General features: G+C 43.7%; 43 protein-coding genes and 1 tRNA gene (2 of these 44 cut by a window edge). 25 read left to right on the top strand and 19 right to left on the bottom strand.

Translation table 11 applies throughout. The features are described from left to right. The 5 genes from L4C35_RS19035 to L4C35_RS19015 form a co-directional block, all read left to right on the top strand. A protein-coding gene (locus L4C35_RS19035) for a prolyl oligopeptidase family serine peptidase (RefSeq protein WP_428464380.1) crosses the window boundary here: on the top strand, positions 1-845 show its 3' end. The gene continues 1,345 nt to the left of window position 1, outside the view; only the last 845 of its 2,190 coding nucleotides appear in the window; its start codon lies off the left edge, out of view; the stop codon is at positions 843-845. 95 nt (positions 846-940) lie between these two features. Further along, complete coding sequence (locus L4C35_RS19030; RefSeq protein ID WP_428464379.1) at positions 941-3,145, top strand: TonB-dependent hemoglobin/transferrin/lactoferrin family receptor; 2,205 nt, start codon at positions 941-943, stop codon at positions 3,143-3,145. Between the two features lie 13 nt (positions 3,146-3,158). After that, positions 3,159-5,561 carry a proprotein convertase P-domain-containing protein gene (locus L4C35_RS19025; RefSeq protein WP_428464378.1) on the top strand — a complete coding sequence of 801 codons (2,403 nt, stop codon included), beginning with the start codon at positions 3,159-3,161 and terminating at the stop codon, positions 5,559-5,561. A gap of 27 nt (positions 5,562-5,588) precedes the next feature. Next, positions 5,589-7,046, top strand: a complete 1,458-nt coding sequence (locus tag L4C35_RS19020; protein ID WP_428464377.1) for an Lcl C-terminal domain-containing protein — start codon at positions 5,589-5,591, stop codon at positions 7,044-7,046. A gap of 2 nt (positions 7,047-7,048) precedes the next feature. Then, positions 7,049-7,651 (top strand): Lcl C-terminal domain-containing protein, encoded by a 603-nt coding sequence (locus tag L4C35_RS19015; protein WP_428464376.1) that lies wholly within the window; start codon positions 7,049-7,051, stop codon positions 7,649-7,651. Between the two features lie 174 nt (positions 7,652-7,825). Here the strand turns inward: L4C35_RS19015 and L4C35_RS19010 are convergent, their stop codons facing one another. Both L4C35_RS19010 and L4C35_RS19005 read right to left on the bottom strand, forming a co-directional pair. Next, positions 7,826-8,692: a helix-turn-helix domain-containing protein gene (locus tag L4C35_RS19010; RefSeq protein ID WP_428464375.1), complete on the bottom strand. Its 867-nt coding sequence runs from the start codon at positions 8,690-8,692 to the stop codon at positions 7,826-7,828. Beyond that, positions 8,685-10,721 (bottom strand): alkaline phosphatase D family protein, encoded by a 2,037-nt coding sequence (locus L4C35_RS19005; RefSeq protein ID WP_428464374.1) that lies wholly within the window; start codon positions 10,719-10,721, stop codon positions 8,685-8,687. The genes L4C35_RS19010 and L4C35_RS19005 overlap by 8 nt, the downstream gene beginning before the upstream one ends. A 602-nt stretch (positions 10,722-11,323) precedes the next feature. On the opposite strand from L4C35_RS19005, the gene L4C35_RS19000 reads away from it, so the two are divergent. The 3 genes from L4C35_RS19000 to aroQ all read left to right on the top strand — a co-directional run bounded on the left by L4C35_RS19000 (position 11,324) and on the right by aroQ (position 13,268). Next, a complete protein-coding gene (locus L4C35_RS19000) occupies positions 11,324-11,920 on the top strand; it encodes a porin family protein (RefSeq protein WP_428464373.1) in 597 nt (198 codons plus the stop codon). Positions 11,921-12,125: 205 nt separating this feature from the next. After that, complete coding sequence (locus tag L4C35_RS18995; RefSeq protein WP_428464372.1) at positions 12,126-12,575, top strand: TetR/AcrR family transcriptional regulator; 450 nt, start codon at positions 12,126-12,128, stop codon at positions 12,573-12,575. Between the two features lie 165 nt (positions 12,576-12,740). Continuing rightward, complete coding sequence (gene aroQ, locus L4C35_RS18990; RefSeq protein WP_428464371.1) at positions 12,741-13,268, top strand: gamma subclass chorismate mutase AroQ; 528 nt, start codon at positions 12,741-12,743, stop codon at positions 13,266-13,268. Positions 13,269-13,355: 87 nt separating this feature from the next. Here the strand turns inward: aroQ and L4C35_RS18985 are convergent, their stop codons facing one another. Continuing rightward, positions 13,356-14,420, bottom strand: a complete 1,065-nt coding sequence (locus L4C35_RS18985; protein WP_428464370.1) for a porin — start codon at positions 14,418-14,420, stop codon at positions 13,356-13,358. Between the two features lie 648 nt (positions 14,421-15,068). Between L4C35_RS18985 and L4C35_RS18980 the strand changes: the two genes are divergently transcribed. Further along, complete coding sequence (locus L4C35_RS18980) at positions 15,069-15,428, top strand: RidA family protein (RefSeq protein ID WP_428464369.1); 360 nt, start codon at positions 15,069-15,071, stop codon at positions 15,426-15,428. A gap of 67 nt (positions 15,429-15,495) precedes the next feature. Here L4C35_RS18980 and L4C35_RS18975 read toward each other — a convergent pair whose 3' ends face one another. The 4 genes from L4C35_RS18975 to L4C35_RS18960 all read right to left on the bottom strand — a co-directional run bounded on the left by L4C35_RS18975 (position 15,496) and on the right by L4C35_RS18960 (position 21,518). After that, positions 15,496-16,050 (bottom strand): 3'-5' exonuclease, encoded by a 555-nt coding sequence (locus L4C35_RS18975; protein WP_428464368.1) that lies wholly within the window; start codon positions 16,048-16,050, stop codon positions 15,496-15,498. A 200-nt stretch (positions 16,051-16,250) separates the two neighbouring features. Continuing rightward, positions 16,251-16,802 (bottom strand): sugar O-acetyltransferase, encoded by a 552-nt coding sequence (locus tag L4C35_RS18970; protein ID WP_428464367.1) that lies wholly within the window; start codon positions 16,800-16,802, stop codon positions 16,251-16,253. A gap of 422 nt (positions 16,803-17,224) precedes the next feature. Continuing rightward, positions 17,225-19,498 carry a patatin-like phospholipase family protein gene (locus L4C35_RS18965; protein ID WP_428464366.1) on the bottom strand — a complete coding sequence of 758 codons (2,274 nt, stop codon included), beginning with the start codon at positions 19,496-19,498 and terminating at the stop codon, positions 17,225-17,227. Positions 19,499-19,517: 19 nt separating this feature from the next. After that, positions 19,518-21,518, bottom strand: a complete 2,001-nt coding sequence (locus L4C35_RS18960; RefSeq protein WP_428464365.1) for a replication initiator protein RctB domain-containing protein — start codon at positions 21,516-21,518, stop codon at positions 19,518-19,520. 1,334 nt (positions 21,519-22,852) lie between these two features. Here L4C35_RS18960 and L4C35_RS18955 point away from each other — a divergent pair. From L4C35_RS18955 to L4C35_RS18930, 6 genes are all read left to right on the top strand, one after another. Further along, a complete protein-coding gene (locus L4C35_RS18955) occupies positions 22,853-24,070 on the top strand; it encodes an AAA family ATPase (protein WP_428464364.1) in 1,218 nt (405 codons plus the stop codon). Between the two features lie 4 nt (positions 24,071-24,074). Continuing rightward, complete coding sequence (locus L4C35_RS18950) at positions 24,075-25,049, top strand: ParB/RepB/Spo0J family partition protein (RefSeq protein WP_428464363.1); 975 nt, start codon at positions 24,075-24,077, stop codon at positions 25,047-25,049. A 98-nt stretch (positions 25,050-25,147) separates the two neighbouring features. Beyond that, positions 25,148-27,427, top strand: coding sequence for a tRNA(Met) cytidine acetyltransferase TmcA (locus tag L4C35_RS18945; RefSeq protein ID WP_428464362.1), 2,280 nt, complete (start codon positions 25,148-25,150; stop codon positions 27,425-27,427). Between the two features lie 11 nt (positions 27,428-27,438). Continuing rightward, positions 27,439-28,182: a phosphatase gene (locus tag L4C35_RS18940; protein WP_428464361.1), complete on the top strand. Its 744-nt coding sequence runs from the start codon at positions 27,439-27,441 to the stop codon at positions 28,180-28,182. 271 nt (positions 28,183-28,453) lie between these two features. Then, complete coding sequence (locus L4C35_RS18935; protein ID WP_428464360.1) at positions 28,454-28,825, top strand: hypothetical protein; 372 nt, start codon at positions 28,454-28,456, stop codon at positions 28,823-28,825. Positions 28,826-29,334: 509 nt separating this feature from the next. Next, a complete protein-coding gene (locus L4C35_RS18930; RefSeq protein ID WP_428464359.1) occupies positions 29,335-30,981 on the top strand; it encodes a flagellar assembly protein A in 1,647 nt (548 codons plus the stop codon). Positions 30,982-31,116: 135 nt separating this feature from the next. Here the strand turns inward: L4C35_RS18930 and L4C35_RS18925 are convergent, their stop codons facing one another. The 3 genes from L4C35_RS18925 to L4C35_RS18915 form a co-directional block, all read right to left on the bottom strand. Continuing rightward, on the bottom strand, positions 31,117-33,057 hold the full coding sequence (locus tag L4C35_RS18925) for an EAL domain-containing protein (protein WP_428464358.1): 1,941 nt from the start codon (positions 33,055-33,057) through the stop codon (positions 31,117-31,119). 217 nt (positions 33,058-33,274) lie between these two features. After that, positions 33,275-34,627, bottom strand: coding sequence for a sigma-54-dependent transcriptional regulator (locus tag L4C35_RS18920; RefSeq protein ID WP_428464357.1), 1,353 nt, complete (start codon positions 34,625-34,627; stop codon positions 33,275-33,277). Then, positions 34,624-36,441: a sensor histidine kinase gene (locus L4C35_RS18915; RefSeq protein WP_428464356.1), complete on the bottom strand. Its 1,818-nt coding sequence runs from the start codon at positions 36,439-36,441 to the stop codon at positions 34,624-34,626. Before L4C35_RS18915 ends, L4C35_RS18920 begins: the two co-directional genes overlap by 4 nt. A gap of 241 nt (positions 36,442-36,682) precedes the next feature. On the opposite strand from L4C35_RS18915, the gene pdxH reads away from it, so the two are divergent. After that, a complete protein-coding gene (gene pdxH, locus L4C35_RS18910; protein WP_428464355.1) occupies positions 36,683-37,327 on the top strand; it encodes a pyridoxamine 5'-phosphate oxidase in 645 nt (214 codons plus the stop codon). Between the two features lie 162 nt (positions 37,328-37,489). Here the strand turns inward: pdxH and L4C35_RS18905 are convergent, their stop codons facing one another. From L4C35_RS18905 to L4C35_RS18895, 3 genes are all read right to left on the bottom strand, one after another. Then, entirely contained in the window at positions 37,490-38,167 is a 678-nt protein-coding gene (locus tag L4C35_RS18905; RefSeq protein WP_428464387.1) for a helix-turn-helix transcriptional regulator, read from the bottom strand. A 566-nt stretch (positions 38,168-38,733) separates the two neighbouring features. Continuing rightward, positions 38,734-39,924, bottom strand: coding sequence for a putative manganese transporter (locus tag L4C35_RS18900; RefSeq protein WP_428464354.1), 1,191 nt, complete (start codon positions 39,922-39,924; stop codon positions 38,734-38,736). An 89-nt stretch (positions 39,925-40,013) separates the two neighbouring features. Beyond that, complete coding sequence (locus L4C35_RS18895) at positions 40,014-40,967, bottom strand: AEC family transporter (protein WP_428464353.1); 954 nt, start codon at positions 40,965-40,967, stop codon at positions 40,014-40,016. A gap of 669 nt (positions 40,968-41,636) precedes the next feature. Between L4C35_RS18895 and L4C35_RS18890 the strand changes: the two genes are divergently transcribed. From L4C35_RS18890 to putP, 4 genes are all read left to right on the top strand, one after another. Then, complete coding sequence (locus L4C35_RS18890) at positions 41,637-42,404, top strand: helix-turn-helix domain-containing protein (RefSeq protein WP_428464386.1); 768 nt, start codon at positions 41,637-41,639, stop codon at positions 42,402-42,404. Between the two features lie 355 nt (positions 42,405-42,759). After that, the gene (gene putA / locus L4C35_RS18885; protein WP_428464352.1) at positions 42,760-45,885 is read left to right on the top strand and encodes a bifunctional proline dehydrogenase/L-glutamate gamma-semialdehyde dehydrogenase PutA; all 3,126 of its coding nucleotides are present in this window, start codon (positions 42,760-42,762) and stop codon (positions 45,883-45,885) included. A gap of 36 nt (positions 45,886-45,921) precedes the next feature. Continuing rightward, entirely contained in the window at positions 45,922-46,620 is a 699-nt protein-coding gene (locus L4C35_RS18880) for an aldehyde dehydrogenase family protein (protein ID WP_428464351.1), read from the top strand. A gap of 169 nt (positions 46,621-46,789) precedes the next feature. Continuing rightward, positions 46,790-48,286: a sodium/proline symporter PutP gene (gene putP, locus L4C35_RS18875; protein ID WP_428464350.1), complete on the top strand. Its 1,497-nt coding sequence runs from the start codon at positions 46,790-46,792 to the stop codon at positions 48,284-48,286. 169 nt (positions 48,287-48,455) lie between these two features. Here the strand turns inward: putP and L4C35_RS18870 are convergent, their stop codons facing one another. Together L4C35_RS18870 and L4C35_RS18865 are read right to left on the bottom strand one after the other, a co-directional pair. After that, positions 48,456-49,754, bottom strand: a complete 1,299-nt coding sequence (locus tag L4C35_RS18870; RefSeq protein WP_428464349.1) for a serine hydrolase domain-containing protein — start codon at positions 49,752-49,754, stop codon at positions 48,456-48,458. Positions 49,755-49,836: 82 nt separating this feature from the next. Beyond that, positions 49,837-50,556, bottom strand: coding sequence for a hypothetical protein (locus L4C35_RS18865; protein ID WP_428464348.1), 720 nt, complete (start codon positions 50,554-50,556; stop codon positions 49,837-49,839). 461 nt (positions 50,557-51,017) lie between these two features. Here L4C35_RS18865 and L4C35_RS18860 point away from each other — a divergent pair, with 461 nt between their 5' ends. After that, positions 51,018-51,242 (top strand): helix-turn-helix domain-containing protein, encoded by a 225-nt coding sequence (locus tag L4C35_RS18860; RefSeq protein ID WP_428464347.1) that lies wholly within the window; start codon positions 51,018-51,020, stop codon positions 51,240-51,242. 134 nt (positions 51,243-51,376) lie between these two features. Then, positions 51,377-52,699, top strand: a complete 1,323-nt coding sequence (locus L4C35_RS18855; protein ID WP_428464346.1) for a tetratricopeptide repeat protein — start codon at positions 51,377-51,379, stop codon at positions 52,697-52,699. A 79-nt stretch (positions 52,700-52,778) separates the two neighbouring features. Here L4C35_RS18855 and L4C35_RS18850 read toward each other — a convergent pair whose 3' ends face one another. Next, positions 52,779-53,477 (bottom strand): HAD-IA family hydrolase, encoded by a 699-nt coding sequence (locus tag L4C35_RS18850; protein WP_428464345.1) that lies wholly within the window; start codon positions 53,475-53,477, stop codon positions 52,779-52,781. Positions 53,478-53,887: 410 nt separating this feature from the next. On the opposite strand from L4C35_RS18850, the gene L4C35_RS18845 reads away from it, so the two are divergent. Continuing rightward, positions 53,888-54,556: a CatB-related O-acetyltransferase gene (locus L4C35_RS18845; RefSeq protein WP_428464344.1), complete on the top strand. Its 669-nt coding sequence runs from the start codon at positions 53,888-53,890 to the stop codon at positions 54,554-54,556. Between the two features lie 97 nt (positions 54,557-54,653). Here L4C35_RS18845 and L4C35_RS18840 read toward each other — a convergent pair whose 3' ends face one another. Beyond that, complete coding sequence (locus L4C35_RS18840; RefSeq protein WP_062692198.1) at positions 54,654-54,851, bottom strand: hypothetical protein; 198 nt, start codon at positions 54,849-54,851, stop codon at positions 54,654-54,656. Between the two features lie 556 nt (positions 54,852-55,407). On the opposite strand from L4C35_RS18840, the gene L4C35_RS18835 reads away from it, so the two are divergent. Beyond that, positions 55,408-55,498: transfer RNA gene (locus L4C35_RS18835), tRNA-Ser, on the top strand. A gap of 756 nt (positions 55,499-56,254) precedes the next feature. Here L4C35_RS18835 and L4C35_RS18830 read toward each other — a convergent pair. Further along, entirely contained in the window at positions 56,255-56,806 is a 552-nt protein-coding gene (locus L4C35_RS18830) for a hypothetical protein (RefSeq protein WP_428464343.1), read from the bottom strand. A gap of 284 nt (positions 56,807-57,090) precedes the next feature. Between L4C35_RS18830 and L4C35_RS18825 the strand changes: the two genes are divergently transcribed. Further along, positions 57,091-57,573 carry a glutathione peroxidase gene (locus tag L4C35_RS18825; protein ID WP_428464342.1) on the top strand — a complete coding sequence of 161 codons (483 nt, stop codon included), beginning with the start codon at positions 57,091-57,093 and terminating at the stop codon, positions 57,571-57,573. On the opposite strand, the gene L4C35_RS18820 is transcribed toward L4C35_RS18825, so the two are convergent. Further along, positions 57,562-57,671: the final stretch of a CHAD domain-containing protein gene (locus L4C35_RS18820; protein WP_428464341.1), read on the bottom strand. The gene runs 901 nt beyond the window's last position; the window shows 110 of its 1,011 coding nt (coding positions 902-1,011); its start codon lies beyond the right edge, outside the window; the stop codon is at positions 57,562-57,564. The genes L4C35_RS18825 and L4C35_RS18820 overlap by 12 nt on opposite strands.

Genomic DNA, 57,671 nt, shown 5'->3' with positions numbered 1-57,671 from the left:
GTGTTAATGTGCCAGTCTCACTGGCGTATCGAAACGATAAAGTGAGCCCAGATAGCCCAGTGTTTCTTTATGGTTATGGCGCATACGGCACGCCAATGAAACCTTACTTTATGCCGCAGGTAATTAGCCTACTGGATCAAGGGGCGATTTATGCCATTGCCCACGTTCGCGGTGGTGGGTACTTGGGTGATGCGTGGTATCAAGCAGGCAAGGGGATAAATAAACCCAATAGTATTAAAGACTTCCTTGCTACCGCTGAAGTGATGCAGCGCTATGTGCCAAGCCGTGATTCTTTGTCTTCTTCATCTCACGATGCTTCGTCAGCAAAATCGCATACGCGAGTTAAGCGTGACATTTTGGCTATCGGGGGCAGTGCTGGTGGCACACTGGTCGCAGCCGCGATCAATGCTCAGCCCACGTTGTTCCGTGGCGCGGTTTTACAAGCCCCGTTTGTTGATGTGATCAATACCATGGCAGATCCTTCGCTTCCCCTTACTCAGCAAGAGTATCAAGAATGGGGTAACCCCGCCAAAGCCAGTGATCGCAAAGTCATGGAAACCTACAGCCCGTACGACAATATTAGTGCGCAAGCTTACCCACCAATGTTAGTGCGAGTCGGCTTGCATGACAGCCAAGTCCCCTATTGGGAAGGGGCTAAGTTTGTAGCCAAATTACAGCAGCAAAGCACGGCAAATAATCCCTATTTGCTCACCACAGACTTTAAGGCTGGCCATCAAAAAAATCGGCGCACCGCGCAAGCAGCTCAAGCGATGGAGTACGCATTCTTGCTTAATCTTAGTCAGCAACACCCATCATCACCTACGGTGACAACAACAAATAAGTAATACCGCATGGATAGTCGAGACTACCAATGACTATCCAAGCGATATCACCCGATCATTACATTAATAGCATCGACGCCTAGTTAGAGAATAACAACATGAAACTACACCCTATCGCCTTCGCTGTTCTCAGCGGATTGGCTTCGCACGCCTACGCTTCAGAGTTAACGACACATTCAGTGGAAAATACGCCAGTTAACGTAGCTGAAAATAACATTTCAGCAAATACCACTCAGATGGAAACCGTCATAGTAACGGCGACAAAAATCGAACAACCGCTATCGAAAACCAGTGGGTCGGTGTCTGTTATTTCCAGCGAACAAATCAAACGAGAAGGCGCAACTGAGCTGTATGATGCGCTGAATCATGAGCCAGGTGTTAGCGTAACAGGCGGTGCAGGACGACCACAAAATATTACGATTCGAGGTATGACTGGTAACCGTATCGCGATCATCAAAAATGGTGTCAAAGTCGGTGATGGCTATGGGGCGGCAGACTTAAATGACATCGCAGGCCGTAACAGTTTTGACCTCTCTAACGTCAAGCAAATCGAAGTGATTAAAGGTGCGGGATCATCACTTTATGGATCTGGCGCTATTGGTGGCGTGGTGGTGGTAACGACCAAACAACCGGGTGATTATTTAGGTACCAAAGACAGCCATTATGAAGCCAGCGCAAGCTATGCCGGGATCAGTGACAAACAAAAACTCAGCACCACGATAGCGCAACGTTTTGGCGATCATGAAAGTTTGCTGCTGCTATCAGGCTGGAAAGGCGGTGAAACACGTAACTATAATCGCGACCTCTACGATCGTGAACTTGAAGGCTACAGCACTGACTTTACCCACAACTACTTTTTAAACGATCTCGTGATGCTTAAAGGTACCGTGTCTTACTACAAAGAGACCATGGAACGTAACGATGGCATGGCGCCTGTGCAAGAAGATGGCCGCTGGGAAGCGAAACAATATTTCGAAGACGGTAAAAGTACCAGCTTTGATGCGCAAGTGGGGGCTGAAATCGAGAGTCTGGATAACCTGTTTCTTGATAGCGCAGACATCAAAGTCTACTACCGAGAAACAACCAGTGACACCTACAAAGACATCTTCATGCAGCGTGCGCATCAAGGCATTACCGAGAAGCGCCGTCAAGTTGAGCAACGTCTCTACAAAGACAACTTATTAGGCTTCTCGGCAGATCAAAGCAAAGATTTTCAACTGTCTGATAATACCGAACACCAGCTCACGTGGGGTATACAGTTTGAGCAAAATAAATATAAACGTCCGATCAACAAAAACATCTATGACTGGCGAGGTACAACTGGACTAAGCAAAGATTCCTTTGCCGATGCCACTATGCTTACCGCAGCCGTATTCATTCGCGATCAAATTAAATGGCAAGAGTGGACGATCACACCAGGGGTGCGCTTCGATCGCCAACAACTGAGCCCAACAGGTAACGCCAATATTGGCGGTATACAGATCAACGAAAACAACAGTAGCGAAGTCTCTCCGAGCCTCTCAGTGGCTTATCAATTTACGCCAGCGCTAAACAGCTACCTAAGTTACTCACACGGTTTTAGAGCGCCAGCGTACGACAAAACATACGGTTATGTGCCACACCTGTTTAACCCATTGAAACCTTTCATCATCATCCCAAACTCGGAGCTTAAACAAGAAACAAGCGATAACTTCGAACTAGGCAGTAAATATGATGACGGTCGATTCTCGCTGTATGCCGCTGTTTTTTACACAAAATTCAAAGACTTCATCGAACAAAAGATGATAGGCCAAGCGGCGGATAAAACCCACTGGCTATTCCAATACCAAAACTTAGAAGGGGTAAAAACCTACGGTTTTGAGCTCTCGTCTGCTTACCAGCTAACAGAAGCTTTCAAGCTGTCTGGCAAGCTAGGTCTGGTCGATGGTAAAGACGGCAATGGCGAGCCAATTCGTACCCTGACCCCATTAGAAGGCAACATCCAGCTTGATTATAGCGTAAAAAATATTACCGCCTTCTCACGCTTGAATTTCGCCGCAGCAATGCCAATGGATCGTACCCCTAAATGTTACAACAACGTCGAGATGCAAATCCCATGTGCGACGACCGGTAACTGGGCTTCGCTGGATCTCGGCGCGAGCTACCAAGTCAGCGACAACTTCACCCTATATGCCACTTTGATCAATGCATTCAACAAAGAATACATCCGCTACCAAGATGTGGCAGGCATTGGCGAAGATTCTAAGTCTTATTCAACCGAGCCAGGCCGTTATTTCAACATCAATGCTACTTATCAATTCTAAGGATGGATGCCAGATGAAAGCGCCTCGATTCAACAAAACCACATTATGCTTATTCACCTTGTTGGCCGCGAGCCAGCAAGGGGTTGCCGCTGAACTGATCTACCCCGCAAATAGCGTGACGATTAATGACAGTGCGCAAGCGAAACAATTTTTGCTGGAGTATTTTCAAGATAAGTCTGAAACCGTCATCAGCGATATTTCGGTACGCTATCAACGCACCAGCTTGATGGCAACGCACTACAATTTTGATGTTATCGATAGCCAAGGTAAAAATTGCCACAAGACCTTGGTACTGACCGTAGATAAAGATCAAAAAGTGCAACGCGTTTATGCCCAGCTCGATGCACTAACGGGCCAATGTGATGGTACGATCGAGCAACCTCGTACCAATTTTGATACCACTAAACCCGTTATTCCGGCACACGCGAAAACGGTGCCAGTGACAACTCAAGTCTACAATCCCGATCCGCGTACGATGAACCAAGCACCGATCCCAACAGACGGTGATTTTGCGCATTACACCTTACCTGCGACCTATCAGACAGTGACTATGCCTGTACTGTGTAGTACTGCGGCTAACCCACAGTGTCTATTAGCCAACGACAAGGTTGTTGCTATCGACATCGTGAATTTACCCGAAGGGATAACAGATAAGGCAGAGCAACAGCCGCAGCAAGGCCATCTGAGTTTTGCGCCAGACGCGCTCACCAATATTGATGTAACACAAGCATCCACTAGCGATAAATCAGCGGTTAATAACTACTTCTACGATGTGATGGCGTTTTACCATATTGATCATTCATTACACTACGTGGAAGGGCTTGGCTTCAACCACTTATTCAATCAACCGGTTCAATTTGACGCGCAAGGTTCAACCGAGAATAACTCTAAGTATTTGAATGATATTAACTTGCTCTCATTTGGCATGGGAGGCTCACCCGATAGCCTTGATGCGGATGTGATCTTGCATGAATTCGGCCACACCATAAATTACTTTATCGTGCCTGACTGGGCGTACGGCGATACCAGTGGGATCGGTGAAGGTTTTGGCGATTACTGGGCAGGCATGTCGACTTACCGTACCCAATATCAGCAAGGTACAAGCTTTGAACTAGATACCGTATTCAACTTTGACGGTCATTTTGGCGGAAAAAGTGGCGGTACCCGTTCTCTCAATGACAAAGCGGCTCGCTACTACCCATCAGCTGAATACCAAGCACATATTTCCGTTAATGGCACCTTGTCTGATCAACTCTGGTCAACGCCACTATTCCAATCACTGAAAGAAGCTGTCGCGACCTACAATGCCGATGCGTTCGAGGCAATGAACAGGATTATTCTTGAAGGCCTCTATGGTTTAGGCCGTGGCGCTAAAATGCACCATGCCGCACAGAGTATTTTAGATGCGGCGCAAAGCCTCTACCCAAACCATGAATATGGCGCGATTTTGCGTCGTCATTTCAATCACCACAACTTGCTTCCAACCGAACTGATCCTAGCGCCAAGCCCGCTATTCATTGATACAGGATTAGCAACAACCAATAATGCCACCAGCAAGAGGCAAGTAAACGCTGTCATCTATAACCCAACCACACGGGATATGGCATTGAGCGGACGTGTCTCGGTATCGGGGCAATCAGGGTCACAAACTTTGGCTATAGCCGATCAACCATTAAACCTAAAAGCAGGAAAAAGCCAAACCGTTAACTTCCCTCTTAACGCTCAACCACAGTGCGGTCAGCGTATTAACTTAACACTTGATGCATCCTTCAGCTTCGACAAAAAACAACGGATGCAACACGTTAGTTTTGACCAAGGTTTCGTATTTGGTTTACCTGAATTTTCCGAACCCCCTAAAACACTGAATCAAGAAGTTCTTGACGCTAAAAAAGGCACAAGCCCGCTGCAACCTATGCGCAAAGGGCTTACCTATGCCACTTACTTTAATACGGGCGATCAAGAGTCTGTCGGCAATGATTTCGCCGTCATCACGCATATTTCACACCCTGATCACCGCGAATTGAAAGTCACGCTGATCGCACCAGATGGCCAGCAAGTGATTTTGCACGATCACCAAGCTTATTACCAAAACAACAAACAAACCGTGTATCGCTTAGCCGATCACCCGCAACTTAAACCACTACTGGGCAGTCGGATGACAGGCGCTTGGCGACTAGAAATTAGTGATATCGCTGTCGGTAATAGCGGCCAATTGATCGATTTTGGCGTCACGCCCATCCAGAACTATCAGTGTAAAGCTTCACCCAATAAACCCGATCCAAAGCCACAACCACAACCACAACCTAATAACAATAGTGGCGGAGGAGGCAGTGCCCTTTGGTTAACCCTACTTGCAATGCTGCAATTGGGATACACCAAAGCAAGATCAGCGAAACGTCGTTCATTTAAGCGTTAATTCAATTTTTATAGAGAAACTATTACCATGAAAAAAACCTTACTCACCCTCACCATAGCGACGTTACTTGCTGGTTGTAATGGTGGCTCAGACAATAAAGTCAGCAACACGACGGGGCCCGATTCAAAGCTGAATTACACACTGAGTGGCGAGGTACAATCCAACTATCTCGCGCAAGATATCACGGTATGTGTCGACTTAACGGAAGACTGGATCTGTAACCCCAGTGAACCAACCACAACAGCCAAAAGTGGTCTATTTAACATCGTCAGCATGAACAAAGATATTTTGCATGCGCGTATTCTTGCTGTCTCAACCCTCAATGCGGTAGATAACCAAAGTAAAGCCTATACCAACGACACCGTGGTATTAGCAGCGCCACCACAGCAAAAAGAAAGTGGCCACATTATTAACGGTATCAGCACCTTGATCAGCGCAAATATGGGCCATGGTTTAAACCCTCATGAAGCAGCACGTGATGTGAAAGCCAAGTTAGAAAAAATCGGTGTTACCACCAGCAATAATTTGTTGGCCAACCTTGGTGATCCTCGCTTGGCGACGATTGATAAAAACATCCAGTTACTCTCGGCCAGTGCCAACGCCGATCAACGTAGCCGTGTGATCGCCACGCTCGCCAAAGATCTGCCACAGCAAAAAGCGTTTATTCAGGCAGAAAATCTCACCGAGCAAACACTCGCAGACACAGTGAATCAGCTGGAACAACAAAGCATGCCGCGCTTAGTGGGCAATGATACCGGTGTCACGCAATTTTTTAATGGTGCGATACTTACCGATACCCCAGCTGCTGGCTTCCCATTACAAGATGCCAATATTGGCTTTGATGCCACAGACAAAAAGGCTCACTCTGGCGCAGGTTTTATCTTCACTAAATTAGATGCGAAAGGCCAGAAACTACCACAGGATGCCACTGAATGGAGCTGTGTGCGCGATGAGCGAACCCAGTTAACGTGGGAAGTGAAATCCAACGATCCTAAGTCACCACGCTGGAAGAAAAACGAATTCGCCTTACAGATCAAAGGTGGCGCTCAACCTCACAGTGAAGACATAAAATACGCCCAGCAAACCAACAAGTCAGGTATCAATACCACAGAGCAATACCAAGATATGGTCAATAAAGATCAACTTTGTGGCATCAATACTTGGCGTTTACCGACACTGAATGAACAATTTGATTTACTTGATTTTGGCTCAACCGCAAAAGATACCGATGGCAATCTTATTGGGTTGAATACCCATTACTTCCCTCATGTGGAAGCTGGCGATTACGGCTTAGGTTGGTACTGGTCTTCTAGCTTTATGTACGCCCCTTACCAACCTAAACACTTGAATTTGTATAATTACTTGGATCAACTGGGTGATTCTATAGGTGACACAGGTGTTCAACCTCTGTGCCAACAAGCAAATATAGAAGAATGTCTTTCCCCAACAATAATGAACGTACGTATGGTTAGCCAAGGAAAATAACAATGAAAAAGACAATGACCAAAAAAACAGTTATTAGAAAAACAATTAGCCATACCCTAATCACTGCGCTTTTTGCGTTAACGGCATCAAGTGCAATCGCTGCAACGCAAGAGTGTGATATCAACTTAACCAAATCTGCGCCCGATGTTCGCTTTAAAGACAACCAAGATGGAACAGTTACCGATTTACGTACCGATTTAGTATGGAATCGCTGTACCCTAGGCCAAACATGGAACAAAACCAATAATATTTGCGATGGCAAACCCACAGGGATGTACTGGCAAGCTGCACTACAGCGAACGGAGATCATTAATAATGATAAATCCGATCCTCTGCACCAGTTCGGTGGCCGTCAAGAATGGCGCCTACCGAATATTAAAGAGCTGCAGTCACTGCGAGAATCTAGCTGTATATCTCCGGCATTAAATAAGCGCTTTTTCCCGCTTAATTTTGATTTCTTGTCAGCCGAAAGTACCGCGTGGAGTTCAACGCCAGCACGAGCATCAATAGGACATGTATTTGCTTTGGGACTCGCCGATGGCCTAACCTCAAACTTCGGTTCAACCGATTATAAGCTTGGCGTGATCTTAGTGAGCGATAAATAATAGGGTAGGTATAGTCTTTGCGCTATTGTCGGTTCAAATCATCAGCTTGATTTGAACCGACCTTATCATCTTTAGGTAAGTCGTAGTTAGGTAAGTCGTAGTTAGATAAGTCACATAGGCGAAAGTGCATTGAAAAATCGCAACAAATAAAAGCCGATACTCACACTAAAGAGCTTAGGAATATTCTACCCCACCATAAATATCTATGGTCAAATCTCGCACCTTCGCATACTCCCCAGGCGTCTTCCCTATCGTGCTTTTTAAGTAACGGATCAAATGTGGTTGATCACTAAAGCCAAATTCTTGCGCGACCTCAGCCCAATCAATATCAGTTTCACCACGCAGGTATAAAGACTCAAGTAGCAAATCAAGCCGATTCATCGACTGGCACTGTTTTAATGCCAGGCCCGTTACTCGGGTAAAACTGCGCTCTAGCGTACGTTGAGAACAATGCAATAACGCCCCTAATTGCGAAATGGGCGTATTAGACAATAACGGTAACGCTTTCCGCGTTAGTAGGCTGTGCTTGTCTGAACGCGCTTGGTTTAGCCAAGGGAGTAGCAAACTTTCTAGCTCATCGCAGCACATTTCAGGTGCGTCTTTCGCAAGCTGCAACAATGAATGTGAGATACCTTGTATCTTCACGCCAGAATCTTGCTCATCACTTTTCATCGTGAAAAATGCGCTGATATCCGTTTCCACAATATGCTCTAGTTTTTCTATATGCGGCGTCATATCCAACGCATACAAAGCCCCTGTATGAAACTTAACCCCCAGCAAAATAAATGCATCCGTGTGATCAACTTGGAACGTCTTGCAATGAGGAAACAACCAGTGGCTCCCCAGCCCCTCAAAAGACACCGATTCACTTGCATACTGATACCCCTGCAACGCAGGCGCTATGATCAAGTGTGCCGTTGGATCAGGCGTCAGTTTAGGAAAAGGATGGCCGTCGTCAGCCAGCTTTTTTTCAATACACCAATAACACTCAACATACTGAGCGGCTAATGAACGCTTTGGTGGATATTTCCAATTAATCATATTGCTGATGACTCGATAGGCTTGATGGCGCTAATTTCTCTATAGGTGGAAAAGCAATCACCTCACCTTTCGCGGTAAGGATCGAAATATGACTTGGACTACCGTCTTCAGCTAACCGCAACTCACCAATCGCGCTACGATTAATCAAACGATCATGGCCATGGGTATCGGGATCACGTTTGAAGATCTTAAGACGCTTTCGCTTTGTTAACCAGTTTAGCGGCGATCTTGGACTATAAAGTAGGCGATCCATGGTATCGCAGACCCGCAATAACCGATTAGGAAACTCATTTTTGATCCCGCTAGAAGTGATCTGAAAAATATTCGGACTCGAACGACGAAAACGGAGCTTGATATCGTAAGCAAACGAGTAATGAACATCCCCCGACAAGATCACAAAGTTGGTAGGGGTTTTGGTATGGGTGAAAATACTCAGTAAAGTATTTGCCGCACCAGGATGTGCCATCCAGTTTTCAGCATCAATTAGCAAAGGTTGGCCAAGCCAGGTCATACCGCGTTGCAGGGTCTCAATAAACTTCACCCCAAACATAGGCGCAGCAGAGACAATGATCACCGCAGGTTCATTCAGCATTGCTTGTTGCATCTCAATCAAGGCTTCCCAATCCATTAAGCCTGACGGTTTATTCATTCGAGATTCTGAGCGCCAACGCCGTGTACGAGTGTCTAACACCAACATTTTTGGCTGTGTTTCTATGGTGTAATGCCATTGTTCAAAGCGCGATAGATGAGTAATAAATTCATCGTGATGCTCTGCTGTTGGCTGTGAAAAATAACGCTGAGCGAACGCCATGAAGCTCTCATCAAAATGCTCTGGCGCATTCCCCCACCCTTGGCATAACCAATAGCTCATCAGCCCATTACCAATCACGCGTCGTGCCAGCAAGCTATCAAAAGCCGCTTTTTCCCACCCGACCGTTAAGTTCCAGTCATCAGTGACATCATGATCATCAAAAATCATATAAGTAGGAATATGGGCCATTAAGCGTTGAACTTGCGGTAAACCCGCGACAAACGCATCAACATGTTTTTTCTCTGCATGCCAGACTTGCTGCCATTTCGCACTGAGCGTTTGGCCATTAACTTTAAAATTTTGTTCTGCTAGTCGGTTAGTATTCACCAAGCGCCAGAGCTGTGGCGACCATACTAATAAATACATCGAAAAATATTCAGCAAAAGTGATCAAGTGGTTCTCACTCTCACGGGAGCTAAATACGGGTAGTTTTCGCTTAGGCAGATAATCTTTCAGTCGGGCGAAGCGTGAATCTAGATGATCATGAGCGTGCTGGGTATTGGTATTGGTATTGGTATTGGTATTGGTATAGTGGGGTAACAGTTTATCGCGGCCATAAAAATGATGAGGGCTGCTAAAAATATCTTCCGCCGTCACTAGTTCGCTTTCACAGCCATCAGGAAAACGCTCATTGGATAGGCCCAACAACTTTATTGTTTGCGCTATCGCATCAAGCGTTGGTCCTGCAACATGATCCGCGTAAATCTGATCACCACTCATCATTAACAGCGCGGGACGCTCGCTGACAGCTTGTGCAGCCACTTTGTTATCGGCAGCCACTAAACTGTCTTGGCTTGGGTGATGAGGATTACGACAAGAGCCATGTAAGACATAGTCTGCACGCGTCTTAATGCTAAAAGTCAGCGCGGATTCATCGCCATACAGCAGGTCAGGCATTAGGCTTGTAATATCACCTTGCTGAGTATCTAACCTATATTGGAGCGCGGTATCGGTTGGAAAACACCCTGAAAACTGTGCATGTACCACCCAAGCATTTCTGCCAATTTGAATTTGATGCTCTGCAAGTACATCAGCTTGAAAAAGTGGTTCAGAAGAGCCACTTGCATAGAGTGAAAACGTCGCCTCAAGCGATTGAGAGCAAACCAACCAAATCGAAATATGCGAGGCCGTCACCTTGCGTAAGATTGGCCCAGCGACGACTAATGGTAATGTTATTTCTTGTTCATTTGAAAAAAAACCATCAAAAACCTGAACCATTTTTTCCTCTTTCTTTACACTTTTCATTGTATTTTTTCGCCGATGACCACTGCCATTATATTGATCATCATAACTTTTCTTATTGCTAAGATCAGTGCCGTCGTCCGTTAGAACCCACTCACCTCTTCTTTTATTTCTCTTCAACACCACAAATAAAAGATAGCGTCTTTTATTTGTGGTGTAAGATTGATAGAATCCATTCATCAGCTGAATGCTATTTCGTTTCTAACTCTGCCACTAAAGTAAACAAGCCATCAGATTAGATTAGATAATCTCAGTTTAACGCTGCTGACTCGAATAAGAATCTGAATAATAGCATCAGAGTAGTGCGGAAAGTACCGCCATATAGGATGTGCAAAAGCAAGTTCAGCTTTAAAAACAAAGACAATAAAATCATATCGATAGCCTCACTATCAGTATGGTTTAAGTGCTACATAGCAAAAAAGCGCGCATCTATGTGACAACATTCACTTATTTAAATATGCGTGTTTTTTCATTTGTTCTTATTAATGCTACAACTTACATATTGAAAAATAATAATTATCCGAAAACAACGGTGTGCATCGTTAGCTCACTGTGTTTTTAAGGAATAAGGTGCACTCATGAAAAAGCAATTTTTTGCGGCAATTTTACCGTTATTCGTATCCTTCTCCGCAGCAGCAGAAAGCACGCCAACCGACAGCAGTACTGCAAACGCACTGGCTAACGCTGATGTATCAGGCTTTCGAATGGGCGCGGGGGTCATCAATCACGACTCTGATGACCTGATTGATGACGCGACAGGCTATGTTATTGAAGTAGGCTACGACATTAACAAGATATTTGGTGTATCAGGCCGTTATTCCAATGCCACTTTCGATAACGATAATACCCAGAACCCATCGAAACTTCCGGGAGAGGTCGACGTTTCAACATGGGGACTGTATGCCGATATTGGCTATACCCTTATAGGTAAGAACAACTTTGCGATAAAACCCTACGCTCTACTAGGTGCGGAACGCATTAATGTGGTGACCGACTTAGGAAACGAGAATTTTGACGACAGTGAATATGCCTTTGCGATTGGTACAGGTATCAGAGCGACATTTAAAGAACACTTCGTACTCGCAGCTGAATATAAGTTCTCGTCGGTAGATATCCCTGAATATAACGATCTCGATCTGGATACCTTCTCGCTAACCGTTAACTATAAATTCTAATAATACCAATCTGGATAATATCCTGACCACTGACTTCATTAGGTTGCTATAAATGCCTCGCTCAGCCATCGCTGCAGAGCGAGACATCCTCTCGCTGACGGTAACAATAAAGTATTGAAGTCGTTATATAACGTAATCTTCATTTAGCACCTACGCTATGCTTTCGTGTAGAATTGCGCCCTTAGCTTGTTAGAGGATGAAAATAATGCCACGCGTTAGCCAAGAAGTTGCAGCACAAACCCGCCAAAAAATTATCGATGCTTCTTTTTCGCTATTAGTTGAACAGGGAAATGATGCGTTAACCTTCACCAAAATAGCTCAAACAGCCAAAGTAAGCCGCTCTGGTATCAATGCGCATTTTAAAAAGAAATCTGAACTACTCGATGCACTCAAGCCGATGCTGAAAAAAGTAATCACCGATAAGCTCGATTTCACTAATGGCAAAAAATTCTTCGAAAGCTGGAAAGATGCCATTGATAACGACAGTTACTTTCGTAACGTTATCGCACATGCAAATGCCTTGTGTAATGAAAAAGAAGGCGTCGCAGGCCTCATCGAACTGATTGGAGGGGATGAAGAGAACCCAGAAGATCATATATTAATGGCGATAGGTTATGCTGTGGTACATTGCGCAAAGTCGGGATGTTGTAAATAACATCCATACCTATTGAAAGAAGATACCGAAACCAAATGACGACTAAGCAATTAAAGGCATAACTTTCAGACGAGTCACGCTAACTGAGATCTGTTATTTACCACAATTTCACACTAATAATGCATAGTAAATAATATTCCTGTAAACCTCGACAGGGATCATGCCATGCGTAAGTTCATCACTCTACTTTGTTTTATATTTATATCCATGACAGCACATGCAAGCCCACAAGACCTATTTAATACCATCAACCAACGCTTAAGTTACATGGAGGACGTGGCATTATTTAAAGCCATGAACCAACAAGCCATTGAAGATCCTTCTCGTGAAGGCATGGTGGTAGATAAAGCCAAAGCCGCTGCCGCAAAAAAAGGACTTAAACCCGATCAAATTGAACACTTCTTTAAAGCTCAGGTTTCTGTAGCTAAAGCAATTCAATACCGACATCGAGCAGACTGGTTATCACAGCCAGCGGCACACCTTCCACGCGATCTTCAGACTATTATTCGCCCAGCATTAATCACGCTAGGGGCTTCGATTACCCAACAGATTGCTGACTATGTGAACCAAAACGGCGCATTTACACCCGATGATTTCAACAGTTTTAATAAAGCAATTACGACTAAGTATGTGAGTGCTGGCGATAAACAGTTACTGTTCAGTGCACTAATGGAAATTAGAGGCAACAGCTAACGCCTACTTTTAACCAGTGACAACATAAAAAACCCAGCCTAAATAACTAGGCTGGGTAAAAAGAAAAGACTCAGTGGTTGTTACGAATTACCAGTAAACACGAGCACCGATAGCAAAGTTGCTTTCACCATCTTTAACTGATGTCGGACCAACAAAGCTGTCAGAGCCCTTGTTAGTAAAACCAGTAGTTGTACCTTTCGCGTAACCATACTCACCGTAAATGCGTGCCCAACTGTTAAACTTGTAAACCGCACCTAGGTAGAAATTTTTACCATCGCCTTTTTCTTCATTAACACCACCGCTTGGCTTTTGTTCTACATACTCGAAACCAGTATAAGCCGTTGCTTTGTCCGTAAATGCATAAGTACCAGCCAAACTGTATGCATTTTCTTTAATCTGTTTTGATGAATTCAAGTCTTCAAGTTTTGCGTTGTAATATGTAAAACCAACAAGCGCAGCGCCAAAACTGTATTCAGCTGTACCTTCAATGTATGTATTACGCAGATCCGCAGTAATATCCTTCGGCTTATTCGGATCAGTTACATCGTCTGTTCCTACTTTGAATTTTTTAGCCGTATTCTGACCACCACCTAGGTGTAGGTTAAAACCAGCAACGCTTGTACCTGCATACAGTTCAGCCAGCTCTTGGTTAGAATCATCTTGATCGAGACCATAGTTAGCGGCTACCCAGAAGTTTTCGCCATCGTAGTTATATTTGATTAATGAGTCGTGACGTGCGCCAGATAAAGTGGCATGGCGAAGACCGGTACCACCGAAGAAGTAAGAGTAATCAGCACCCCATACTTCATCCGATACGACCCACTGGCGACCAAAAGAGAACTTACCAAAATCTGTTGCGACACCCGCAATGTGCAAGCGGTTTTTCATTACGTAGTCGCCTTTGCCTTGTAGGCCAAATTCAACTTTACCAAACACATCAACACCTTCAGCCAATGTATATTGTGCTGAAACACCAGCACGAGAAGAGCCAGCATTTAGTGTTACTTCTTTGTCTTCACTTTTTTTCAGTTCGGTACGTAATTGACCATAAAAGTCGACGGATCCTTCGTCTGACTTATAAATTTCTGCCGCTGACGCCATGTTAGCCACAAGAAGAGAAGGGATTGCTACTGCTAATAGTGTTTTTTTCATCATACTATCCTGTATTATTATTGTCCTTAATTGCACATTCTTTCCTGAATCTGCTGACAAAAAACTAACAGGAAAAAAATCCTGAGACAACAGTAAAAAGCACAACAAAATCACAAACAATTAACAAAGCAAAATATAAACTGAATGACCCCCAGCTTTAAAACCAAACTTAACAACCCGTTTTTATTCAAATACTCATAGTGAACCGACAACCTCAAACACACACCAATCAGCACTAAGGCCTGATACATCGGGGTTTCAACCGATCACATAATAACTCCCCAAACAGAATAAAGCACCAATAAACCACACATAATGATTCAATTGATTTGAATAACTTTTTATGTAAAAAACTAAGCATCTTATGCTTTTTTGTTCTAGATAATTAACAAAGTTTTTGAACTTTTTGTTTTAGCTAGACTACGAGCTCTGACATAGCTATTCAAAAATTATTCCTAAAAAGCTTATTCTTGCGCATTTACCTCCATTGAAGCACGTAAAACATGACGCAGTCATGATCGCGACTTTCGTCACATTAGCATTGCAACAAGCCGAACAACTGGTATAACATCAAACAAATTTAATAATGGCGATACGAATTTATATCGTTATTACGACAGCAATATACGAAATAATAAAGGCAAAATAATGACAACGATTCAACGTGAACAAACTAACCAACGTATGAGCAAAATTGTAAAACATGGCGAGACTGTTTATTTATGTGGTCAAGTCGGTATTGCGGGTGAGAGCGTAGCGGATCAAACTAAAGAAGCACTACGCCGTGTCGAGACCTTATTGAACGAAGCTGGTAGTGACAAACACCACATGCTACAGGTTATTGTTTGGCTTGCTGATATGGCTGACTTCCAGGAAATGAATGAAGTATGGGATAACTGGATGCCTGAAGGCGATGCTCCAGCTCGAGCTTGCGGTGAAGCAAAACTGGCGCGCCCAGAACTGAAAGTTGAATTGATTGTCACTGCTGCGCTTAAAAACGCAGAGTAATCTTCATTCCGCGATATAAAAAGAGAGCGCTGACAAATCATCAGCGCCCTCTTTTTTAATCTAAATTTTACTCTGTATCATCTTGATTCGGTATGAATAACGTTTTGGTTAAGCGTGCTAAATTGAATGCATCAACATAACCAGAATGCTGACGCCCTTCCCATTCAATACCAGCCATTTCCATCGCGGTACGTTGTCCGCAACGTTTTTTCTTCACGTGTGGCTGCATACGAAATAACGTCGCAATATTAAGATATTCTTCAAAAGGCACTTTCAATCCTTTCGCTTCACACTCAGCACGCAAGATTTGATCATCGTGGCCCCAAGCAGCATAAATTTTATGGCGACCACCAAATTTCTGCTCAATGGACTTTAATATTGTTGCCAAAGGTTTACCATTTTTGGCAATAACATCAGGCTTAATACCCGTCAATTCGGTACAGAAATAAGACACTTCATCATGCTCTGGCAAGACATAATGTTGAGCACGGCGCACAATATCACCACTCTGGAGATCTAATTCAGCGACACCGATCTCTATGATTTCACCTGTGCGAGCTTTACGCTCGTCATTCCAGCAACACATTTCGAGGTCAAAACAAACGATTCGGTTATAATTCATTATCTTTCCAGCATGGAGCACCTAACAGCCCGCTAGCATACCATTTTATCCATTTAACATCAGCCTACAGACAGTGAATCATGGCTGGGACGGAAAGATGATCAAGGAAAGAACTCAGCGTTAACATTTTGAAAATCAGAGCCTCAATACAGGGGAAATGCCAAGTAGGCTTTCCCCTTACCCGTTCATTAATCAGTGCGTTAATCTATATAGCGTACAGGCTTGGCGGGGGAGCCGACACAGACACTCTTCGCTGGAAGATCTTTAGTCACGACACTGCCAGCACCAATCACTACACTATCACCAATTGTGACGCCAGGACACACAGTCACATTCGCGCCAAACCAGACATCATTGCCCACTGTAATGGCCTTCGCGAACTCATCACCACTTGCGCGCTCTACAGGGTCGAGAGGGTGCCCCGCTGTTGCTATCACCACGCCAGGGGCCAATAGACAATTGTCACCAAACACCACAGGTGCACCATCTAGAATCGTGCAACCATGATTAACATAAAAACCTTTGCCAACCTTAATGTTATAACCGTAATCACAATTAAACGGGGATTCAATCCATGCGTCACTGGCCCTATCAAGTAAGGTATTGATCAGCAACTGTCGACGCTCACGCTCAGTCGGGCACGTTTGATTTAATTGAAAGCATATCGCTTTAGCGCGATCGCGTTCCACCACCAACTGCTCATCGAATGCTTGATAAATTTCACCAGCCAGCATCTTCTCTTTTTCTGTCATTTGCTTGCAAACCTTTTCTTACTCATCATCCTTAAAGCCCTGGGCGATAATCCACTGCTATTATCAATAATCACAAGCAAAACGGTAGCAAGGCTTGATGGTAAAAGAAAAAAAGCAGGTAAAAATCACATTCGGTAAGCAAGCTATCTATACCGTAATACCAATCTGGGTAAGTAAATGTTCAGGTGATTGCGCAGGAAAAAACACTGAAAACAAGGCGTAGATTGCAGATAGCTAGTTGTTCTATCTACAAAATCTATAACGCAGTTATCATTGATTTTAACCAGCAAGAATGATCAGTTACTTAGTTAGATAGGTATAAGCAACTTTTCACTCCGCCACTGGCTAGGCTTTAATCTTAAAATTGGCAAATAAAAAGGCAATACCTAGGTATTGCCTTAATGAAACGAACGCTATAACGGTTAATTTTTTAGGGTATTTCCTAACGTCAGGTAAAAAGAACGCTCTCCTCCCTCTGCCATTCCATAGGCAAAGTAGACCGGCCCTAATACCGAATCAACCCCGACAAAGACACTGCCTGCAGTGATCAAGCTACTGGCATTGATCTGGCTATATTCGTTCCACACCCCACCTTGTTCAAATGAGCCCCCAACAAAAACAGGCGTGGAAAACGCACCAAAGTCATTATCGGCTAACTGATAACGGTAAATCAGCGCACCTAAGCCACTATAGCGTCCATTGAGCTCATATTTATGATAACCAGAAAGATTAAACAAACCTCCTAAATCTTGAGCAAAAATAGGCAGCAATTCTTTAGAATCAGAACCTGCAAGATCTAGCAATGCCACAATATTATGACGGTCATAATCCAAAGGTTTAAGTAAATGTAAACGATATACTAAAGCGTCATCATCGGTGCGACGCTGGTCAATTTCACTTTGGGTGCGCAACAACCCTAAATCAATCGAGCCTTGCCAGCCCGTTTTAGGAAAGAACTGATTATCTAAATTATCGTATTCAAAACGGGTATACCCACCAAAAGCTGTAAAGCTTTCAGTTAAATCTACCGACGATAACGAAACACTGCCATCAAGCCCAATAAAACCTGCTCTAAATGCACTCCAGCGTGCTAAATTTACGCCAAGATCTGCGGTATAAGTGGTCCGTTCGTACAGCCCATCTATAGTGTTGAGCCCTGTAACTTGCCCAAACTCAGGATCTAATTGAGCACTCTTAAAGCCTCGTAACTGGCTATTGTACTCAACTGAAAATGATGAAAAAAATCGCTGTGAGTAATCAAGCGGCAAGTAAATTTCTGTTTTGAAGGCCTTCCAACTGCCGAGCTCAGCTTCAAACAACCATTCACCACCTTTATCTGTGAGATTGGTATAGAGATACTGGGCCCCAAAAGTAAAATCGGAACGCTGTGAAAAGTCATCTTCAAAAGCAAACTTAAAATTCAGATAACCAGGCCCCCAGGTTTTTTCGGTAATATCCAAGAGCAAAACAGTTTCTTGATCTTGTTGTTCGATCTGGTAACCAACCCGTGAGAAAAGATCCTCTGAATTCAGCCGTGTAACAGCATCTTCAAGCTCATTACTGGTAAGCACTCGGCCCGTTGGCAGATCAAGTAACGCCAGTAACGTTTCATCACTGCGCAAGGTTTGGTTTTTGATGGCAATACGGTCGATATAATATGCCGAGCTCGCGACCAATTGACTGCGGCGATCTTGCTTATAACGTACATATTGACGGTAATCCGCCTCAGATAGCTGATGCGCCAACAGCTGGGGGAGCGCTTGAGTAGCAACGTTTCGTCCCGCTTGATAGGCCCGTTCCATTTGATCAAAATCGGGCGCTGTCATGAAGGTCAATGTGGGTTTGAGGTAGATATCGTGTTCAGACATCAGCGCTTTTTGTTGATCAGCACTGCTGTTGGTCATGAAGGTTGTTAACTGCGAAATAATCGTCAACGCACTGCCTAACTCTTCATCTTCCAGCAATGGGTCACGTAAATCGACCGCTATAATGACATCAGCCCCCATCTGCTGCGCAACATCCACGGGCATATTATTCACTACCCCGCCATCCACTAAGCGATGGCCTTGCCACTCTATTGGGGTTAATGCCCCCGGCACTGTCATGGATGCCTGCATTGCCGTCGCAAGGTGGCCCGAATCAATTACCACCGCTTGAACCTTGGCAATATCTGTAGCAACGCTACGGTAGGGGATCACCAAATCATCAAACGAATTTAAGACTGGCAAATTATCCGTAAGATCGCGCAAAAGGATCGCCATCCCCTGCCCTTGAAAAGCGCCAGGCTTGGCCCGAAACTCACCTTGAGGCGTGACACCTAAGTCGGTGTGTAATTGAAAATTATCATTTTGTTGCTTACGGCGTAGCACCATATCATTACGACTAACGCGATCGAGGTAACCACTTTGCCAATTTGCAGATAAGGTTTTTTGCTTGAGCTCTTGCGCTGTCAATCCCATCGCATACATGCCCGCAACATACGCGCCTATGCTTGTACCCGTAACGAGATCAACAGGAATACGGTTTTCTTCGAGTACCTCAAGTACCCCAATATGCGCAGCACCTTTTGCACCGCCACCACTGAGCACGACACCGACTTGCTCGCGCTCTGCAGCCCAGCCAGATTGACTAGTCAACGTCAGTAATACAGCGTAAGTCGCAGCACGTACACCTTGTCGTAATATTTTATCCGTCACAATATCCCTTTAAGTACGACTAGACACCTCGAGCTACATCATCAAGAGCCGTCAGAACTTGTTCATTTATATGCCCTTCATGGACTAATTTACAGACTTTTCGACGTACCGCTAGCCCAGAGATCAAACGTTCAATCGATAAATGACGATCTTCTTGCTGGCTATTGTAAAGCTCAACGGTTTTACTCAGGGTTTCGTAACTCACGACCTGATCCGATACCCGCAACCAATCTAGCTTCTCAAGCAGCTCATGGCATTCATCAGATACGCTAGATACAGAGTGTCCAGTCATTGCCGATAACGCCGTGATACTGCGTTGTAGCGCTTCTGGTGAGGTATATCTAGATAAGATGATCGTCAATTCGTCTGCATTGATCTCAACCAAGTGCTTGCGTAACTTCACACGACGACCTAAGCGCCCTTTGGTCCGCCCTTCTTTACGTTGGATCGGCTCAAACTCACCATCAATGATCTGAGATAGCTGTTCAAGCTCACGTTTTGGCAGAATCTCGTTGCGAAGCGGGTTAGGCATAGTCGGCGCCATATTTCGCTTACCTTCATTGGTGGTTTTAGCCCGCGAATAACGGATCACTTCATCAGCATCACAGCGAATATCGATCTGGTAATCGGTATAACGTTGTTCAGCATCTTCAGGAATGATCGTTAAGTGATAACCCCATAAATTCACCGCGAACACATTATCCGTCACTTTACCATCTGCTAATTTACGCAGTTCACGGATCAAATCCGATGAAAAACGGCGCCACTCTATATTTCTTGCAAGCTTCTGATTTAACTCACTAAGCAACATAGAATCGTTAACACGACGCGACATTCGACTACGGAAAAAAGTGTACAACTGAAACACTAACGTGTGTTGACGCAAGATCTCAGGTGGAAACAAGAAGAAATAATCGCGAGTGAGCAGTTCATCAAAGAATGACGGCTCCCATACCAAAATATACAAATTCGGCTTGATCTTAATCTCGCCATTTTCACCTTCTTGTGGTGCTTCTTCTGACGCGGTGATCGTGCGAGCAATAAAACGAAAGCGATCACTCTTAAAACCTTCAGGCATATTTTCACTAAGCCAACGGCCTGTCAGTTCATGCAGTTGAAAGTCAGTAAATTCAATACGATCAATACTTTCTCGAATCGAATCACGCGCAGGTCCACTGTCTTTTTTACCACGCAATGCCAAAATATCTGTGATGTAAACTGGCGTTTTATTACCCAAAGTACGCGATTGGATCTCATAATCGTCGATATGGTGATCGTGGTATTGCACCGTTAACGTAAACAACGCAAATAGCGTCATCAGATCATCCACTGTCATGATCGACTTTGATGATCGGGTTTCAATGATCGCTTTAGTGCCACTGATCGCTACCATGGCTTTTTGATAACTTTTCTTGGTCCGTGGCGGAGCAAGTGCCTGATCAATGATCCCAGCCCAGCTGGTGGGTGAAACAACAATTTGATCGGCTTCATCGGGCATGCTTGGTGGCGTACCTAAGCCATGCTCTGTGAGTAAACGGCGGTTAACATGATTTTGAGCGAGTGCTTTCGAACGTTTTTGCTTTTCTTGCTCTTTGCTTTGTTGAGAATGCAGGCTACCTGTCCCAAGTTGCGAGATCAGCAAGGCTGGATTAACAAAATGATGCAGCATAGTTTTGCCGGCAAGACCTTCCTCAAAACGGACAGGTTGTTGTTTAAACAGGCCTATTGTAACTGCAGCTCGTAGACGTTGCTGAATGGCAGCACGGGTTAACTGGCCCTCTGTTGCCTCAACAAGCTCGGTGGTTGATACCATCCCGTCTTGACAAGACAAGCCGCGTAGTGAAATGAGATTGAGCAGTTCAACAATACTTTTTGTTACCCCTTTGAAATGTTGATATTGAGGTAACCAATCAACTAAACCCGAAGGGATCGCGAAAAGATGACCATCTTTGTGCGATCGAGGCAAAGAGATCAATATTTTTTCAACGGGATCGTTATTGCTGCCTGTTACGATTTTCATTTATCACTAGCCGTACATTCATCATTTTTCCGAAAGATTAATAGAAAAAGATTAAGAAAGAAAGTTCTTTTTATTGAAGCTCTTAAAATATGATCTTTATGATTAAAAGTGATCTTTATGATTAAATGATTATATGATCAGGGCGTAAAAATATCTCTAACTTACTGAATTATTAGGATAATAAATTCAGCTCACATGGAACAATGATCAACGTCTGCTAGGAAGTATGATCAAAGCATCGCTAGAACGATGATCATTAATCGTTTGGAGCGATGATCATCATTAGCCTGAAACCATGATCATTGTTAAATTGAAACGATGATCATGGCTGTTTAACAGCTTATCCACAGCTTATTCTGTTTTGAGTGTTGTAAAAGTAATCAGTCATCACATTTTCTCAATTTGTCGAACGCTATTTAGTTAGGAACGATGATCACCATAATGCTTTTGGACCTAATTTTTAGCTTTAAGGCGCAACGACACGCTTTTCCGTGGCCGTTTTTAAGTCAAAATGCAAAAATTGAAATGACAAAGACCGTAATTTTCCTCTCTTGTTACATGTGTCCGTCTGCGGAGGCATGATCAAGCCATGATATTTGTATTTCAATTTACGATTTTGGCCATCAATCGTATTTTTTGACCTATTTGAAGTGGCTATTGTTGCTAACAAACCCTTATAGAAACTGCATCGGCCGTAGTTTTGCCACTATTTCTCATGCTTCCGTAGTCAAAATCAAAGGCAATGCTAATTCTTGATCATTGATCCGATCTTCTTTGCTCTTTATTGACTCGTCAGGCTCTTCACCGTTCGAATTTACAGCCTTGATCATCGTTGCGGCTATTTTTTATTATCGCTGGAACAATGATCAAGCTGAGCCTCTATCCATGGCGGATTATATCCGCATTATCCCCTCTTATTGGGGATCTGGGATCTCTTTTTCGATGATCAGTCTGAAATGGGTCTGTTATCGGAACAATGATCATTGCTGGCTTGCTATTTCATGCTGATCTTCAAGCTGTTGCAAATTGATCTGACACTGCCCGTAATTTCAACGTGTTTTATCACGCTTCCGATGAAATTGGTTTGATATTTGGCCTGTTAGCTAGATTTACATTGTAAAAGAGTGACGCTGTAACATTTTCATTTGGTTCAGTCAGGTGGGTAATTGGGCTGTAGATTAAAATTTATGATGGTGGTGATTGACGGGTTTTTCTGATGATGACCGCTTTTTTAACTAAATGGACTATTTGTTGTTTATGTTCAGCTTTTTATTGTTGATGGTAAGTTTTGTTGTACAATAGAGCCAATGATATTTGATGGTGATAAAGTGATAATGAACAGGGAACAAACAATTCAAAACTTGCTCAATATTGCAGAGCAAACAAAACAGGTTCAGGCTGACCGTATCGAGATTGTGCTAGAAGAACGTCGTGAAGAACATTTTCCTCCGATGTCGAAAGCGCTAATGGAAACGCGATCTGGACTAACGCGTCGTAAACTCGATGATGCGATTTCGCGAATGGAAGCGACAGGTCATCAATTTACAAAAAATAATGCTAACCACTACTCTATTACGCTAGATGAAGCGCATAAGTTAATGGATGCAGCTAAGAAACCGGCATTCTTTGAGCGCGAAGGTGCTGGTCGCAAGCCTTGGGTTGTGAATGTACAGAACCAAAAAGGTGGAACTGGCAAGTCGATGACTGCAGTGCATCTGGCTGCATGTTTAGCACTTGATTTAGATAAGCGCTACCGCATCTGTTTAATTGATTTAGATCCACAAGGTTCATTACGTTTATTCCTTAACCCACAGATCAGTGTTGGCCAGCAAGAAACCATTTATTCTGCTGTAGATGTGATGTTAAACAATGTGCCTGAAGGTCAAGAAATGGATAAAGATTTCTTGATGGATAATGTGGTAATGCCAACCCAATATCCTAACCTGAAGACTATTGCCGCTTTCCCTGAAGACGCTATGTTCAATGCGGATGCATGGCAAGATTTGGCTGTTAATCAAGATTTAGATATTGTTCGTTTGTTGAAAGAGCGGGTAATTGACCCGATCGCCGACGAATTTGACATGATCATGATAGATACTGGTCCACACATTGATCCATTGGTTTGGAATGCGATGTATGCGTCAAATGCACTGATCATCCCTTGTGCCGCCAAACGATTAGACTGGGCATCAACCGTGAACTTTTTCCAGCACTTGCCAACTGTTTATGAAATGTTCCCTGAAGAGTGGCATGGTCTCGAGTTCATTCGTTTGATGCCAACCATGTTTGAAGATGACAATAAGAAGCAAGTCTCGGTGCTGACTGAAATGAATTACTTACTGCGCGAGCAGGTTATGATGGCAACAGTACCGCGTAGCCGTGCTTTCGAGACCTGTGCAGATACTTACAGTACTGTTTTTGATCTTACAGCGGCTGAATTCGAAGGTGGCAAGAAAACATTGTCTACTGCCCAAGATGCAATTCAACGCGTCGGCTTGGAGCTTGAACGCGTGATGCACAGCCACTGGGCAAACCTGAATAAGGAGGCATAGTCGAATGGCTATTAAAACAACGGACTTAAATGCCCGTTTATTTGGCAAAGCAGATAAACGTCGTGCAACCAATGTTGTTGAAGCGCAAAAAGCCGCACAAGATAAAGCTGCAGTGATTGAGTTAGCGGTTGCAGGTGAAGATACTGTCGCTTTTGAACTGATCAAAGTGAATGCAGATAAGGTGAGTCAACAGACGCAAGTATTTGCAGAGAACGCTCGTGAACAGGCTTTCTTAAACGAGCATGCACTTGCTGATATTTTGACGACCTTGAAAGATCGTGGTCAACAATATCCGGCTGTTGGTCGTTGGTTAGATGATGGACGCATTGAAGTTTTAGACGGTAGCCGCCGTCGTATGTCATGTATTTTGGCAGAAAAAGACTTCTTAATTTATGTTGCTAAAGGCATAAACAGCGAACACGCTAAATTCTTGTCTGATGTTGCTAATGCTCATAAACCCCTATCCTTGTATGAGCGTGGCAAAGAAATGCAACTTTTGCTTGAACAAGGCAAAGTTGATGATCAAAAAGAATTAGCAAAATACTGCCAATGCAGTGAAGCTTTAGTGAGTGGCGCGTTAAAAGCGGCGAGTTTACCGATGGAGTTGTTGATGGCGTACCCAAGTGTCAGTGAGCTTGGTCGCCCGACAATCGTTAAATTACACCGTCTGTATTACGGCCTTACTCAGCCAGATCAAGAGCAGTTGATCACTCAGCTTTCTGCCAATGAGGCGCCGTTATGGCAAACCATGGAAGTTCAAGGCATCGCGCGTATCACACGTGAGGTAACCATGGTATTGGAAAATATGGGTGAAACTATCAAGCCACGTGTTGTGGTTGAGAAGCCTCAACAGCAAGAACTCATCAAAGGCAAAGTGAGCTTTTTGCGAGATGAAGATAAGCTGCAGCTGAAGATGAAAAAGTTATCGAGTAAGCAAGTTGATGATATTTTGGCTTACATTGGCGATTACCTGAAATAGCCAGCAAGAGTTTTAAAAACCACGCTTTTTAGCGTGGTTTTTTTTGATTTGTAGTTAGCGTGCTATGATCGGCGAGGTCTTTTTCATCGAGTCTTATCATGGCTAAGCGACAACATTATTCTACCGACATTATCTCGCAGCTTCAGTTGCGCCATCATCGTGCTTTGGTTGTGCTGGAAGGCGATCTCGACTGGCAGCGTCGTCAGGTCACGGCATTTACTCGTCATTATTCATCACCTTTGTGGCTGGGCTCGCAACCCGCAATTGATATGCCAGCCGTTACAGCAAAGAAAGCGAAAAGCTGGCTTGGCCGAGAAATTGATTGTTTAATTGTTGATGCCAATTGTACATTTTCCCCTGATGCATTTGGCATGCTCTCTGGTACTGTGGTCGGTGGTGGCGTCGCGATTTTGTTGGTTACCCCTGTTGAGGACCAAACGACAATACCGCCATCAATGCAATGGCTACGTCACCAATTTAAGAATGCTCACTGTATTTACTTGCAACAAGCTCTGCATCTTGGTCTTGATAACACGACGACAGAATCGCAGCTGTTATCTGCTCAGCTGGAATCTCAACTTTCCGATTTGAGTGCCGTGACGTATAGCCAGCGACAAGCGGTTAGCGAAGCAGAAGAACAAATTAAGGGCCAACTAGACCCCGAATCGGATCTGGATAATAACCCCTGGGGCTGTGTAACAGTCGATCAAACACGGGCTGTCGAAGCGATTCGTAAGGTTGTACTAGGGCACCGAAAACGCCCCTTGGTACTGACTGCAGATCGTGGTCGAGGTAAATCGTCTGCTTTAGGTTTAGCTGCAGCCAGCTTAATGCGCGAGCGTGAGATCAACATTGTGGTAACTGCGCCAAGTTTTGCCACAGTCGAAACCTTATTTAAACATGCCAGGCAGCAGCTTGAACTTAGCCGCGAGCAGGTCACTCAAGTGTCCGAGTCTGAGTGGCAGTGGCAAAACAGCTCGCTTCGATTTGTTGCACCAGATCGTCTGATTGAACAACAAATTGGTTGTGACTTATTGATTGTAGATGAAGCGGCAGCAATCCCATCACCATTATTATTGGATCTGCTTACGCGCTATAACCGCATCGCTTTTGCAAGTACGGTACACGGTTACGAAGGAACTGGGCGTGGTTTCGCGATTAAGTTTCGCCACTTTCTTGATAAGTTAATGCCACAATGGCGCGCGCTTCATATTCACCAAGCGATACGCTGGGCGGATCATGATCCCCTTGAGAGTTGGGTTTTTAATAGCTTGTTGTTGAATGCCGAGATGGCGTCTTTGTCATCGGCTGCAGAGGGAGCTTTAGAGCGTAGTGATGGCACCAATCTGGCATCTGCTGTCAGTCACCACCTTTTGAGTAAAAGTGAATTACTTGCCGATCCCATTCGTTTGACCCAAATATTTGGTTTGTTGGTAAATGCGCATTATCAAACATCCCCTGCTGATTTTTTTCAAATGCTGGATGATAACGAATTAAACGTTTGGATTTCTTGCCTAGATAAGCAGGTCGTTGGTTGCTGCTTAGTTTCTGTTGAAGGGCGTTTTTCTACTGAACTTGCCGAACAAGTCAGTTTAGGGTTACGTCGTCCTAAAGGGCATTTATTGCCGCAGTCGGTAGCTGCTCATATAGGCTTACCTTGTGCAGCTACCCAGCGAGCTGGTCGTATTCAGCGTATTGCGGTTCACCCTCAGTTATGGCGTAAACAGATAGGCCAACAATTATTGATGGCGATCACTTGCTGGGCTCGCCAGCAAGGCTTCGATTACCTGGGGACCAGCTTCGGTGTTGCTGATGAGTTAGTCGCTTTCTGGCAGTATGCTGGTTTTGATTTTATTCGCCTTGGTATCACTAAAGACGCAGCCAGTGGTTGCTACTCTGCGCTGGCTGTTAAAGCATTATCTCAGCATTCTCTGCAGTGGTTAGAACAAGCGCAAGTTTTGTTTCGCGTTAATTTTAACGCCCAATGCCAGGAACAATTTTCTGATTTGGATGCGAAGACAGTACAAACACTTTATCGTCTTATTGCAAAGAACTGTCAGGCTCAAACTCTTGCTGTTGAGCCGCTTATTTTAAAACAGTTAGCAACCTATACCCAAGGTGGGTTGGGGTACGATATGGCAGTAGGTAGTATTGAGTGGCTAGTAAAACAGTGGCTGGATCTAGGGTTTGTTGTTAGCCATAGCAATGAGGGAGGGGGCTTTAACGAAACGCTGCTTATTAATAAAATAATCCAAAAACATACATGGCCTAGGTTGATTGCAACGCATCACTTAGTCGGTCGTAAGCAAGCAGAATTAGCGCTACGTCATCATGTATTGTTGTTACTCAATGCATTTCATTCATCAGATAAAACATAAAGAAGGAACTCATGAAATTATCGGTTGATACACATACTCATACTATTTCGAGTGGTCACGCATACAGCACGGTATTAGAAAATGCTCAAGCAGCCGCACAGCGCGGCCTATCTATTATGTGTGTAACAGATCATGCTCCGACTATGCCGGGTGCTCCGCATTTTTGGCATTTTGCTAATCAACGTGTACTGCCTCGTTTCTTACATGGTGTGGCGGTGATACGTGGTGTAGAAACCAACATCTTAAATACCGATGGTGATATCGATATGGATGAACGTATTCTCGGTATGTTGGATTGGGTGATTGGTAGTTTTCATGAGCCAATATTTACACCTGCCGATAAACAGCAACATACTCGAGCGTTGATCAAAGCGATTGAGTCCGGTCGTATCGATGCGGTTGGTCATCCTGGTAACCCTAATTTTGATTTCGATTTTGAAGCTGTGATACGTGCGGCTGCAAAGAATAATGTGGTATTGGAAATTAATAACTCTTCGCTTTGTGGTTCTCGGGTAGGAAGCGATGTGCGATGCGAAGATATCGCTGCCTGCATTAAAGAGTTGGGAGGGCGAATTACAACGGGATCGGATGCTCATTTTGCCTATGATGTTGGTAACTTTGATCATGTCAAAAAATTGCTGCGCAAAGTTAATTTCCCAACTGAACAAGTTGTCACACATGCGCCATCGACATTTTTACGTTTCTTACAAGAACGCGGTCGTCAGCCAATTGAAGCATTCTCAATTTTCCAATAATCTTTGATATTTACAGTGTAAATGCTTGAGTGAATTTACACTGTAAATACCCCGTTCAATCCTTCCTCGCTATTCAAATTATTCTCTTCAGTATCTTTAGTCTAAAGTTAATACCATGCTTGGTAAGTTAGTGGTCAGGTGTTGTAACCAACAAGAACGATCCGTTACTTAGTTAGATTGGAAAGACAATATTCAAAAATATAGCGCTATGAAAGCCAATACAGCTCCAGTGCATCAGCTGTTGATGTGTAGCAGCGTAAGGAGAAGCAGGATGAGCTTCATCAGAATATCGAATAAAGTGTTAACAGCCCTCGCTGTACCTTCTTATCGCCAATTCAACGGAGAAATGATGACGCTTGAACCTGCGGGGTTTGTTGCGCGTTTAATAAAAGAAACCCCGACAGCCGATGAACTAGAAAAATTAGGGCTCAGAGTGAGGGTGACCAAGATTGGTAAGGCTTGTCTGACGATAGAGTCGGTAGTCCCTGTTGACCTAAGTGTGGAATATCAACTTTCATTATTTAAGCTAGGTTATATCGATGGTATGGTGACGGACTTTCTTCAGAACCAGTCTGGCTTATACAGCTACCTATTTAAGACAAATAAAATCTTAGATGAAAGGCAATTACGTCATTTCTATTGAAGGTTGCATACCGCCCTGAGTTATCAAGTATGTGATTTAACCTAACAAAAAAAAGCCCCTCAAAGTGAGGGGCAATAAATAGGACAAAGTGACGACCGTAATCGGGGGAATGTCATCACTTTACTCAGAAGTTAGCCCTAGATTAGTTACCTTATCTATTGCGAATAGCATGCCACTTTCCCAAGGTAATCGATTTTTATTTTTATGCTTTATAGATCAATTACTTAGCGCGCTAATTTACTCGTTGGCTGAAAATGGCATTTTCTGAAATGGGTAGATCTGCACCCATAATGGTGATTCCGTGTGGGGAAATATACCCGAAATGCCATTGCAACAATATGTTTGGTGTCGTACTTGGTTGTGACTGAGCTTGGTGCTTATTTCATGAGATCTAGCCGACGTTCTTTAAGGATATCGCTATTAACCTGATACCAAATAAGTAAAATGAAATATGAATGGCAATCAGCGATAAATGATTGTTTTTACGGGTAGAGCAAAAGGAGTTCTCTATGTCCCAATCGCTCCTGAAGTTGAGCGCAGATAATAATGCTATTTCTATTCATGCCCACCCACTGCTTGAAGTGACAAAACTTGTCGAGCGCTCAGACATATATCAAGAACTCTCCTCGCAACAAGGAAATGATCTTTTCCTGTTTGAAAGCGCAATAGACTCTGCGATTGCGATTCTAAATGCGGATAAACACTTAACCGCACAATCAATTGTTATTGCTGAACGTAGAGACGCTGCACTTATTGTTAAAACGGCCAAGAACAACATGTCCGCCTCTATTACTGTTATTGGTGCCTATGGTGGCCAAGGTATTGATGGTGCGGCATTAGTTACGGCACTTAAACAAAACAATATTGTTAAAGGAGTACGTAAAAACCTGCTTCAAACCCTGATCAGTAAATCACATCTGCTCCATCCTGGCGAAAAAATTACAATGCAAGTGGCGTTAGGGCGATTACCGCAACATGGTGAAGATAGTCGTTTTGAACCGCTGGTCGATGATATTAGTTTACGGGTACTTAAGCCCCGAGAATTAGATCATGACAAAGTTGATATGCGAGATTTAGGCGAACTTTGTAGTGTCGGGCAAGGTCAATCGGTTATGCGTCGTATACGGCCAACAGCTGGAGTTGATGGTTATAGTGTGCTGGGTGAGGTATTGCCAGCGAAAGCCGGTGAAGATAAGCCTTTTTCGCTCTACGATGGCGTTGCGGTTAGCGATTACGATGATGATATTCTTGTTGCGACCCAAGCGGGGTTCCCAATCATTAAAAAAAATGGCGTCCAAGTTGATGATGCACTGGTAGTTAAAGATGTGAGGGCAACAACAGGGCACGTGAATTTTGATGGTAGTGTGGTGATTAAAGGCGATGTAAAGCCTGGTATGAAGGTTTCTGTTTCTGGTTCTTTAACGGTACTTGGTTTTGTCGAACTTGCGGAGTTAGAAGCGGGGGCGGATATTACGGTCGCCAAGGGCATTCTTGGTAAGCAATCAGCTAATGATTCTGAGTTTGCTTGTACAATAAGATCGGGAGGAAAGATAACCAGTAAATTTGCCCAGTACACCTTATTGGATGCGAAAGACGATATTAGCTTAAGCCACCATGCTCTACATTGCCATATTACGACCCGTGGTAAGTTGTCTGTGATTGATGAGACTAAGCGTCATGGTACATTAAGTGGCGGTTATGCCTCGGTAGGTTATAGTGTCCATGCGTTGAGTATTGGCGCATTGGCAGGAACAACAACATCTATATGTGCCTTTACTAATTATGCACATTTGCGTAAGCAGATCAGCGAAACGTACCATTTGCTGGAGCAAGAAAAAGAGCATTTAGCAAAGATGCGTGAGGCGCAGATAAAGCTGATTAAAATCCCTACCCATAAACGCCCACCAGAACTTGTGTCAAAAATAATTGAAAATCACCGTTTTCACAGTGCGAATTTATTAAAGCATCAAGCGAATTATTTAAGGTTGAAAGAAGAATACCTTGAAGTCTTGTCGCAGGTGACAATTACTGCCATTAAGCGAATTAATGCAGGGGTACATTGCCAGCTTGAAAAATATAGCTTACCTGTTTCTCAAGAGCACGGGCCAACGGTTATCCGCATTCGTGAACAAGGTGTCGAATTAGAACCTTTATGAGTTTACAGTGTAAATAGTCTTTATATTTCGTACCGCTTTCGTTGCTCTTGATGGATTTACACTGTAAATAAACCTTATCCTCTTGCCGTTTTAACGCCTTCTTTTCTTCATTTTACACTGTAAATGTCATTTCAATTATATCGACTTTGCCAAGCTATGGGTTCGCGTTACTTGTCGTTCAATAATGAATCCTTGAAAACCACTGACAAATAGTTCCGATAAGCGCTCAAGTTGGGTTTCTGTTTCTACTCGTGTTGCAATAGTTTCGATACCCAAGCTGTGGGCTGTTCGTGAAATTGACGTCAGCACGGCCGCTTGTGTTGGGTTGTTGAGTTGCAGCGTAAAGGCAAAGTCGATCTTTACATAAGCCGGTTTAAAATCATTCAGGTATTCAAGTGATTTGAAGTGTCGACCAAAGTTGTCGATACCAAATCGAACGTCGAAGCGGTTGAGTAATTGACACAGTAGCTGCGTCATGTCGGTTTCTTCGATAAAGCACCCTTCTTGAATTTCAAAGAATAAGCGCTTACAGAGAAGAGGGTGGTAGGGAAGAAGCTCATGTAACCAGCGATGAAATGCGGGATCTTGTACGCTGCTGCGGGTTAAGTTGATGGCGAGCGCTGGAAACTGTCTATCTGCTTGTAATTGCTTTATGCACGCCGTGATGACATGTTTATCAAATAAGGTCCCTTGACCGAGTTCATCTAATGCTCCGACAAATTGGTTGGCAGAGAAATTGTCATCATTACGCTGAATGGTACTAAATACCTCTTGGTGGTAAACCGCATTGTTTTGCATTAACACGGGTTGGTAATGAAAATGGATTTGCTGATTACGTATGGCAGAAAGCACCAGCTCCTTCCAATACTGTTTCCCTTTATTGTTGATACTGTTTTTGCCTTCTGATTGGGCGATTGGCTTTGCTGGCGACAGCGCTGCTGCGATGACTGCATTGTCTAATTGTGCCAATAACTGACTGGCAGATGCGTTGTTTTCTGTGATAGTTAAACCAATAGTGAACCCTAACGGTGTATCAAATGCCTTGGTCAAAGGGGTTAGCATATCGAGGAGTCGTTCTGCTAAGGCCTGTAATTTGTCTTGCTGTATTTGCGGCAACAAGATCGCGAATTCAGTTTTAGATATTCGACCTAGCGTGCAGTTACTGTGCGTGATTGTCTGGTTTAATACGAGGGCTATCTCTCGTATAAGGTGATCACCTTGTTGATAGTTTTTATGGCGATAACTGTGGTTGATTATTTTTGCTTGGATCAGTATCAAGCCACCTTGCTCTGCTTTAGTGAGCCACGCGTCTAACTGATTTAAGAAGTATTCTCTGTTTCCCAGTTGTGATATCGGATCGCGATAGGCTTTTTCTCGTAAGTGAGCAGCCTCTTTTGCTTGAACTCGGAAGTGGTTTTCTAGCTGATGAGCAAGCGAGCTGTAGCTTTTATAGAGTTGGTTGAGATCGTGATAACGGGCTCGAGGTGGTAAATTTGTTTGGTAGTTCTGTTCTAATTGCTTTGAGTATGTAATAAGGCGCTGGAAAGGTGCAAAAGCCAGACGCAGTATTAAAAAAATGACGACGCTAAAGCTACCAAAGATAACGCTAGCTTCAATGAGAAGTTGTTTCGTATATCCCCATAATTGATCAGATAGCCATTTTTCATTGTTGGCTATCGTGACAATTACTGTGTCATTAACAAAGTTGATAGTGTGTGTTTGTGAGTAACGGTTATTACCGACGGTAGCGATAAACCAAGCGGGGGCCACTGATGTTGTTTGCGGGGTTGATATGGTTAATGATTGCTGCTGAGTCTGTGTGGGGGAAATAACGATAGTTTGGTAATCGTTAGGGTGCAATAGCATGGTTAAAGCTGTGGACAGCGCAACAAGGCTGCTATCGTACTGCTGGCGAGGGAGCTGTGAAAAGTCCTGCGACAGCGCATGTTTGATATGCTGTTGTTGGGCATGCTTTGTCCCACTTTGTAAGGCGATAAAACGTGTTACTGACATTAGCACAATTAAAGTTAATCCTGTGATTATGGTAATGCGAAATAAATTCTTAAATAATGTCATAGCACGCGCCTGACCGAGAAGTTGGGAAAAAGAGAGACGTAAACAAAAATCTATCAGAGCCAAGGCGTTAAGCAGATAACAGCTTGGCTCTGATAGATTTTTTTGCGAGGTGAGTAGGGATGGGATCTGAAAACGCCACCGTGTTTACACCATTTAACAGGCGATAGTCACGGTGGCGAAATAAAGTAAAATTTAAGTTTTTTGCAAGGCAGTAGCCTTAATGCACTGTTTTAAAGTCATCTTTATCGATATTGTGTTTTTTCATTTTGTCATACAGTGTTTTACGCGCCAGTCCCAACTCTTCTTGTGCTTCTTTTAAACGACCGTTATGGCGTTTGAGTGCATCGCATAGCAACGTAAATTCAAATTGATTTACACGTTCGCTAAGACTTAATAAGGTTTGATCGGAATTTATATTTTCGCCGTCATTGAAGCCAGAGGCATCTCCCATCAGTACCAATCTTTCGGCTAAGTTACGTAGCTCTCGGACGTTACCCGGCCAATTATGGTCAAGCAATTTTTGTTGTTGTTCTAGCGTAATAGCTGTCGGCTCTATGCTATAGCGGGTAGACGCTGAGCGAACAAAATTTTGAAATAACATCGGGATGTCGTCTTTACGTTCACGCAGTGGCGGGATGTCAACTGAAACCACATTTAACCGATAGTATAAGTCGTCTCTAAATTCGCCTTTATCGCTCTTTATTTTTAAGTCTTCTTTGGTCGCAGCAATGATACGGACATCTAGATCCACACATTTATTTGTCCCGAGAGGCTCAACTTTTCGCTCTTCAAGCACACGTAGCATTTTTATTTGTAGTGCCATCGGCATGGACTCAATCTCGTCAAGAAACAGTGTACCGCCGTTGGCATGTGCAATTTTCCCCACGCGTTTTTTTTGTGCGCCCGTGAAAGCCCCAGATTCAAAGCCAAAAAGCTCACTTTCGATCATGGTTTCAGGAATAGCCCCACAATTGATTGCGACAAAAGGTTTGTCACAACGAATGCTGTGGTCATGAAGAAAGCGCGCCACAAGCTCTTTCCCTGTGCCTGTTTCACCGTGGATCATGACATCGGCTGGCGTGTCTTTTATGTGGGTTAATATACGGCGTAGTTGCTTTATTTTTGGATTGTTCCCGAGAATTCGAGGGCCAGGACCACTTTGCGCTTCTAACTCGCGGCGTAATTCTCTGTTTTCTAAAATTAGCTCGCGCTTGTCGCCAGCCCGTTTGACTACATCGAGGAGATTGTCGGTCGAAAAGGGTTTTTCAAGAAAATCGTAAGCGCCAAGACGCATGGCTTCCACGGCCATTGAGATGTCACCATGGCCCGTTAGCAAAATAATCGACAGCTCGGGATCGATGGCTAAAGCACGTTTTAAAAAAGTAATACCGTCAATTTCAGGCATATTAATGTCAGAGATAATCACGCCGTCGAAATGATTATCTAACGCGGCAAGGACAGGCTTGGCACTGGCGAATAAACTAACATCGTAGTCTTCTATTTCTAGCGTTTGACCTAAAGCATCACGGATTGATTTTTCATCATCAATAAAAATGACTTTTTTACTCATAGTCCATCCTCGGTACTACGTGGCAATGTGATAATAAATTCACACCCTCCGCCACTGTGATCTTTGACTGTTAATGTGCCAGAAAAAGCATCGATAATTCGTCGTGAAATGGTTAATCCCAACCCTAAACCATCGGGTTTGGACGTATAAAAAGGGTTAAAAATTTTATACTTCTGCTCGTCATCTAACCCGGGGCCGTTATCCCAAATATGAATGGCAACAACATCTTCTTGTGGCGTGAAATACACCCCTATTTGTGGCGGATGCGCATGCTCTAACGCTTGTATTGCATTATGAAGTAAGTTAATGAGCACTTGCTCAAATTGCACTGCGTCTATGTTAACGACGAGATGAGGGGGTAACTCTTCCACCCGCAATATTACGCCATGTTTGATTAATTTATTACGCAGTAAACTGGTTGCCGAGCGAATAGAATCGGCAACAGCGGTACGAGTATTATTCTCGGTGGTTTTGCGTGCAAAAACTTTGAAGCGGGCAATAATGTCAGCGATCATTTGGTTGAGATTGATGATTTCTTCAATATTACCCGCGACAGCTTCGTAGCGCTCCTTAGCTAGGAGTTTACGAGAGTTTTCAGCGTAGGTGCGCATTGCCGCGAGAGGTTGATTGATCTCATGATTAATACTGGCAGACAGTTCACCCAGCATGGCGAGTTTCGCTGCCTGCACCAGTTCACTGTGGGCTTGCTTTAATTCAGCTTGCGACAGCTCATACTGGTGAATGGTGTCTCGCAATTCTTGGTTGGTTTCCATTAAATTACGGGTACGTTCGATAACCAGTTGTTCGAGTTTATCGTTGAGCAGGGCCAGTTGCTTTTGGGCAAAACTGGTTTGCAGCCAAGACACGATGGCTAAGCAGAGCATTAGGTAAAAGACACTAAAGATAAATACGGCTTGGAATAGGTACTGATAAGCAGCATTGATCGGAGAAAAGCCATATATAGACCAACCAACTTTATTCATTTCGCGGTGAGTCGTCAGCATTTCAACCGCAATGTTGGTGTTTGGCGTTTGGATTTCCGTAATCTCTTGTTGCTGGAAATCTTTAATTAGTGAGTACTCACTAAGATTTTTGATGTCGGTATTGCCGTATTGACGTGATGCGATGACCTGTTGGCGAACTTGCTCTGGTAAGGCTATCAAGGAGTGGTAGAGCCAAGCCTCTTCAGAACTATAAAAAACAATGCCGTGCTGATCGGCAATGGCGTAGTCCACTTGGTCATAGTCCCAAATGTCTTCAATGACCGAAAGATCAACTTTCAGTGCGAGTACACCGATAATTTCATTTTGCCTGTATACCGGAGCTGAGAAGTAATAGCCACGTTTATCTGAACTTGCGCCGAGCGCAAAGTATTGGCCTATGTTACCTGCTAATGCGTGCGTGAAATAAGGGCGATAACCATAGTTTTGGCCGACAAAACTGGTGTCAGATTGCCAGTTGCTGGCTGCCAGTGTATTACCTTGACGGTTGATCAAATATAGAGTGTCGGCGCGAAGGGTATCTGCCCAAGATTCTAACAATAAACTTGTTTGTTGGTATTGATGATTAATAGCACTCGCACTTTTCTCATCGGTGACTAATGCATCGAGTAGCCGAGGATCGCTAGCCAGCACTTTAGGCAGTTGGCTATAGCGTGATAATTGTGCATCTAATTTGTCACCGAGCTGGTTAACGTCGTTGATAATTTTTTCAGAGAGGTGCTGCTTAACTTGTTGGTAGGTAATGGCACTGACAAGGCTGCACAGCAAGACGCCTATCAGGGTTAAGGCAACAAGGGTATTTTTTCTGTTCACGGTGAACATTCCTGCAAGATCGTATACGGAAATGATACCAAGCAGACCGTGAATACCACGCTAGTGGTGCATAAGGTGTGACTGCACTTGCAAAGTTTTCTATGCACAGCGTCGCTAATAGATGGATTTTTTGTTCGACTAGGATTAATTGATCATTTGCAGTGGGAATTATCGTATTATAACCACCAGTTAGTGTGATTGAAGTGATCACCCGATATCCCGTTAATCAGTGGAGATAACAATGGACTTGTCTGATATTCGTCGAGAATACACCCGAGGAGGGTTACGCCGTAACGATTTACCTACGTCACCGGTATCTTTATTTCGTAAGTGGCTTGATCAGGCGATTGAGGCAAAGCTGACGGATCCTACGGCAATGACAGTGGCTACGGTAGATAAAGAGGGTCAACCTTTCCAGCGTATCGTTTTGCTGAAGCACTTTGATGAAGATGGGTTTGTGTTCTATACCAACCTTGGTAGCCGCAAGGCACTGCATTTAGCGGATAATGCCAAAATTAGCTTACATTTCCCTTGGCATGGCATTGAGCGTCAAGTACATGTAACTGGTGTTGCAGAAAAACTGTCAGCATTCGAGGTTATTAAATATTTCTCTTCTCGGCCAAAAGAAAGTCAAATAGCGGCATGGGCCAGCAAGCAAAGTAGCCGTTTAACAGCAAGGCAGGCGCTAGAAGGCAAATATATGGAATTGAAGCAGAAGTTTTCTCAAGGGGAAGTACCTGTCCCAACTTTCTGGGGGGGCTACCGAGTAAAGCTGACTTCTGTTGAATTCTGGCAGGGGGGCGAGCATCGTCTACATGATCGTTTTTTATTTTCATTAAGCGATGATGATAATTCGTCATGGCATGTTGAGCGTTTAGCACCTTAAATTAAAAGAGCGCCTATTTGGCGCTTTTATTATTCAACATGTTTATATGCAAATATAGGCTGTGGTTATATTTGAATAATTAAAATGGATAGATCGAAAGATATAATAATTTATTGTTGCGTATAAATTCCAACAAGAAACACATTATAAAATGAATGGTTTTTACTCTTTTAAAATAACGGAGAGTTGCCTATTGAGCATACTTTCTGGAATATGTGATCCAAAACCATTATCGAGAGCTAAATCAATGAGTTCATTTTTTGAGTTAGCATTAAACTTCTCTCGAAGCCTTAATACATAATTTTCAACAGTTTTTACTGAAACATTGAGCACTCGAGAAATATATTGAGGTTTTTTACCATAAAGTAGTAAAAATAATACCTCGGACTCTCGAGTATTTAAAGTAATGTGGTGATGGCTCAAGTCTAGGCTAAACGAAGCCTGCCTTTCCTTACTAAGGCCTGCCGCTCGGCAAATCCAATGGCCGACTTCTAAAATTGCCGTATCTTTTAATTCGATACCTGAAAAGATCGTACCGATGGTATTTTGGTCGTCATCTTTCCACGGTGTTTTGGTAAATAAGTGAGCGCGCCAGTTACCATCTGAATAAGGGTGAATATCAAGGATTTTTAATCTTTTTCCTGATTCCATAACTTGCTGATCTTGAATAATAAAAGATTCAGCACATTCAGCGGTTGGGCTTGGCATATCAAAGTCGGTTCGGCCAATACAATCTAAGTGATGGTCTACGCCAATAATATTGCCATATTCTTGATTCGCAAATACAAATCTTGAGTCATTATCTTTACAGCCCCAACACCCAGGAAGCTGACTGAACATATTAAGTAAGGATGGATTTAATTTATCTGTCACGCGGTATGCCTAGATCGGGCTAATAGTCATGGATCAACTGTGAGTTTAATCACTTTCGTAAATGTTACAAGGCTAGCGTGACGGATTTTTAGACAAAAGTGTAAATAAATAAAAAAAAGCCGGCCATAAAGGCCGGCAAAGACAAGAGTTTGACTCCTAAGAGCACAATCCTGTACGACGTGTAGAAGAGGTATCCAATGAAGTTCATATTGATCAGTATGAGGGTTTATACTGATATGTTCTCTATTGGAGAGCATCCAAAAAGAATGCTGTAAGTAGTAACGCATATCCACGTTGCTGCCTACAAGATGAAATATAACGAACCGTACGCAGTACAGGTAGGGGGGAATTCACCTATTGACATTTATAATTTCTTGTGGGTGCGATGTGTTGTGTGAGCTGGATCGAGAAAGTGATGGTAAGTTGTGGTTTTTATAACCGATTAGCATTGTAGAGCCGAAATAAAAAAAACGCCTTTATTATAGATAAAGGCGTCTAGTTATGAATAAATCTTAAATCGATTATAAATTAACTTACTCGAAGAGGAAAAAATAACCGTAGGCTGCAAGGATCGCGGGCAGTGTCGAATAGAGTGTCGCTATCAGTGCTGCTTTTGGCGCGAGGGCGATGGCAGGAAAGAGGGCATCACCATCGTTACTAATTGCATTGCCTATTTGTGCAGACATGGGGATAGCACCAGACAGGTATAGGCTTGTGACGATGATTTGTGGCCCACAACCAGGTAATAAGCCGATCACCACCCCCATTAACGGGATCAGTAATGCCCAGTTAGAGAAAAGCGCTTGTAGATCGACACCTGTCCAAAAAATGGTGAGTTCAAATATTAAAAACGCACCTATTACCCAGCTTGTCACAAAGTTTGTATCTTGAGCGATGCGTTGGTACATGTGGCTAGATGCCAATTTAGGATCTTCTGAAACGGCGGACTCATAGTCAGTGATATCACGCGATAGTGCCCAGAGTAATAAAGCCATAATGACGGCAACGGTACCTATGATATCAATAGTACCTGTGCTCAGTTTGAAGGTTTGGTCGATATCAATTTGAAGCGATCCCATAATCGCGATCACAATCGCTGGAGCAAGTACCCACTTCCAAAACTGTCCTTGAAGTTTTAACACCGTTGGCGACGTGATTGTTTCTTGCTGCTCGGAAACCGAGGCCTGATTAGAGCGCTCTTTAGGGCGCATGAAGTCATCACCATGAATTGCATCAACAACCCAACCAGAGATAAGACCCACAGTACAGCCAATAGCCATCATTAATAGCCCAGTACTTGGTTGCGCAGCGAGTAATAAAAACGCGGCATCACCCATAGTCGCTGTTAAAACCGCAACAACGGCACCGAAGCTAAGCTGGCCTCGCACATATTGGGTAATTACGACTATCGCACCGCCACAACCGGGTAGTGCCCCCATCAGTGCAGCAAAGACAACTTGATACCGTGAATGGCTATTTAATAATGATTTTAGCCGACTTTGCTGGTTCATTTTATTAGCAATAATGTGGTAAATCGTCAGCGTTGCAGCAACATAGGCCGCGACTTGCCAAAAAGCATCAGATAGAACCGTGACGGTGATCTCGCGTGTTGATGGGACGGCTAATAGTGCAAATAAGATCACTGGCAAGATCAAACGTTTGTTTACTATTCGCCACTGCTGTGTTTGAAACTGATTATGTAATGCTTTTTGTAACGCTGCCATTGAATAGACTCCACTGTACCAGTTGTGACATTAACGTCATTAAGTCTATTAAACTGCAAATGAGAATCGTTATCAATTGGTTTTTATCGCTATTTTGTCCACATATTAAGTAATGTGATCCCAAGGCTGCAGCTAAATGTGGAGGCTATCGTTGTTAAGGCGATGATATTTGCAGCAAGCTTGGCATTTGCTCCCATAGAATGTGCCATAACATAGCTAGCTGCTGCGGTGGGTGCGGCAGACATTAAAAAGATAATACCGAGTTCGATCTGTCTAAAGCCAATTAAATAGCCTGCAATAGTGAGGGCGGCAGGGGCGACGATGAGTCGGCCGACGCTTGCTACGTTCGCACTGGTTGATTCTTGCTTGAGCTGTCTGAAATCCAAACTGGCACCTGTGCACAATAGAGCGAGAGGTAAAGTCATATCGGCAAAGTAGCGCCCCGATTGCAGCAAAATAGCAGGGAGTTCAATGTGAAGATAAGAAATAGGTACGGCCGCGAAAATACTAATGATCAATGGATTACGAACAATAGAACGCAACAACTGGTGAATATTTAATGGGGTGTTGGTTTCAGAATGGCGGGTGAGCGTGATAACGGCCAAAATATTATACAGTACCGTAATGGCTGCGACATATAACGAACCTATCACTAAGCCCGCTTCACCGTATGCATTGGCAGCGTAGGCAAGGCCAATGATGCCGGTATTGGCGCGAAATGATCCCTGAACCACGACCCCGATATCGGATCGTTTCTTGATCATCGTTCCGCAGAAAAGTTCAAATAGTCCAAACAGGATCAAATTACCGATCAGTGCAAACGCGATAAGTTGGAAGTGATCGGCTTGCTGTAAGTCAGCTTTTACCACACTAAGAAACAATAAAGCAGGAAGGGTTACATTGAAGACAAGCCGAGAACCACCTTCGGTAAACTTGTCATCGATTAAGCCTCTCGATTTTAGAACGACGCCAAGTGCGAGCATAATAAAAATCGGGCCGGTTACGGAAATAGAAAAAAATAGCTGATCGATAAATGCGGACATGGTCACTCCTTGCGCCTTCTCGGTTGTTTTACCACAGAATGTCAGGGCAAATGTATGACTTATTAATAAAAGAGTGATGTAGTATTACCGCCTCGTGATCTTACGAAGATCACTGATTGGAGGTTTGTGGCTTAGTAAGCACAATTAACGGCGATGTAATTCGGGCGTGATCACGCTGTAGCCCTTTAAAATCAACAGAACGATGATCAAGAGTGACTAGTTAACGGTGGGTGTAGATTCAACTGGAACTATGATCAAGTGAGATCTTGGAGTTGATCTACGACGACCTTGGAAAGATGATCACGTGTAGGTAGATGCATTTTCCAACTAGAATATGTTTACAGTGTGGCGTTATTGAAACTAAGGAACGATGATCAAGGACGATATTTACTTAACCTGATGATATTAAAAGTAATTATTGGTGTTTGTACTGTTTTAGGTTTGTGGAACGATAAATAGCAGTAAAAGCTCAGCCAGTAAATCCCTTTGCTTATCAGGCTTTAGTCGGCCAAAGTATAAGTTGAAATAACACTCACCGTAACATTGGCTTCTCTTGATCATTGTTCCATTATTCATAGAGAGTTAAGCATCTGCTTTTTCGCTTTTGCTCTATTATGTAGTAGTCTTTGCCCCCTCAATGAAGCCAATTAGATGAATGACCTGAATATTATGGCTGAAAAATACAAACCCTCTGAAATTGTCATGCTGCCAGAGCAAATGGCACATCACAATCATGGCTATAACCAAGTGGTGATTGGATTATCTGGCCAAACTGAATTTGATATCGAAGGCTACGGTAATTTGGTTGGTCCAGGTCAGGGTTGCTTGGTGAGTGCAGATTCAGAGCATGCTTTTTCTGGTTTAGGCAAAAATGAAATCTTAGTGTTGAATGTTCCAGAAGTGTTGGCGCAACATGAATACGCAACAGAGAGAGTAGAGCGGCTCTTTACGCAATCAAGTTATTTCCATCTTGATACACAAGTGCAGACCTTAATAAAAGCGCTGACAGCGGAAATGATGGCAAGCCCTGATGATTTACTACTAAGTAGAGCCTGTACCGATACTTTAATGTGCGTGTTACAACGTCACTTTAAACCCTTGGCATCAGACCGCCATATACCACGTTTGAACATGGATATTGTCGATCAATACATTCTTCAGCATATCACGCGTAAAATATCGGTTATGCAGTTGGCTGGATTAGTGTATTTGGGGGAAAGCCAATTCCATTTACTCTTCAAGACTCAAACGGGCATGACGCCTCATCATTATGTTTTGCAAAAAAGGCTCGATCTCGCTAAGCAGCTACTCAATGAATCAAGCCTGAGTTTAGCGCAGGTAGCTCAGTCGTGCGGGTTTGGTAGTCAGAGTAGTTTTACCCAAGCTTTTTCTCGTTGTTATGGCATGCCACCAGCTAAATACCGAAAGGCATTTTAGGCAATACGTCATTCGACGATTTTCCCTCCTCTTGATTCATGCCTTTACGGTATACCTTCGTTTTCTATTATTCATTTTGATACTTCGAGTCACCTTAGTTGCCAAGGATTGGCTCAACTCGGTCTGTTTTTTATTTTGTACGCCGTGCAAATAAGCGCTTTGATAGTCAAATATTAAAAAATGACATAAAAAGCTGCTGTTCTGTGTCTGATTTTGTTAAAAAACGGACTTTTTCTAAAAAATATCGGAGAATATAGCAAGACTAAGTGAGTGGCTGAAAATATGATCCCTCAATAGTAACACTGGTGTAACATTTATTGTGGTTGCATCAAGAACCATTATTGAGGGAATGATTATGTTTAATGCGGCAGATGCACTTCAGCCATCTTTTATTGATAAGCCGTTATCAGAGCTGTGGCAATTAATTTCTCCATTATATTCTGTGGATGAATCGCAGTGGTTAGCCCAATTACTTCCTATGGCTGAGCCATCTGAGCAAGAACGTAAACAGACTACAGATAGTGCTACTGAGCTGATTGAACGAGTACGCGCAGACAAAACTGCGGTACAAATGATTGATGCTTTGCTACTTGAATACAGCCTAGATACGAAAGAAGGCATATTATTAATGTGCTTGGCTGAGGCGTTAATGCGTATTCCTGATGCTGCAACGGCAGATGCACTTATTCGTGACAAACTCAGTGTGGCGGATTGGAAGTCTCACCTGAAAAATTCAGAATCCTTGTTTGTGAATGCCTCCACATGGGGGCTAATGCTAACAGGGAAGGTGGTCACTATGGATGCGAAGGCTGATGGTCAGCCAAGCCATGTGATCAACCGTTTGGTCAATAAAATGTCTGAGCCTGTGATCCGTCAAGCCATGAATCAGGCAATGAAGATCATGGGACACCAATTTGTTTTGGGCCGCAGCATTGCAGAAGCGATGAAGAACGGTAAAGACAAACGTGATCTGGGCTTTACATACTCGTTTGATATGTTGGGTGAGGCGGCGCTCACTCAACAAGATGCCCAGAAATATTTCAAAGATTACATCATGGCGATCGAGGCGGTGGGTCGAGACAGCTATCGCAATTCGAAATCTCCCGATCCTACAGTATCGATTAAATTGTCGGCGCTGCACCCACGCTACGATGTCGCGAATGAAGCACGCGTACTCACCGAGATGTATCAATCGGTTCTTTCGTTATTAGCCCGTGCACGAGAGCTGAATGTCGGGATCACGATTGATGCCGAAGAAGCCGATCGCCTAGAGCTATCATTGAAACTGTTTGAAAAGCTGTACCGTTCTGACGAAGTAAAAGGTTGGGGACGTTTTGGTTTGGTTGTGCAGTCTTATTCTAAGCGCGCACTTCCTGTCCTTGCTTGGTTAGCCGCGCTAAGTAAGCAGCAAGGTGACGTGATCCCGTTGCGCTTAGTGAAAGGGGCGTATTGGGATAGCGAACTGAAGATGTCACAACAAAGTGGCTATTCTGCTTACCCTGTCTTCACACGTAAAGAGGGGACGGATACCTCGTACTTAGCCTGTGCACGTTTGTTGCTTGCGCCCCACCTTCGTGGCCTGATTTACCCGCAGTTTGCCAGTCATAATGCCCATACTGTCTCTGCCATAGTTGCCATGGCAGCACATAAAGATTTTGAATTTCAACGTCTGCACGGCATGGGGGATGCACTTTATAACCATGCGATGGACATGTACCAAACCAATGTTCGTATTTATGCCCCTGTAGGGAGTCATAAAGATCTGCTGCCGTATTTAGTGCGTCGTTTACTTGAAAACGGGGCTAACAGTTCTTTTGTCCACCGTCTTGTTGATGCTGATTGCCCGATTGAGACCTTGATCGAACACCCTGTCGATATTCTTCAATCACGCCCTAGTTTACACAATGGTTTGATTGCGTTACCGCCTGCTATTTTTGGTGAGTCTCGTCAAAACTCAGCAGGGATCAATATCGATATTGAATCGGAATGGACCCCTTTTAAAGCGTCGATTGATGCGTTTGCTGATACCCAATGGCAAGCGGGCCCACTTGTTAACGGTGAGCGTGTCGTTGATGAGCACCTCGCTGGTGAGGTACAAGCGATCACTGCACCTTACGATCGCCGTGAATCGGTGGGTGAAGTACGTTTTGCATCGCACGATTTGGTGATTGAGGCAATTGATGCTGCGTCAAATGCCTACCCTGCATGGTCACAAACACCTGTCGCAGAGCGTGCCGCTTGTTTAGAGCGTTTAGCTGATTTACTAGAAGCTAACACGGGTGAGCTGGTTGCACTGTGTCACCGTGAAGCGGGTAAGACGATTCAAGATGGTATTGATGAAATTCGTGAAGCAGTTGATTTCTGTCGCTTTTATGCCCATCAAGCGGCCACTGAATTTGCGCAACCTCATGTTATCGAAGCCTATGATGGATCAACGAAACAGCTGACTTACCAAGGCCGTGGTGTGTTTGCTTGTATCAGCCCATGGAATTTCCCTCTGGCGATTTTCTTAGGCCAAGTGTCTGCGGCATTAGTGGCGGGTAATACTGTGGTGGCAAAACCTGCTGAGCAAACTTCGATCATTGCATTTAGAGCTATCGAAATGCTGCTTGAAGCAGGGATTCCTAGCGGAGTGATTCACTTACTACCGGGTACAGGCGCCGAAGTGGGTACGGCATTAACGTCGGATATTCGTATCGCAGGTGTGGCTTTTACAGGCTCGACAGAAACAGCACAACGCATTAACCGTACCTTGGTGGCACGCGAGTGTGATCCTGTTCCGTTTGTAGCTGAAACTGGCGGACAAAATGCCATGATTGTTGATAGTACGGCATTGCCAGAGCAAGTGGTGCGAGATGTGGTTCGCTCAGCGTTTGCCTCTGCGGGTCAGCGTTGTTCAGCTCTGCGGGTGCTGTTTGTTCAACAAGATATCGCCGATCGCATTGTTGGCTTGATCAAAGGGGCAATGGCGGAATTGTCGGTCGGTCGCCCTGAATTGCACAGCACCGATGTTGGCCCTGTGATTGACCAAACCGCGCGTGACAAGCTTGTTACCCATATCCAATCATTGAAAAACCGCGCGACATTAATTGCTCAAGCAGAGTTACCTGATGCTTGCCAGTACGGGGATTTCGTGGCTCCAACGGCCTTCGAAATCAGCAATATTGATGTATTAGAAAACGAAAACTTTGGCCCTATTTTGCACGTGGTGCGATTTGAAGCAAGCAAGCTTGACCAAGTCATTGATCAAATTAACCACACTGGGTTTGGCTTAACACTGGGTGTACACAGCCGTAATGAGCGCACGTACAGCTACATAGAGCAACGTATGCGCGTGGGTAACTGTTATATCAACCGTGATCAGGTTGGTGCTGTTGTTGGGGTACAACCGTTTGGTGGGCAAGGCCTATCAGGCACAGGCCCGAAAGCGGGGGGACCACACTACTTGTACCGTTTCACCCAAGATGTTTACGCCGTGTAATACGCGCTAAGCCAATAACAGATCAAGGATATAGAGATGAAAAATCAAATTCAGACGTTGGTGAATAATAGTTTAGCGGCGTGGGAAAACTGGAATGCGCTGGGGTATGAACAGCGCACCCGTATTCTGACGGCATGGGCCAGTAACTTAGATCTCAATTGCCAAAAGATGGTTGCCTTTCAATGCTTAAATGCACAAGAACATGTTGGCGAAACCTTGCTGATGCCTGGTCCTACAGGCGAAACCAATGAATTGTACAGTGCTGGTCGCGGCACTTTCGTGGTTACCGCCGACGATGAAGCCACAGATGTAGCAATCATCGGCCAACTCACAGCGGCATTAGTCAATGGTAACAGTGTCATTTTATGCCTACCCATTACTGCGAGCGTGCAAGCTGGCAACGTCATTAACCAACTGACACTCGCAGGCTGCCCGCTCAATATCGTGCAATCTGCCGATCATGAGCAGCTAACGGCACTGGTGGCGAATACCGAGGTGGCAGGTATCGCGTTTGCGGGACAGCCAAGTACGGCTCAGTACTTGGCACGTCAATTAGCGGAACGTAATGGTTTATTGGCGCAGTTGATTGCTGAAACAGATTGTACGCAGTTGCCTGTAATTGGTAGCCCAACGTATTCCATGCGTTTTATTACCGAACGCACTCGTACCATAAACATCACTGCTGTCGGCGGGAACGCCACTTTGCTGGAGCTCGGCAGCGGGGAAGAACACTAACAACCACTTTCACGTGTTCTGCTTTTTGTGAACCGTTATGACGTCATGGCCGCATAACACCAATCAATAGCAGCATACGTGGGTTGCAAGACGCCTATTGATGAACTGCATCAAAGGCTATAACCAAAGTCCCAGCTATGACTGGGACTATCAGTGAGGGAACTCTAGAATGATAGAAAACAGCTTTGCGATAACAGGTACGTTTATTACTTACCTCATCGCTATGATGGCCATTGGCTATATTGCCTATAAGCGCACATCGAACTCAGCCGATTACTTTTTAGGTGGACGTACACTCGGGCCGTGGCCTGCGGCGTTATCTGCCGGGGCGTCAGACATGAGTGGTTGGTTGCTATTGGGCTTACCCGGTTACGCATATGCAGCGGGTATTGAGTCATTTTGGCTTGCTGGCGGTTTGTTATTAGGCACTTGGCTTAACTGGTTAATTTGTGCAAAACGGTTACGTACGTACAGTATTACGACCGACAATGCACTAACGCTACCTGAGTTTTTAGCGCGCCGCTTTGATGATAAATCGAAATTAATCCAAACCATTTCAGCCTTCTTCATTTTGCTCTTCTTCCTTTTCTACACCAGTTCAGGTTTGGTTGCAGGCGGTAAACTTTTTGAAACTGTGTTTGGTCTTGATTACACCATTGCCGTTATTGTCGGTACTGTTTGTGTGGTGTCTTACACCTTATTCGGTGGTTTCTTAGCGGTATCGTGGACAGACTTGGTACAAGGACTATTAATGTCGGCCGCTCTGTTAATCGTGCCGATTGCAGCAATGAGTGGCGGTGTCGGTGATTTAACAGCAGCATTAGAGCTGAAAAACCCAGAACTGATGACATTGTTTAATGATGTCAAAGGTGAGCCATTATCCGCGATTGCGATCATTTCACTGGCCGCGTGGGGGCTAGGTTACTTTGGCCAGCCGCACATCCTTGCTCGTTTTAAAGCAACCCGTTCAAATGCTGATATTGCAACGGCGCGTCGTATTGCCGTGGTGTGGACTGCCTTGTCTATGATCGGCGCCATTTTAGTGGGCTTGGTCGGTATCTTATACGTCGATAACCAACTGGCGGGTGATTTGGCGGATGGCGAGAAAATCTTCATGCTGTTGGTTAACTCTATGTTCCACCCTGTTGTTGCGGGTATTTTACTTGCGGCTATCTTGGCGGCGATCATGAGTACAGCGGATTCACAGCTACTGGTATCGTCATCAGCGTTGGCTGAAGATTTCTACAAGCAAGTGTTCCGTCCACAAGCGTCTCAAGATGAAATCGTGACTGTTGGCCGCGCTGCCGTGATTATCCTATCGATTGTGGCATTGGTACTTGCAATGAACCCTGATAGCTCAGTACTTGGCCTTGTGTCTTATGCATGGGCTGGTTTTGGTGCTGCGTTTGGTCCTGCACTGCTGTTGAGCCTTTACTGGAAAGGCATGAACCGTAATGGTGCTCTTGCGGGTATTGTGGTCGGTGCGATGACGGTGGTGATTTGGAAGCAACTGAATGGCGGTATTTTCGATCTGTACGAAATCGTTCCTGGATTTATTCTGGCAACAATTTCGATTATTGCGGTGAGTTCACTAACGGGTAATGCTTCAAGCGACGTTGAAGCGCAGTTTGATCAATACGAAAAGAACTTGGTTGAGTTTGATTAGAGCCTGATAGTTAATTAACTCACTGATCGTTTTTGCTGGTTACAACCACTGATAACCGCATTATAGATATTGCAGAGAGATGAACAGCCCATCAGTATAACTACTGATGGGCTTTTTTATGGTGTGAGAGTGTTAATTCTCTAGCACTGAGATAGCCTCCGTTGAAGGCTTATTGCTTCGCTGTTGCATCCAAAATGGTTGGAATAACCTTATGGAAGATCATCATCGCCATACGTGGCGTTTCTGTTTGGGTGTAACCACCATTCATCGCAATAACAGTGCCTGATTCTTTGTCCATCGCAACGACTTGACCGTGGATCCCCACCATTGCAAGAATGGTATGGCCTGGTACTTTTAAAATGCGGAATTGATCCTTGTACCAGCCTTCTGCGAGTGCAGACTCTTTACCTTTAAGCCAAGCTGATTTTACCTCATCGTTACCTGCCCACAGAGCATCGATAAAGGCTTTAGGAATAACCTGCTCGCCAACGTAGTTTTTACCATCATTAAGGATCATACGGCCAACACGCGCTAAATCTTTAGTTGCAGCATTTAAACCACCAGATGCAACAGGGTAGCCAGTGGCATCAGACATATAAAATGCATCATTTTCAGCACCAATACGCGTCCAAATATTTTCTTCCAGTAGGTTGGCGAGGTTTTCACCTGTTGCGCGTTCAACGACTTTACCAAGCACTTCAGTGTTAATGCATTGGTAAGCGTAGGCCGTACCCATTGGCTCGGTAATGTCTGTTACAAATGGCATGTAGTCAGCAATACCATTTGGATAAGCTTCTGCATTTTTATCGCCATGCCAATTTTGTGAGTCCGTCATACGTACATCCCACGTTTTATGTGGAGAGGTCATCAACTTTAATGACGTACGCATATCAGCCACTTCTTGTACCGTCGCATCTTTCCAAGCCGTATTTTTGAGTTCAGGTAGGTAGAAAGTCACAGGCTTTGACATATCAAGTTTACCTTCGGCCGCTGCAATGCCTGCCAGCATAGCGGTGAAGGACTTGGTTACTGACATATCTAGGTGAGTAGAGTGCTCATCCATGCCATTCCAGTAATGCTCATGGACTAGCTGATCCCCTTTAAGTACAACCATAGAATGATTTTTTAGTCGATCACGTAAAAACATATCTAATGGCATTTCACCGTCCATTGCTTCTACTTTCAGGGCGTTGAAATCAAGTTGTTTATTACTCTTGAACTCTTCAGCTGTTAACACATTGGATTTACCCCCCAACACGCCGCGACTAATACGGTAGTGGTTAGTAAATTTATAGGCATTTGGCAGTGTTGCTGCTACGTATTCGACACTATCCCAATTTTCTTGGGTGATTGTCATTTGTGCCGCTTTATCTAAAAATGCTTGGTCAGCCGGGTGTAGTGTTGCTGCTGTCGCTGTCAGTGATAGACCTAAACCTAAAAGTGCAGTAGTAATAATATTCTTTGTCATTTCAACTCCCCGTTGAAGGGAAAGCATCTCAATGATGCTTCCATGTTTCATTGTAAAATAGTGTCAAACAATCGTGTGTCGGTTAGAAGTAGTAAGACACACCAGCTTTAATTTGTTTATCTGAGTCATTGAGGTCAGCCAGTAGTTTTTTACCGCTGGTTTTGGTGTAACCTATTTTTAAATCTGCCCATAACTTACCGTCACTAGACAGTGGTTGTCCGTAAGAAACTTCAAGCTTTTTAACATCAACGTATTCGGTATTTGTGTATTGTGGTTGTACCATTAGATATTTACCTTCTTCATCAAGATAAATAGAAGCAAAAAGATTTGCCTGATAACCTTTTGATTTTAAAGCTGAATTTGTGCGCGAGTTAATTTCGACGTAGGCTAAGTTTGGAAATAGCGCCAACCAATCAAGACCTGTTTCGACTTTTGCGATAGCCCCTGCCGCTGTTGTATCAAATGCTGTATCTTTGTGGCCTTTAATGTAATCAACGGATAAACCGATTTTTGAAATAGCACTCCATTCAACGTCTTGAGTACCAAACAAGCGAGCGCGAGTATTATCGTTGGCTTCACCGCTATCACGCTTCCAAGTACGGGAGTGTTCCAATAGACCCAGATAACTAAATTTCTCCGTTAAGTTCCCTGCAATTCCCCCTGTAAGGGTGTAATCCTTATTGCCTACCTGTCCCCAAATAAACGTATTTGTTTGAGTCAGATCGGCAGGGTCTGGTTGGTTTTCTTCTGCGAATGATGGAAATGTTGCCAGAGCGAGTAAAGGTAAAAATTTGATTTTCATTAAAGAGAGTCCTAAACAGTCACTGTCATTTTTATAGCTCCACTATAATGGTTTGATGTTGAGTCATCAAGTGTGTTTGTTTGATGCAGATCGGGTTATGAACAAAACACCTGTTTTTTATGCATTATTGATATTTTCCATGTTACGAGAGCATGTTGAGGGAGGCTATATAAAAAGGGGGCTGAGAAAGAAACCTTACGGAAAAATAATGTGTCGCATTCCCACCTTATAAAATAACCTTAAATTTATTTATTTCGGTCAAATTCGGTTAATGCCTAAAATCCATTTGACATCAAACGTGCGCTTGTTAATATGTTCAATGTCACAGTTGCTTTGTAAGCTAACTGTCTTTTTCATGAAAATCCTATTTGGTTCAAATGTATTTTGAATTACTTACCAATAAGTATTTGCTTACCAGCCCTGATGGGCTGGTTTTTTTTCGCTTGAAGTAAGGAAGGCTGATGACACAGATGACCGTTAAACAGTTACGCGAAGAGCTAGGTTGTACTCAGCAAGAGATGAGCCAGAAGCTTCGTATGACATTGAGAAATTATCAGTATTTAGAAGGTGGAAAAGCCCCATCAACGCAAACAAAAGCGTTGTTGGACATTTTGAATGTTATTTGCAGCGATAAAGGCAATAAGCTCCATCAGATCAAAACGATTTTGATGCTGCCTAAACGCTAATGAATGCCTGAGTTAATGAATATAGGGAAAAATGACTGTTAGCATCGTTTAGTGTGATTTTTACGGATTTTTTGCAAAAAATAGCAAAAAAAACGGTATCATAGCGTATCTGTATTCGTAAAAAGGTAATAACTTTGTTTTCATGGGATCAACTTTCCACGCTTTCGCTTGGTATTGGCGCTTTAACTGTGCCGCTTGCTTGGTTTGTACACCGTTATTTTAAAGCGGCGGGACGAAAAGAGCAGGAAGGCCGTGAGCAAGTGCTGAAAGCTGAAAAGTATCAGTTGGTGTTAGAAAAAGCCAAAGCTGCTGAACATGAAGAAAAGGTATTTAAAGCACAAACCGGGCATATTCCCAGTCTGCTCTCTTTAGCCAAAGAAGCGGAAGTTAATAACATTCCAGCTGCCGTTCGGTGGTATCAAAAAGCGGCGGACTTAGGAAGCGAAATTGGGCAGCATGCCTTAGCTAGGCTGTGCAAGTTAGATGTAGAAGATCCAAACGGTGAGGCCCGCTCGCTGTATTGGGAGTCTTTCATTAAAGCGAAACACCGTAATCAAGATGCACTATTTGATTTAGGTCGCTACCAAATTCGTGGCTATGGCACCGAGGTGAATATTGACGCGGGTGTTGATAATATTCAAATCGCGGCAGAAATGAATTATGTGCCTGCACAGCTATTTTTAGGGGACTGGTTTGTCTCTGAAATGAACCCCAAAAATAATCCCAGAGAAGCCTTTCGTTGGCGATTACGCGCTTCTATTAATCATGATGTTAAAGCCTTTGTGAAGCTAGCTTTTTGCTACCAAAGTGGCCTTGGTGTCATGAAAGATAAAGCACGTGCTGTTTACTGGCTTGAGCGAGCTGCCGAGCAAGGCAATACAGAAGCTCAGTACCTTGCTGCTAAGATGCACCTAGGTTCGACGGCCACCGATGCTGCCATTGCTTATATTTGGTTGTCTTTAGCTTATGCTGGTGGGCTTAAAGAGGCAAAGAAAGAGCGTGACGATGTTGTTCAAGTTGTTGGGATCACATCTATTCTCGAAGTGCAGCGCCTGACCAAGACCATTTATCGCCGTTTGGCTGAACCGACAGTGCCTGAAAATGCCATTATTCACTTGATTGATAAAGTCTACTCCCGTGATGGCTATCGCCCAACCACAGAGCAGTTAGAGCACTTGGCATCAGATGATATGTTGATAGACGGTGAAGAGTTTATTTTTGCCAACAGCAAGGTTGATACAGAGCGTTCTGCGAGTATTACCCAGCTTGATGATCACGTAGTGGACGCGGTTTCGCCTGTTGCGCCCACCGAGTCTGACGATGCAACATTAGAAACGCAAGATGACTGCAATCATGCTGGCTCACAGCAATATCAAACCATGAATTGGTCTTCATCGTGGGATTCATTGAATAACGACATCGCTAACAGCACATCAGCAAAGACACCTACCAAATAGGGCTTTAAACAGCCCTGTATCTAGATTTTCGTTTAACGCGGTAATAGCGTGTAACTGGGGCGGTTGTATTCTGCTCCGTTTATGCTGGGCATGAATTGGATGTCTCTTTTTCTTTCTGTGGTACAAGGTAGCCCAGTAATTCAGCCATATTATTGAGTGGGATGACGTTGGGGTGTTCAATTTTTTGCCCCCCAGGTGTCGACAGTAAATGGAAGGTCTGAATGTTGGCATTAATACCGGCTTCTACTCCACGGACGGTATCATCAATAAAGATACATTGGTTCAATGGCACCCCCATTAGCATAGCGGCATAATGAATCACATCAGGTTCTGGCTTCCAGCTATTGGCTTCAAATCCACTAAAAATTTTGCCGACAAAATAATGGTATAGCCCTGTTAGCTCGAGTGTATGCTTAATCTTTTCAATCGGTGCATTGGATGCAATACACATTTGGTAGCCTTGGTTATTCAAGGTATCAAGCAGCTCAGGTACACCTGCAATAGGCTCAATACCCTGCAAGAATATGCGTTTACACGCCTTCCGATATATCGGCTCAAGATCATCTATTCGCACGTTTAACCCGACACGCGTGCAGGTCTCTGCAAGAATGTCGGACATTTTTCCTCCTTTGAAGTGCTGCCAGTAACTTGTTGCATCCAGTGTGATACCGAACTGCGCAAAGGTTTCAGCCAGTGCTTGTTGGCTGAGCTTTTCACTATCGACCAAAGTGCCATCACAGTCAAAAATGATGCACTGAATGTCTGTAGATTTTTTCATTCTGGCTCCTGTGTGTGCATAGGTGGTCATTATTTTTTTTATATTGATAGGGATAATACGAGCGACAAATGACTACAATCGCAATTGAATACTTTTGTTATCTTAATCATATGTCGAGGCTGGATAGATGCGATAAATGAGACGCTGCGCAAGCTTAAAAAGCCACGCTGTATTCTCAGTAGTGAGAGCCCCAAAGGAGATCGCAAGGGGGAGGTATAGACAATCTATACTGATAAATAGTATTTCGCACTGAAACCGAGCACATAGAAGGCGTATAGTGTGAGAATGCGATAAAGCAGTGGCAAATAAATGATACCAAGCTGATCTATGAGTAACCATGATGTTTTCTTTGTGTCATATGTTACTGAGTCAATTGATGGCATTGGTATAAAAATGATAAGAGGACATCTATGGCATCTTCTATTTTTCCTACTTGGTTAAGTGGGTATGAGATCCGTCACCACCTGACTAACCCGAATATCAAGGTGGGTGAATACAGCTATTACTCTGGCTATTACCACGAAAAACATTTTGAAGATCAGTGTGTGCGTTACCTGATGGGCGATAAACCCAGCCGAGAAGTATGGGAATCTGGTATGTTTCCAGATCTTGATAAGCTGATTATAGGTAAGTTCTGCTCGATAGCCTCTGGTGCCACCTTGATGTTGGCGGGTAACCAAGGGCATCGACACGATTGGGTTTCTGCCTTTCCTTTTGATTACAAAGTGTTTGGCGATAAAGTGAAATCAGGCTTTGAGCGAGCGGGTGACACACAAATAGGTAATGATGTCTGGTTAGGTACTGAGTGCGTGATCATGCCTGGGGTTACGATAGGTCATGGTGCTGTGATAGGAGCAAGGGCGGTTGTAACGAAAGATGTTGAACCCTATTGCGTTGTGGTTGGTAACCCAGGCCAGGCTGTGAAAAAGCGGTTTAGTGATAATGAAATTACTATGCTGCTGGATATGTGCTGGTGGGATTGGCCGCTAGAACGATTACAAGCGAACATGGATTTGATGTGCAGCGGTGATATTACGGCACTATATGAGCGCTATGTCGTGTGGAACGCCAATCGCTAGACGTTATTGAACGAACATACATTGAGTTCAATAAGATTCGTTCTGATAGGGGCGCAAGACTGAGCGCCCCTCATTGACGATCGGGTTCACTGTACTTTCAGTGGAGTAAACCGAGATCTCTTGCTTCTTCGAGGGTTAAACCACTTTCGCGAATTTCTCGCATCATCTCGATCTTTCTACGTGCTTCAGCTTGTTGCTTTTTGTTATCAGTTAAATTTGAAGCTGTTTCATCTTTGAAGTCCCATTTTGAAGAGACATCAGACATTTCTGCATGGTTCAATGAATTGATAGACACAATGACCTCCTAAAGACTGAATGCGTCGCCATCGGTGATATGTTTATCAGAGGAATATGGCAGTTATAAGACAAGATGATCAGGTCTGTGACTCGCTGCAAAAATGTAATAATTAACGTCGAAATTGATAGCTCCAATCAATAAATACAGGTAGTCTCGATTATTCCTCTCTGCATAAAATCACGTGAAAATTGCGTCATTTTTACGCACCTATTTTTAAGCCTTCTTTCTGTGTTCATGTCGCATGACTGTTACTTTTTTAATCTTTACATAACAAATGGTTAGGGGGCTTTATTGCTTATCCATCGAGTGCATATTAATGCTGTGCTAGTTGTCATAATGGTGAAACTGGTAAGAAAGGGATAACGCTAAAAAGCATTAACTTGAGCGAGGTATATTTGTGGAGTACAGATACCTAAATAGCGTGGAACATTTGATTAATTTACTGAGTGTTGATGGACTTTTATCTATAATTGGTCGCTGTTGAGTGTTTTGTCGTCACTCGGTTTTTTTAGGGGTTTACACCGTCCGAGCTGAGCGCTATTATTCGCGGCATGGAGAGATGGCTGAGTGGTTGAAAGCACCGGTCTTGAAAACCGGCATACGTTTATAGCGTATCTAGGGTTCAAATCCCTATCTCTCCGCCATATTTAAGAAAGGCGCTGATTTATCAGCGCCTTTTTTGCATTTGGCTATGGTGGAATTGGATTTGAATCAAATCCGCCATACCCAAAGCGCTCCGCCACATTCAAAAGAGCCAGCTTAATTGCTGGCTTTTTTACATCTATTGCATGGCAAAGAATAGATAGGGTGCCGAACCCTAGAGGAGGGTTCACCTGAGCGAAGCGAAAGCACATTGCCCGTGCCGAAGGCGCGAAAAGGCAATAGCCCGAAGGGCGCGAGCTTGCGAGCAGTAAATCCCTATCTCTCCGCCACATTCAAGAAAGGCGCTAATTTATTAGCGCCTTTTTTACGTTTGAGCAAACTGCAAAAGGATTTGTACCAAATCCGCCATACCCATAGCGCTCCACCATATTCAAAAAGCCGCTGAAACCTCAGCGGTTTTTTCATCTAAATGCGTTAATTGCATCAGTGTAAGTACGATGGGCAAAAAAAAGCCTGTCATAAGAAATGACAGGCTGGGAAATAAAGTAAGTAAATACTTAAGGAACAACATACTTGGTTAAAGCTTGACCAGAAGTATATCGGTGTACAAAAAACGCACAAGGATCAAAGTTGTAAAACTTGTATACGCTAATGTTAAAAGACTTTAGTGTTAAAAACTTAGCGTTATAATTAATTTTTTCTTGAGTTGGCTGAAAACAATAATATTGGCATCGCTGCCTTGTGTTATGGGCTTCTTCGTCACGGTTATGACATTAATTCTTAACGATGAGGTGCTTTTAAGCCTGAAAGAATGATCTTATCTTCTGGAAAATAGATAGGTGGCGATGAGTTGGTGATTTTTCCTCTTTTGAGGATTTTCCTGCGTAGTAAGCGGCTAAAAGTTCGCTGCGAAGGGCATGTTGAGGCTGCGTCAGGCTCACTGTAAGTAGCGAAGCGACCTGTTCGGCTTGTTCGTTAGCATAACTAAAATCAATGTTGCAGTAGCCTTGTACTAATAACCATAACCGTGTTTCTAGTGCTAGCCTGTGACTATCTGTTGCTACGAACCGATTTTGCTGTTCACCAACAGTATCGGTAAACACTTGCTGCATGTTCTCGATGGCTTGCTGCTTGTCTTGATAGCCCTTAGCGGTTTCTTGTTGAATTTTAGTCATTAACCCTAGTAATAAATCAATAGGATCCTTATCGGACTTTTGCAGGCAGACACTGTCGTAAAAATGATGATGTTGATTAATGAATGCGATCAACTCTTTTTGCTCAATGTGGCTTAGTGCCAACTGATCTAGGCCTATGGTGATGAATGTTTGATGCAATGCTGTGGCCGTCATAGTTTACTCAGTGTTATCGGTGATTAGGGTTTATTATACGCATGATCTTATTACTGTGTCTCATACTTGCCGCTTAGCGACTGGCATGTAGCCATGGTTGTTGAACTCGTCTTTTTGATAAAAAGCACAATAGGTTAGGCGTTGCTTATTACTTTTGAGTAATAGCTCCAATCTTGCGCAATTAGCTGCTACATTCAAGGCAAGCATACGCTTTGCTTTACATGTACAAAGCGTCTATTGCTATAAACTGTTTGCTATAAAGCGTTGATCGAAAGGAAATACGAATGACAACATTTTATGATTTATCAGCTCAAAACATTCGTGGTGAAAGCATTGCGATGGCCGATTTTGCAGGGAAAGTGGTATTGGTTGTGAATACGGCGAGTGAATGTGGCTTTACACCGCAGTATCAAGGCCTTCAAGACCTATACGCCAAATACCATGATAAAGGTTTAGTGATCCTTGGTTTTCCATGTAATCAATTTGGCGGTCAAGAACCTGGCGAAAACGATAGTATCGAGCAAACCTGTCAGATTAATTACGGTGTTGAATTTCCGATGTTCGCTAAAGTGGATGTTAACGGTGCTAATAGCCATGAAGTGTTCCAATACCTTACCAAAGCGTTGCCAGGGACTTTTGGTCGTAAAGTGAAATGGAACTTCACCAAATTTCTTATTGGTCGTGACGGTAAGCCGTTAAAGCGTTTTGCGCCAACTAAGAAACCGGAATCGATGGAAGCTGATATTGCGCGCGTACTAGCGAAATAGTGCATCGTGCTGTTTAAGTAACGCCTGATGAAAATGCGGGAGTTGTTTTAATATACGCTTACGGCTTTGACAGTGTTGCCGTTCAGTAATATCGATAA

Origin of the sequence: Photobacterium kagoshimensis, assembly GCF_050337045.1 — a bacterium.
GTDB classification, from domain to species: domain Bacteria; phylum Pseudomonadota; class Gammaproteobacteria; order Enterobacterales; family Vibrionaceae; genus Photobacterium; species Photobacterium kagoshimensis.
Note: the sequence above shows the minus strand (reverse complement) of the source record. Positions and strands in the feature narration are given on the sequence as shown.

Excerpts from the sequence above, each read along its gene's own strand:
- L4C35_RS19030 (WP_428464379.1), top strand. The coding sequence starts at position 941 with ATGAAACTACACCCTATCGCCTTCGCTGTTCTCAGCGGATTGGCTTCG.
- L4C35_RS19025 (WP_428464378.1), top strand. The coding sequence starts at position 3,159 with ATGAAAGCGCCTCGATTCAACAAAACCACATTATGCTTATTCACCTTG.
- L4C35_RS19020 (WP_428464377.1), top strand. The coding sequence starts at position 5,589 with ATGAAAAAAACCTTACTCACCCTCACCATAGCGACGTTACTTGCTGGT.
- L4C35_RS19015 (WP_428464376.1), top strand. The coding sequence starts at position 7,049 with ATGAAAAAGACAATGACCAAAAAAACAGTTATTAGAAAAACAATTAGC.
- L4C35_RS19010 (WP_428464375.1), bottom strand. The coding sequence starts at position 8,692 with ATGATTAATTGGAAATATCCACCAAAGCGTTCATTAGCCGCTCAGTAT.
- L4C35_RS19005 (WP_428464374.1), bottom strand. The coding sequence starts at position 10,721 with ATGGTTCAGGTTTTTGATGGTTTTTTTTCAAATGAACAAGAAATAACA.
- L4C35_RS19000 (WP_428464373.1), top strand. The coding sequence starts at position 11,324 with ATGAAAAAGCAATTTTTTGCGGCAATTTTACCGTTATTCGTATCCTTC.
- L4C35_RS18995 (WP_428464372.1), top strand. The coding sequence starts at position 12,126 with ATGCCACGCGTTAGCCAAGAAGTTGCAGCACAAACCCGCCAAAAAATT.
- aroQ (WP_428464371.1), top strand. The coding sequence starts at position 12,741 with ATGCGTAAGTTCATCACTCTACTTTGTTTTATATTTATATCCATGACA.
- L4C35_RS18985 (WP_428464370.1), bottom strand. The coding sequence starts at position 14,420 with ATGAAAAAAACACTATTAGCAGTAGCAATCCCTTCTCTTCTTGTGGCT.
- L4C35_RS18980 (WP_428464369.1), top strand. The coding sequence starts at position 15,069 with ATGACAACGATTCAACGTGAACAAACTAACCAACGTATGAGCAAAATT.
- L4C35_RS18975 (WP_428464368.1), bottom strand. The coding sequence starts at position 16,050 with ATGAATTATAACCGAATCGTTTGTTTTGACCTCGAAATGTGTTGCTGG.
- L4C35_RS18970 (WP_428464367.1), bottom strand. The coding sequence starts at position 16,802 with ATGACAGAAAAAGAGAAGATGCTGGCTGGTGAAATTTATCAAGCATTC.
- L4C35_RS18960 (WP_428464365.1), bottom strand. The coding sequence starts at position 21,518 with ATGAAAATCGTAACAGGCAGCAATAACGATCCCGTTGAAAAAATATTG.
- L4C35_RS18955 (WP_428464364.1), top strand. The coding sequence starts at position 22,853 with ATGAACAGGGAACAAACAATTCAAAACTTGCTCAATATTGCAGAGCAA.
- L4C35_RS18950 (WP_428464363.1), top strand. The coding sequence starts at position 24,075 with ATGGCTATTAAAACAACGGACTTAAATGCCCGTTTATTTGGCAAAGCA.
- L4C35_RS18945 (WP_428464362.1), top strand. The coding sequence starts at position 25,148 with ATGGCTAAGCGACAACATTATTCTACCGACATTATCTCGCAGCTTCAG.
- L4C35_RS18940 (WP_428464361.1), top strand. The coding sequence starts at position 27,439 with ATGAAATTATCGGTTGATACACATACTCATACTATTTCGAGTGGTCAC.
- L4C35_RS18935 (WP_428464360.1), top strand. The coding sequence starts at position 28,454 with ATGAGCTTCATCAGAATATCGAATAAAGTGTTAACAGCCCTCGCTGTA.
- L4C35_RS18930 (WP_428464359.1), top strand. The coding sequence starts at position 29,335 with ATGTCCCAATCGCTCCTGAAGTTGAGCGCAGATAATAATGCTATTTCT.
- L4C35_RS18925 (WP_428464358.1), bottom strand. The coding sequence starts at position 33,057 with ATGACATTATTTAAGAATTTATTTCGCATTACCATAATCACAGGATTA.
- L4C35_RS18920 (WP_428464357.1), bottom strand. The coding sequence starts at position 34,627 with ATGAGTAAAAAAGTCATTTTTATTGATGATGAAAAATCAATCCGTGAT.
- pdxH (WP_428464355.1), top strand. The coding sequence starts at position 36,683 with ATGGACTTGTCTGATATTCGTCGAGAATACACCCGAGGAGGGTTACGC.
- L4C35_RS18905 (WP_428464387.1), bottom strand. The coding sequence starts at position 38,167 with ATGTTCAGTCAGCTTCCTGGGTGTTGGGGCTGTAAAGATAATGACTCA.
- L4C35_RS18900 (WP_428464354.1), bottom strand. The coding sequence starts at position 39,924 with ATGGCAGCGTTACAAAAAGCATTACATAATCAGTTTCAAACACAGCAG.
- L4C35_RS18895 (WP_428464353.1), bottom strand. The coding sequence starts at position 40,967 with ATGTCCGCATTTATCGATCAGCTATTTTTTTCTATTTCCGTAACCGGC.
- L4C35_RS18890 (WP_428464386.1), top strand. The coding sequence starts at position 41,637 with ATGGCTGAAAAATACAAACCCTCTGAAATTGTCATGCTGCCAGAGCAA.
- putA (WP_428464352.1), top strand. The coding sequence starts at position 42,760 with ATGTTTAATGCGGCAGATGCACTTCAGCCATCTTTTATTGATAAGCCG.
- L4C35_RS18880 (WP_428464351.1), top strand. The coding sequence starts at position 45,922 with ATGAAAAATCAAATTCAGACGTTGGTGAATAATAGTTTAGCGGCGTGG.
- putP (WP_428464350.1), top strand. The coding sequence starts at position 46,790 with ATGATAGAAAACAGCTTTGCGATAACAGGTACGTTTATTACTTACCTC.
- L4C35_RS18870 (WP_428464349.1), bottom strand. The coding sequence starts at position 49,754 with ATGACAAAGAATATTATTACTACTGCACTTTTAGGTTTAGGTCTATCA.
- L4C35_RS18865 (WP_428464348.1), bottom strand. The coding sequence starts at position 50,556 with ATGAAAATCAAATTTTTACCTTTACTCGCTCTGGCAACATTTCCATCA.
- L4C35_RS18860 (WP_428464347.1), top strand. The coding sequence starts at position 51,018 with ATGACACAGATGACCGTTAAACAGTTACGCGAAGAGCTAGGTTGTACT.
- L4C35_RS18850 (WP_428464345.1), bottom strand. The coding sequence starts at position 53,477 with ATGAAAAAATCTACAGACATTCAGTGCATCATTTTTGACTGTGATGGC.
- L4C35_RS18845 (WP_428464344.1), top strand. The coding sequence starts at position 53,888 with ATGGCATCTTCTATTTTTCCTACTTGGTTAAGTGGGTATGAGATCCGT.
- L4C35_RS18830 (WP_428464343.1), bottom strand. The coding sequence starts at position 56,806 with ATGACGGCCACAGCATTGCATCAAACATTCATCACCATAGGCCTAGAT.
- L4C35_RS18825 (WP_428464342.1), top strand. The coding sequence starts at position 57,091 with ATGACAACATTTTATGATTTATCAGCTCAAAACATTCGTGGTGAAAGC.